The sequence below is a fragment of the Psychrobacter sp. Cmf 22.2 genome (assembly GCF_001921745.1).
Classification (GTDB): Bacteria; Pseudomonadota; Gammaproteobacteria; order Pseudomonadales; family Moraxellaceae; genus Psychrobacter.
Map to the genome: position 1 here is coordinate 57672 of NZ_MRYA01000002.1, position 57671 is coordinate 115342.

Annotated in this window: 49 protein-coding genes (2 of these 49 cut by a window edge); 25 read left to right on the forward strand and 24 right to left on the reverse strand. The window is 44.2% G+C overall.

Annotated features, from left to right (window positions below; all coding sequences use genetic code 11):
• Both BTV98_RS04460 and BTV98_RS04465 read left to right on the forward strand, forming a co-directional pair.
• A protein-coding gene (locus BTV98_RS04460; protein ID WP_058368999.1) for an FAD-binding oxidoreductase crosses the window boundary here: on the forward strand, positions 1-1241 show its 3' portion. It extends 7 nt beyond the left edge of the window; only the last 1241 of its 1248 coding nucleotides appear in the window; its start codon lies off the left edge, out of view; its stop codon occupies positions 1239-1241.
• Positions 1242-1305: 64 nt separating this feature from the next.
• A complete protein-coding gene (locus BTV98_RS04465; RefSeq protein ID WP_058368998.1) occupies positions 1306-1644 on the forward strand; it encodes a RidA family protein in 339 nt (112 codons plus the stop codon).
• A gap of 106 nt (positions 1645-1750) precedes the next feature.
• Here BTV98_RS04465 and BTV98_RS04470 read toward each other — a convergent pair whose 3' ends face one another.
• Positions 1751-2665, reverse strand: a complete 915-nt coding sequence (locus tag BTV98_RS04470; protein WP_058368997.1) for a LysR family transcriptional regulator — start codon at positions 2663-2665, stop codon at positions 1751-1753.
• Between the two features lie 217 nt (positions 2666-2882).
• Between BTV98_RS04470 and speB the strand changes: the two genes are divergently transcribed.
• The 3 genes from speB (at position 2883) to BTV98_RS04485 (ending at position 7317) form a co-directional block, all read left to right on the forward strand.
• Entirely contained in the window at positions 2883-3854 is a 972-nt protein-coding gene (gene speB, locus BTV98_RS04475) for an agmatinase (RefSeq protein ID WP_178379355.1), read from the forward strand.
• A 168-nt stretch (positions 3855-4022) separates the two neighbouring features.
• The gene (locus tag BTV98_RS04480) at positions 4023-5726 is read left to right on the forward strand and encodes a 5-guanidino-2-oxopentanoate decarboxylase (RefSeq protein ID WP_058368995.1); all 1704 of its coding nucleotides are present in this window, start codon (positions 4023-4025) and stop codon (positions 5724-5726) included.
• A gap of 184 nt (positions 5727-5910) precedes the next feature.
• Positions 5911-7317 (forward strand): YjiH family protein, encoded by a 1407-nt coding sequence (locus tag BTV98_RS04485; RefSeq protein ID WP_075103030.1) that lies wholly within the window; start codon positions 5911-5913, stop codon positions 7315-7317.
• A 120-nt stretch (positions 7318-7437) separates the two neighbouring features.
• Here BTV98_RS04485 and BTV98_RS04490 read toward each other — a convergent pair whose 3' ends face one another.
• Positions 7438-8460, reverse strand: coding sequence for a GlxA family transcriptional regulator (locus BTV98_RS04490; protein ID WP_058368994.1), 1023 nt, complete (start codon positions 8458-8460; stop codon positions 7438-7440).
• Positions 8461-8750: 290 nt separating this feature from the next.
• Between BTV98_RS04490 and BTV98_RS04495 the strand changes: the two genes are divergently transcribed.
• From BTV98_RS04495 to BTV98_RS04530, 8 genes are all read left to right on the forward strand, one after another.
• Positions 8751-10556, forward strand: coding sequence for an acyl-CoA dehydrogenase (locus BTV98_RS04495; RefSeq protein ID WP_058368993.1), 1806 nt, complete (start codon positions 8751-8753; stop codon positions 10554-10556).
• Positions 10557-10631: 75 nt separating this feature from the next.
• Positions 10632-11414, forward strand: coding sequence for an SDR family NAD(P)-dependent oxidoreductase (locus BTV98_RS04500; RefSeq protein ID WP_075103031.1), 783 nt, complete (start codon positions 10632-10634; stop codon positions 11412-11414).
• A 162-nt stretch (positions 11415-11576) separates the two neighbouring features.
• Positions 11577-12341 carry an SDR family oxidoreductase gene (locus BTV98_RS04505; protein ID WP_256713837.1) on the forward strand — a complete coding sequence of 255 codons (765 nt, stop codon included), beginning with the start codon at positions 11577-11579 and terminating at the stop codon, positions 12339-12341.
• A 520-nt stretch (positions 12342-12861) separates the two neighbouring features.
• Complete coding sequence (tynA, locus tag BTV98_RS04510; protein ID WP_083606105.1) at positions 12862-15207, forward strand: primary-amine oxidase; 2346 nt, start codon at positions 12862-12864, stop codon at positions 15205-15207.
• A gap of 79 nt (positions 15208-15286) precedes the next feature.
• Positions 15287-16711, forward strand: coding sequence for an aldehyde dehydrogenase family protein (locus BTV98_RS04515; protein WP_075103032.1), 1425 nt, complete (start codon positions 15287-15289; stop codon positions 16709-16711).
• 263 nt (positions 16712-16974) lie between these two features.
• On the forward strand, positions 16975-18021 hold the full coding sequence (locus tag BTV98_RS04520; RefSeq protein ID WP_075103033.1) for a histone deacetylase family protein: 1047 nt from the start codon (positions 16975-16977) through the stop codon (positions 18019-18021).
• 245 nt (positions 18022-18266) lie between these two features.
• On the forward strand, positions 18267-18689 hold the full coding sequence (locus BTV98_RS04525; RefSeq protein ID WP_058369677.1) for a hypothetical protein: 423 nt from the start codon (positions 18267-18269) through the stop codon (positions 18687-18689).
• 211 nt (positions 18690-18900) lie between these two features.
• Complete coding sequence (locus BTV98_RS04530) at positions 18901-20445, forward strand: acetyl-CoA hydrolase/transferase family protein (RefSeq protein WP_058369676.1); 1545 nt, start codon at positions 18901-18903, stop codon at positions 20443-20445.
• Between the two features lie 275 nt (positions 20446-20720).
• On the opposite strand, the gene BTV98_RS04535 is transcribed toward BTV98_RS04530, so the two are convergent.
• Positions 20721-21662, reverse strand: a complete 942-nt coding sequence (locus BTV98_RS04535) for an acyltransferase (protein ID WP_058368799.1) — start codon at positions 21660-21662, stop codon at positions 20721-20723.
• 243 nt (positions 21663-21905) lie between these two features.
• Here BTV98_RS04535 and BTV98_RS04540 point away from each other — a divergent pair, with 243 nt between their 5' ends.
• From BTV98_RS04540 to BTV98_RS04575, 7 genes are all read left to right on the forward strand, one after another.
• Positions 21906-23495: a class I SAM-dependent DNA methyltransferase gene (locus tag BTV98_RS04540; RefSeq protein WP_058368800.1), complete on the forward strand. Its 1590-nt coding sequence runs from the start codon at positions 21906-21908 to the stop codon at positions 23493-23495.
• Positions 23485-24837 (forward strand): restriction endonuclease subunit S, encoded by a 1353-nt coding sequence (locus BTV98_RS04545; protein WP_058368801.1) that lies wholly within the window; start codon positions 23485-23487, stop codon positions 24835-24837. Before BTV98_RS04540 ends, BTV98_RS04545 begins: the two co-directional genes overlap by 11 nt.
• 67 nt (positions 24838-24904) lie before the next feature.
• On the forward strand, positions 24905-25366 hold the full coding sequence (locus BTV98_RS04550) for a hypothetical protein (protein ID WP_058368802.1): 462 nt from the start codon (positions 24905-24907) through the stop codon (positions 25364-25366).
• Positions 25367-25411: 45 nt separating this feature from the next.
• Positions 25412-28618 carry a type I restriction endonuclease subunit R gene (locus BTV98_RS04555; RefSeq protein WP_075103034.1) on the forward strand — a complete coding sequence of 1069 codons (3207 nt, stop codon included), beginning with the start codon at positions 25412-25414 and terminating at the stop codon, positions 28616-28618.
• Between the two features lie 6 nt (positions 28619-28624).
• Complete coding sequence (locus BTV98_RS04560; RefSeq protein ID WP_075103035.1) at positions 28625-28885, forward strand: hypothetical protein; 261 nt, start codon at positions 28625-28627, stop codon at positions 28883-28885.
• A 439-nt stretch (positions 28886-29324) separates the two neighbouring features.
• Entirely contained in the window at positions 29325-29738 is a 414-nt protein-coding gene (gene arfB, locus BTV98_RS04570; protein WP_058368806.1) for an alternative ribosome rescue aminoacyl-tRNA hydrolase ArfB, read from the forward strand.
• Positions 29739-29774: 36 nt separating this feature from the next.
• Positions 29775-30491, forward strand: coding sequence for a cupin domain-containing protein (locus BTV98_RS04575; RefSeq protein ID WP_058368807.1), 717 nt, complete (start codon positions 29775-29777; stop codon positions 30489-30491).
• 28 nt (positions 30492-30519) lie between these two features.
• Here the strand turns inward: BTV98_RS04575 and BTV98_RS04580 are convergent, their stop codons facing one another.
• The gene (locus tag BTV98_RS04580) at positions 30520-31344 is read right to left on the reverse strand and encodes an enoyl-CoA hydratase (RefSeq protein ID WP_058368808.1); all 825 of its coding nucleotides are present in this window, start codon (positions 31342-31344) and stop codon (positions 30520-30522) included.
• Between the two features lie 384 nt (positions 31345-31728).
• Positions 31729-32229: a lactoylglutathione lyase family protein gene (locus BTV98_RS04585; protein ID WP_075103036.1), complete on the reverse strand. Its 501-nt coding sequence runs from the start codon at positions 32227-32229 to the stop codon at positions 31729-31731.
• Between the two features lie 93 nt (positions 32230-32322).
• On the opposite strand from BTV98_RS04585, the gene BTV98_RS04590 reads away from it, so the two are divergent.
• Positions 32323-33192 (forward strand): LysR family transcriptional regulator, encoded by an 870-nt coding sequence (locus tag BTV98_RS04590; protein ID WP_075103037.1) that lies wholly within the window; start codon positions 32323-32325, stop codon positions 33190-33192.
• Between the two features lie 313 nt (positions 33193-33505).
• Here BTV98_RS04590 and BTV98_RS04595 read toward each other — a convergent pair whose 3' ends face one another.
• The 14 genes from BTV98_RS04595 to BTV98_RS04660 all read right to left on the reverse strand — a co-directional run bounded on the left by BTV98_RS04595 (position 33506) and on the right by BTV98_RS04660 (position 48813).
• Complete coding sequence (locus BTV98_RS04595) at positions 33506-34870, reverse strand: aromatic acid/H+ symport family MFS transporter (protein WP_058368809.1); 1365 nt, start codon at positions 34868-34870, stop codon at positions 33506-33508.
• A 624-nt stretch (positions 34871-35494) separates the two neighbouring features.
• A complete protein-coding gene (locus BTV98_RS04600; RefSeq protein WP_075103038.1) occupies positions 35495-36790 on the reverse strand; it encodes a M20 family metallopeptidase in 1296 nt (431 codons plus the stop codon).
• A gap of 102 nt (positions 36791-36892) precedes the next feature.
• Entirely contained in the window at positions 36893-37675 is a 783-nt protein-coding gene (pcaD, locus tag BTV98_RS04605; RefSeq protein ID WP_075103039.1) for a 3-oxoadipate enol-lactonase, read from the reverse strand.
• A gap of 52 nt (positions 37676-37727) precedes the next feature.
• Positions 37728-38963 (reverse strand): 3-oxoadipyl-CoA thiolase, encoded by a 1236-nt coding sequence (pcaF, locus tag BTV98_RS04610; RefSeq protein ID WP_058368726.1) that lies wholly within the window; start codon positions 38961-38963, stop codon positions 37728-37730.
• Between the two features lie 114 nt (positions 38964-39077).
• The gene (locus BTV98_RS04615) at positions 39078-39737 is read right to left on the reverse strand and encodes a 3-oxoacid CoA-transferase subunit B (protein ID WP_075103040.1); all 660 of its coding nucleotides are present in this window, start codon (positions 39735-39737) and stop codon (positions 39078-39080) included.
• Between the two features lie 26 nt (positions 39738-39763).
• On the reverse strand, positions 39764-40486 hold the full coding sequence (locus tag BTV98_RS04620) for a 3-oxoacid CoA-transferase subunit A (RefSeq protein ID WP_075103041.1): 723 nt from the start codon (positions 40484-40486) through the stop codon (positions 39764-39766).
• Positions 40487-40635: 149 nt separating this feature from the next.
• Positions 40636-41829, reverse strand: coding sequence for a benzoate/H(+) symporter BenE (benE, locus tag BTV98_RS04625; protein WP_075103042.1), 1194 nt, complete (start codon positions 41827-41829; stop codon positions 40636-40638).
• Positions 41830-41925: 96 nt separating this feature from the next.
• Entirely contained in the window at positions 41926-42711 is a 786-nt protein-coding gene (locus BTV98_RS04630) for a 1,6-dihydroxycyclohexa-2,4-diene-1-carboxylate dehydrogenase (RefSeq protein ID WP_143505646.1), read from the reverse strand.
• A 212-nt stretch (positions 42712-42923) separates the two neighbouring features.
• Positions 42924-43940, reverse strand: a complete 1017-nt coding sequence (gene benC / locus BTV98_RS04635; protein WP_058369947.1) for a benzoate 1,2-dioxygenase electron transfer component BenC — start codon at positions 43938-43940, stop codon at positions 42924-42926.
• Between the two features lie 161 nt (positions 43941-44101).
• Positions 44102-44599 (reverse strand): benzoate 1,2-dioxygenase small subunit, encoded by a 498-nt coding sequence (benB, locus tag BTV98_RS04640; RefSeq protein ID WP_058369948.1) that lies wholly within the window; start codon positions 44597-44599, stop codon positions 44102-44104.
• Between the two features lie 120 nt (positions 44600-44719).
• Complete coding sequence (gene benA / locus BTV98_RS04645; RefSeq protein ID WP_058369949.1) at positions 44720-46099, reverse strand: benzoate 1,2-dioxygenase large subunit; 1380 nt, start codon at positions 46097-46099, stop codon at positions 44720-44722.
• A 135-nt stretch (positions 46100-46234) separates the two neighbouring features.
• On the reverse strand, positions 46235-47158 hold the full coding sequence (gene catA / locus BTV98_RS04650) for a catechol 1,2-dioxygenase (RefSeq protein WP_058368787.1): 924 nt from the start codon (positions 47156-47158) through the stop codon (positions 46235-46237).
• A 125-nt stretch (positions 47159-47283) separates the two neighbouring features.
• The gene (gene catC, locus BTV98_RS04655) at positions 47284-47574 is read right to left on the reverse strand and encodes a muconolactone Delta-isomerase (protein WP_058368788.1); all 291 of its coding nucleotides are present in this window, start codon (positions 47572-47574) and stop codon (positions 47284-47286) included.
• A 78-nt stretch (positions 47575-47652) separates the two neighbouring features.
• Positions 47653-48813 carry a muconate/chloromuconate family cycloisomerase gene (locus tag BTV98_RS04660; RefSeq protein ID WP_058368789.1) on the reverse strand — a complete coding sequence of 387 codons (1161 nt, stop codon included), beginning with the start codon at positions 48811-48813 and terminating at the stop codon, positions 47653-47655.
• 245 nt (positions 48814-49058) lie between these two features.
• On the opposite strand from BTV98_RS04660, the gene BTV98_RS04665 reads away from it, so the two are divergent.
• A complete protein-coding gene (locus tag BTV98_RS04665) occupies positions 49059-49976 on the forward strand; it encodes a LysR family transcriptional regulator (protein ID WP_075103044.1) in 918 nt (305 codons plus the stop codon).
• A gap of 42 nt (positions 49977-50018) precedes the next feature.
• Here BTV98_RS04665 and BTV98_RS04670 read toward each other — a convergent pair whose 3' ends face one another.
• Positions 50019-51155: a glycerate kinase gene (locus BTV98_RS04670; protein ID WP_058368791.1), complete on the reverse strand. Its 1137-nt coding sequence runs from the start codon at positions 51153-51155 to the stop codon at positions 50019-50021.
• A gap of 93 nt (positions 51156-51248) precedes the next feature.
• On the reverse strand, positions 51249-52607 hold the full coding sequence (locus BTV98_RS04675; protein ID WP_143505648.1) for a GntP family permease: 1359 nt from the start codon (positions 52605-52607) through the stop codon (positions 51249-51251).
• A 233-nt stretch (positions 52608-52840) separates the two neighbouring features.
• Here BTV98_RS04675 and cobT point away from each other — a divergent pair, with 233 nt between their 5' ends.
• The 3 genes from cobT (at position 52841) to BTV98_RS04690 (ending at position 55541) form a co-directional block, all read left to right on the forward strand.
• Positions 52841-53899 (forward strand): nicotinate-nucleotide--dimethylbenzimidazole phosphoribosyltransferase, encoded by a 1059-nt coding sequence (gene cobT, locus BTV98_RS04680; protein ID WP_256713838.1) that lies wholly within the window; start codon positions 52841-52843, stop codon positions 53897-53899.
• A complete protein-coding gene (gene cobS, locus BTV98_RS04685; RefSeq protein ID WP_082638014.1) occupies positions 53899-54795 on the forward strand; it encodes an adenosylcobinamide-GDP ribazoletransferase in 897 nt (298 codons plus the stop codon). The genes cobT and cobS overlap by 1 nt, the downstream gene beginning before the upstream one ends.
• A gap of 185 nt (positions 54796-54980) precedes the next feature.
• Positions 54981-55541 (forward strand): histidine phosphatase family protein, encoded by a 561-nt coding sequence (locus tag BTV98_RS04690; RefSeq protein ID WP_058368794.1) that lies wholly within the window; start codon positions 54981-54983, stop codon positions 55539-55541.
• Between the two features lie 7 nt (positions 55542-55548).
• On the opposite strand, the gene BTV98_RS04695 is transcribed toward BTV98_RS04690, so the two are convergent.
• The 3 genes in view from BTV98_RS04695 to BTV98_RS04705 are tightly spaced (at most 58 nt apart) and all read right to left on the reverse strand, a layout consistent with a single transcriptional unit that may run on beyond the window.
• Complete coding sequence (locus BTV98_RS04695) at positions 55549-56340, reverse strand: sterol desaturase family protein (protein WP_058368795.1); 792 nt, start codon at positions 56338-56340, stop codon at positions 55549-55551.
• 33 nt (positions 56341-56373) lie between these two features.
• Positions 56374-57003: a CDP-alcohol phosphatidyltransferase family protein gene (locus BTV98_RS04700; RefSeq protein WP_058368796.1), complete on the reverse strand. Its 630-nt coding sequence runs from the start codon at positions 57001-57003 to the stop codon at positions 56374-56376.
• Between the two features lie 58 nt (positions 57004-57061).
• On the reverse strand, positions 57062-57671 hold the 3' portion of the coding sequence (locus BTV98_RS04705; RefSeq protein WP_058368797.1) for an ATP-binding cassette domain-containing protein. It continues 41 nt past the right edge of the window; 610 of the gene's 651 nt are visible here — the last part of the coding sequence; its start codon lies off the right edge, out of view; it ends in the stop codon at positions 57062-57064.

Below are 57671 nucleotides of genomic sequence, written 5' to 3' on the forward strand. Positions count from 1 at the left end.
ATGAGGTTATTGTTATTGGTGCTGGTATGGTTGGCACATCGATTGCGTGGCACCTGCAAAATAATGGTTCGCAGGTATTATTGTTAGACAAAAAATTGCCAGGGTCAGAGACCTCATATGGCAATGCTGGTTTGATCCAGCGCGAAGCGATTCATACACATCCTTTCCCGCGTCAGATCACTGAGATGATTAGAGTATTGCCTAACCAAGGTACTGACATTCGTTATCGCATACCAGCCATTCTGCGTTATCATCAAGCGCTATTGCAGTATTGGAAATACTCTTCGCCTGCATCAGTCAAAAAAATCGAGGCTGAATGGCAGACATTGATTGAACATTGTACAAGTGAGCATCAGACCATGATTACAGCGTCCGGCGCTGATGAGCTGATTACTCGTGATGGTTGGTTACAGCTGCATCGTTCTGAAGACACCTTTAAAGAAGCGATTGCCTCAGCTATTGATGCTCGCGCGCAAGGTGTTGAGCATAACGTATTAAACCTTGAAGAATTAAAAGCGATGGAGCCAAGTGCTAATTTTGATGGTTTTGTCGGGGCAATTCATTGGAAAAACTCTTGGCAAGTATCTAACCCAAGCGCCTTAGTAAAAGCGTATGCAAAAAATTTCCAAGAGATGCAAGGTACGATCAAAGAGAGCGATGTAAAAGAGATCGTACAAGAGGGGGAAGGCTGGAAAATTGTTACTGATAACGACACTTATTATAGTGATAAATTGGTCATCGCGGCTGGCCCTTGGTCAAATGATCTGATCAGACCGCTTGGCTACAACCTGCCGTTGTTCCCGATGCGTGGTTATCATCAGCACTTTAAAGTAACGGATAAAAACACCATCCATCACAGTATGTTTGATATGGATAAAGGCTTTGTTATGGGGCCAATGCAGCAAGGCATTCGTATCACGACTGGTGCTGAGATGACCACTATGAACGCGCCAAAAAACTTTGGTCAATTGCAGACCGTCCTAAAATTCGCGCGCAAAATTCTACCGCTAGATGATGCTGTCGAGAGCGAAGCGTGGGCAGGCTCGCGTCCTTGTATGCCGGATATGAAGCCGGTCATTGGCCCTGCGCCCAAGCATGACAAGCTATGGTTTGCCTTTGGTCACAGTCATCAAGGCTTTACGTTAGGGCCGATGACAGGACGCGTCGTAGAAGAGATGATTCATGAAAAGCCGGTACTGGTCGATTTGGCACCATTTAGCGCTCAGCGTTTTTCTAATTAAGCGATTATTTTTTAACTGAGTCATCACCGATTCAAGCACTTTAATAAATTAAGGATTTAATACGATGAAAAAGCTACATAGTAATCAACGTATGAGTAAAATCGTTGTACATAACCAAACGGTATATTTATGTGGTCAAGTGGGCAATAGCGATGACGACATCAAAGCGCAGACATTGACTTGTTTGGAGAAGATACAAACATTGTTAGAAGAAGTAGGTAGTGATAAATCAAAACTACTATCAGTGACGGTCTGGGTAAAAGATATGGCAGACTTTGCTGCGATGAATGAAGTATGGGATGAATGGTTTGAAGGTATTCAGCCACCAGCTCGTGCTTGTGGTGAGTCAGCGCTGGCACGTCCTGAGCTCTTGGTTGAGATGATCGCCATCGCTGCCGAGTAATTGATTGGTTATAAAGTTTATATAAAAAAGGAGATGATATTAATATTGTCTCCTTTTTTTGGCTTTTATGCTTCAATAGCATTTTAATAAATGTAAGCTGATAAAACTAATGTGTTTGCTGTGTTAATAGCCTAAGCATTTGTTGCAAAAAAGCACCAACTTGCTTATGCAGGTTTTGTCGATAAGCCCAATGATGACTCACCTCATAGCTTGCCTCATCAGGTAATAAAATTTTCATCAGTCCCATTCCCTCATAACGCTTTGCCAAATCATTTGGTAGGTAACCGACGTGATGACCTGCAAGAATTAACTGTGCTGTTGCCTCCATATGATAAGTGGTGGCGCTCAGTGTCTTAGGGCGAATATGGTTAATGCTATGCTCAGTAATGTAACCTCGTTTGATCCATGAGTAGTTTTGTTCTAAGTCCTCAAAAGTCAAGCCTTCTGCTTCATTAAACAAGACGTGCTTGCGGCCACAGCAGACCACTTGCTTTTCAACAAAGGCATGTTTAAAAGTTAATAGAGGAGGAAAGCTGCCAAAGTACCCGACACCAATATCACTCTCGTTGCTCAAAAGCTTATCTAGCATACTCTCTGGGCTTTGCACATCGATAGAGAAGTGAATCAATGGATTCTTACTATAACTTGTAGATAAGCACTGTTGTAACGCGTCATAAAAAAACGCTGGCATCTGATCGATGAGACACAGCCGAATATGTCCGCCATGAACAGAGTCTAATTGCCGAATATAATGCAATTGATGTTGAAAGCTGGCAACTGCTTCGGTAAAGCTCAAACAGGCCTCATAGACTGCCGCGCCATCCTCGGTCAGTTTAAACCCCGCGCGTCCGCGATGACAGAGCGTCATACCCAAGCGATCTTCTAAATGCGTTAAATGACCGCTGATGACAGAAGGGGTCACATTTAAGCGCGTCTGCGCCGCTGTCACACCCTGACACTCTACAATAGCCATGAAGCTGCGTAAGGTTTTGATGTCTATTTTTATTAGTTCATCTAGCATTAAGAGTTATACTCCAGTACTTATTCCATCAATTCTTTAAGCTACAATACCTTTCTAAAACTTTGGTAAACTTCTAATTATGACGAATAAATCAAAGTTACTACGAAAAACCAGAAGTTTACTTCTAAATTTTACCATGGTCTATACTCCGGTATTTAGGTATTGTCAAAGCATATAACAAATTGCCTACCGTAAATCAGATAAAACAAGGATGTGAATGATGAAATTCAATCAACCATTAAGCGGCAACGATATGCCAAGATTTGGCGGCTTTGCCTCTATGATGCGTCTGCCTACGCAGGCTGATGCTAAAGGGTTAGACGCTGCATTCGTTGGCGTACCTTTAGATATCGGGGCGTCGAACCGTAGCGGTGCCAGACTGGGTCCAAGACAGATTCGCGATGAGTCACGTATGATTCGCCCTTATAATGTCGCCACGCGTGCAGCGCCCTTTGAGTCTTTACAAGTCGCTGACATTGGCGATGTGCCAATCAATACCTTTAACCTGCAAAAAAGCGTCGATATCATCGAAAAATTCTACACGGATAATATCGTCAGTCATGGCGCGATTCCGTTAACCTTGGGCGGTGATCATACCATTGCATTGCCTATTCTACGTGCGCTTGCCAAAAAACACGGCCCTGTCGGGATGGTGCATATCGATGCTCATGCTGATATTAATGACGATATGTTTGGCGAAAAAATCGCTCACGGCACCCCGTTCCGCCGCGCTGTCGAAGAAAACTTAATCGATGGCAATCGCGTAGTACAGATTGGCTTGCGTGGTACGGGCTATAGTGCTGAAGAGTTCGATTGGTCGACCCAGCAAGGCTTTCGCGTGGTGCCAGCGGAGGAGTGCTGGTACAAGTCGCTTACGCCGCTCATGGCAGAAGTGCGTGAAAAGCTTGGCGATGGACCTGTTTATTTAAGTTTTGATATCGACGGCATTGATCCAGCGTTTGCACCTGGCACGGGCACGGCTGAAATTGGCGGTTTAACCTCCACACAAGGTGTCGAGATTATTCGCGGTATGCGCGGCCTTGACGTGGTCGGTGGCGATTTGGTCGAAGTGTCACCGCCATACGATCCGTTTGGTAACACCTCAGTGCTAGCAGCAAACTTGCTGTTTGAGATGCTATGTATCTTGCCAGGTGTGCGCTATGACGACAAAGTCAAAGCAGTCTACTAATCACAGGTTTAAATTACCACTCTTATCGAAAGGGGCTGTTCTAAAAAGACAGTTTTGAAAAAATATCTCTCTAACAAGCAACCTTTATAAATAATATAAGGGTTGTTTTGAGATACCGTTTTGATAATTGCTCGAATATTCAGTGAACTTTTTTAGGATGACCGATTCATGACGCAATCAACGCAAACGCCTTCTTTATCGCCAGCAACCTCGTCCCTGACCTGCGGTGAGCTACTCGTGCAGTGGCTAGAGTATTATGGGGTCGAGACCGTATTTGGTATCCCTGGTGTGCACACGGTCGAGCTGTATCGTGGTTTGCCTAATACCGATATTCGCCATGTGACCCCGCGTCATGAGCAAGGCGCTGGGTTTATGGCCGATGGCTATTATCGTGCTTCTGGTAAAGTTGGGGTATGCTTTATTATCACCGGCCCCGGCATGACTAATATCATGACTGCGATGGCACAAGCGTTAGCAGATTCTATCCCGATGCTGGTGATATCTAGTGTCAATAAAGTTGAGGACACAGGAAGTGGTGAAGGGCATTTGCATGAGTTGCACGATCAGCAGGGCATGGTCAGCAAGGTTGCGCTTGCAAGCAAAACCATCTGGCAACCTGAATCTTTGCCCAAAGTTATCGCCGAAGCCTTTGCCATGTTTGATGGCGCGCGTCCGGGACCGGTGCATATTCAGTTGCCTATCGATGTGATCACCACCGATGCCAGTCATGTCGCCAAGCCGCCTAAAATTGATAAGAGTGTAGCAAGTTTGGCGCGACCACAGGTCACAAGACCGCTGCCCAATCCTGCACAGCTTGATTTAATCGTTGAGCAGTTAAAAAGCGCAAAAAACCCAGTGTTGCTTTACGGTGGTGGCTGCGTCGATGTCGATCACGATGCACAAAGGCTGGCTGAGCTTATCGATGCCCCGACATTTTTGACCATCAATGCCAAAGGTTTGCTGCCACCTGGTCACGCACTCAGTCTGGGTAGCAATCAGTCGTTAGAAGCTGGGCGCGCCGTCATTAGCGAGGCCGATATGGTACTGGCGATTGGTACTGAGCTTGGTGAGACCGATTACGACGTATTCTTTAATGGTGAGTTCCAAATCAACGGCACACTCATTCGTATTGACTGCGATGCTCAGCAGTTGCAGCGTCCTTTTAGAGCGGATATCGCCGTATTGTCTGATGCACAGATGGCGATTAGTGGGCTATGTACACGTTTAGAAAATCACAATCTCGGTCATAAGGCAGCAGCGCGAGTAGCCAAGGTAAAGCAGACGTTAATAGAAGCGATAACCCCGGACTTTGCTGGTCAAAATGCACTGCTTCAATTGATTAGAGATGAAGTAAAAGATGTCATCTTCGTTGGTGATTCGACGCAGCCTGTCTATAGTGGCAACCTTGGCTTTGAGGCGTTGGCGACTCGTAAGTGGTTTAACTCATCAACCGGATTTGGCACCTTAGGTTATGGCTTGCCTGCTGCGATTGGCGCAATGATTGGCTCGAAAGCTCCTGTTGTTAGTCTTATTGGTGACGGTGGTATTCAGTTTACCATTGCAGAACTTATCTGCGCGGCCGAGCTTGAGCTACCATTGATTGTCCTACTTTGGAATAACCAAGGTTATGGTGAGATTCGTCGTTATATGGAGGAGGGCGGCTTGCCACTGATTGGCGTCAATATCAAGACACCTAATTTTGAGCCATTGGCCGCAGGGTTTGGCGCAGGCTATCGTAGAATCACCGATAAGCAGCAGCTAGTAGAAGCCTTGCAACAGGATATCAATGGTAAGCAGCCAATCATTTATGAAGTAGACGAAGCCGATGAGTTTCTAACAAAAATGGCTAAGACCTATAAAAGTTTCAGCTAGCTTACTTTATTTAAAAGACAAGCACTTATCTACTATTAAATAGATAAGACTTATCAGCTATCTCTTAGTGTAGAGAGTTTGTGTTTTTGGGATATGGAACTCAGCTAACTCAGCAATTTTAAGAGTCAGTCAAACAGCCAAAATGGAAAATATTGGCGATAGCCGCCCATCATGGAGGAATTAAATGACGGTTAATATCAATAAGTCGCAACAGCCTGTTTTAGGCAATGATGCTGTCGACTCAAAAACGCCGCAAGGAGAGCAATGGCGCGCGTCATTGTGGAAGTTTTTATTGTTTTCAGCGCTTGGTATTGCGCTATTTATTATTCCGTTTCAATGGGATGGTAAAGTTACTATTTTACTTGGTGTATTAACCGATGCTTTGCAAGCCGCTTTGGGTGGTTATGTCGCTTATATTGCCCTTGCGATAGTCACGACTTCTTTTATTGGCGCGCTCGCAGTCAAAGTATTGCGTCCTAACTTACACCCAGACTCTTTACTAAAAAAACTCTTCGATGTCGATTGGTTGTGGCTTGTTGCACGTTTTTTAGGCACGTTGTTTATTTGGATGATTTTTCTTCAAGTAGGTCCAGAATTTATTATCAATCGTAATACTGGCGGCGTCATATTCGAAGATCTTATTCCTATTTTAATCCCTCTATTTTTCTTTGCCATCCTATCTTTGCCGTTTTTGACTGATTTTGGTTTGATGGAATTTTTGGGAACTTTAGCTAGTAAGGTGTTTATTAAACTGTTCAAACTGCCAGGACGCTCAGCGGTCGATGCCATGTCCTCTTGGTTTGGTGCAGCTTCTATTGGTCTGCTGGTTACTATGCAGGAGTATGATAAAAGCTACTATAGCCAGCGTGAAGCGGCCATTATTGCCACGACTTTTTCGGTAACCTCTATCGCTTTTACTTATGTCGTTGCCAAGACTATTGGGGTAGATAATAATTTTGTTTTCTTTTACTTGACCATCGCGTTGACGGGCTTTATCGCTGCTACTATTATGCCGCGTATCCCGCCACTGTCATTAAAACCTGATACTTATCATTCTGGTAAATGTATGTTGGATGAAGACATTCCTGCACAATACAGTATGCCGCAGTGGGCACTGAACCGGGCAGTGACTCGAGCATACTCTATGCCAGACTTGGGTAGCGTATTCAAACATAGCGTAAAAAACCTGTTTGATATTTATTTTGGGCTTATTCCGATTATTTTTGCAATCGGTACTATTGGTCTGGGTTTGGCTGAATACACCCCTGTATTTGATTGGATTGCCGCGCCATTAGTTCCCGTACTCGATTTATTACAAATTCCAGAAGCGACCAAAGCAGCCCCTGCCATGATTATGGGTTTTGCTGATATGTACTTACCAGCGTTGGTCGGTAAGAGTATCGAGAGTGAGATGACACGCTTTATCGTTGGCGCTGCCTCTATCACGCAGATTATTTACATGTCTGAAGTTGGCGCGCTAATTTTGAAATCGAACATCAAACTTAATGTTTTAGAGTTGTTTGCAATCTTTATTATCCGTACGCTTATTAGCTTAGTGGTTATTACATCAGTGGCACATCTACTGTACTAATAGAGACTTACAATAGTGACAAAGCCGGTTTGGTTTAAACTCAGACCGGATTTTTGCTATTTATATATTTTCAAAAAACTCTCAAAGCGCCGCGTTAAAAGCTATGTTTAACAAATACTATTAAATCGCTAAGCGTGAAAACTTCTCTTGATACTCCTTCGGGGTCAGCTCGGTGGCGCGTTTAAACAGGCGGGTAAATGATGAGATGTCATCGTAGCCAACTTGTTCGGCGAGCGATTTTATCGTCACATCGCCTGTTTCTAATAAGCGTTTGGCCTGCTCGACTCTGACCGCTTGAATATACTCAATCGGGCGCATCGCGACGCAAGATTGAAAACGCCTGTTTAGAGTACGCGGAGTGACATTGACCATGGCGGCCAAATGGCTCACCTGTAGAGGTTGCTTAAAGTTCTCTTCGATAAACTCTTGTACTTGCTTAATCAGTTGGTCAGCATGTGGCTTATGTAGCGTCACGTTGATATAGCTGTTTTGATTGCCACGTTTGCTATCGATGATCTGGGTTTTAGCCACTTGGGTCGAAATCTCGCGCCCACAATAGCGCTCGATTAATAATAATCCCAAATCATAAAAGGCGCTACCGCCCGCCGCACAAAATATATCGCCAAATTGGGTTTTAGATGCGCCTTTTGCTTGCGTGACAAACTGGTTTTCTTGCAAATCAACCAATGGAAAATCTGCCTTAAACTTGCTGGCATAGCCCCAATGGGTTGTCGCGACTTTGCCATCGAGCAAGCTTGCTTTTGCCAAAAAAAACGCACCGCTACAGTTACTGGCGATATCGGCTTTGGTACTCGCCAGCCGCTTGATATGTTCAATCAACTCAGCGTTCTGACTCAGCACTTTATCGATGGAATCGCCAATCGTTGGGATTAACAATAAATCGCATTCCGTCACCTGCCGAATATCGCAATGCGCTTGCATGATTAAGCGATTGCTACATCTGATATCCGCACCGCCTAAGCTTGCAATCTGCACATTAAACCTTGGCTCTACGCGCTCATCCAAAAAGCGCTGCCAGCTGACGCCAGTAAATGAAAACAAATCTAACGCCCCTGTCAGAGCGCTACCAAGCACACCATCGAAACCAAGGATAATGACTTTAAAGGGTTTGGAGTAGGGCAAAATTTAGTTTCCTTTTAGGTGTATGCAAATCTATAGCTGATAATAAATAAAAGCATTCGCTAATATTTGCGTGCAGCTGGTAAAGATTTTCTTGCGTGCTGTGCGCTTCGCCAGACAGGGGCTGCAAAAATCTCCCCCAGCTGCGCTAAGCGTAATTTGAAGTTCACTCACCATACATTAGAAAGAATGTCTTATTTAACCTTAATTATGTCATAAATGACAATACGGCAAGGCATTAAATTAGATTACTATCAAGTTATCACCAAATTTAATAAGTTAACGAGAATACTATGGCAGCAGATACGCTTATCAACGACTTTGAATTACCGTTCCAATTATATGATGTACTGGGCGCAGAAAATTTAACCGAGCATCCAAAATTTGCAGAGCATAGCCGCGAAACCTTCGACGCCGTACTCGACACCGCTAATAAAGTTGCCACTGATTTGTTTTTACCGCATAACCATTTAGCAGATAAAAACGAGCCACAGTTTGACGGCAAAAAAGTCAGCATGATAGACGATGTAAAAGTTGCCTTTGATGCCTTTCGTGAGTCAGGCTTTATAGCGGGTCGTTATAGCTTTGACGATGGCGGGATGCAACTACCGGAAACTGTCATGACGGCGGTGGCAGGCTATTTTATGGCAGCCAATCCATCGACCACTGCTTATCCATTTTTGACCACGGCCGCAATCAATGTCATCTCACATTTCGCTAGTGATGAGATTAAAAATGCCTTTATGCCGCGTATGCTAACGGGCGAGTTCACAGGAACGATGGCACTGACCGAGCCGCATGCTGGCTCGTCACTGGCTGATATTAAAACCACCGCTGTCAAGCAAGGCGACGGTAGCTACCGTATCAAAGGTAGCAAGATTTATATCTCAGCAGGCGATCACGAACTGTCTGATAATATCGTGCATCTAGTATTAGCCAAAGTACCGGGCGGTCCTGGTGGCGTTAAAGGTATCTCGCTATTTGCTGTACCTAAGTATCGACTAAATGATGATTTATCGGTCGGCGAGCGCAATGATGTCCATCTAACCGGACTCATTCATAAACTTGGCTATCGAGGAGCGACTTCTACGGCGTTGAGCTTTGGCGATGCAGGCGAGTGCTATGGCTACCTTATTGGTGAAGAGCATTTTGGTCTGCGTTATATGTTTAAAATGATGAACGAGGCACGTATCGCGGTTGGCTTTGGCGCGGCGATGATTGGCTATCGTGGTTATCAGTACTCGCTTGATTATGCCAAAGACAGAACGCAGGGCAGAATCGCACCGAACAATAAACCTGAAGATGCAGCAACGGCGATTATCAATCATGGTGATGTTAAACGCATGCTACTTGCGCAAAAAGCTTATAGCGAGGGCGGCATTTCACTGTGCTTATACGGCTCAAACCTGATTGATCGTATCAATACCTGTGAAGACGCCACACTCAAAAACGAGCTATCAGAATTATTGGATTTATTAACGCCAGTACTCAAAGCATGGCCGTCAGAATATGGGCCGAAAGCCAATGATTTGGGTATTCAAGTATTGGGCGGTGCAGGTTATACGCGTGAATATCAGGCCGAGCAGTTTTGGCGTGACAACCGTCTCAACCCCATTCATGAAGGCACAAATGGTGTGCAGGCGTTAGATTTGTCATTCCGTAAGTTGTGGCAAAACAAGGGTCTTGGTATTCAAGTTCTAAAACGTGAAATCACCCAAGATCTAGAAAGCATTAGTACACCAGAGACTGCCAAACTTGCCGGTAAATTGACGCCTTATATGGGTCATTTGCATGAAGTGCTCGTGCATTTAAGCAAAATCCTGCAAACGGAAAAGGCAGTAACGTTGACCGGTAACGCACAAGCATTGATGAATATCTTTGCAACCATCGTGGTCAGTTGGATTTGGATTCGCCAAGCGAGCAAAGCGGAGCAACTACTAAGTACGACGCAAGATGTTGAGCAGCAGAATTTTTACAAAGGCAAACTACAAGCAGCAAAATACTTTATCGATTGGGAATTACCCTTAATCAATCGCGATATCGAGCTGTTAAATAATGACAATTCGGTTTGTACTGATATGCAAGCCGCGTGGTTTTAAGAATTTAGACAGTAGTCACATCGCTTTTTAGACAGTTATCACAGATAAAATAATACTCTTTTAAAGGAATAAAATATGACGCTAAATACAAATGGAATTGCTTCAGACGTAACTGGTAAACGCATTTTAATCACTGGCGGGGCATCTGGTATCGGTGCGGCAAGTGCGCTACTGCTCGCCAGTCGCGGGGCCAAAGTAGTGATTGGTGATTTAGCAGAAGAGATGGGGGCAGCTGTTGCCAAGCAAGCACAAGACGCTGGTAATAGTATCGTGTTTAAAAAAGTCGATGTCACCAGCGGCGATGAAGTACGGGCGCTATTTGCCTTTGCCATGGAGACGCTCGGTGGCCTCGATGTGGTGATAAACAATGCTGGCATCGATCACAAGCCAGCACCCATGCATGAGCTGAGCGATGAAGATTTCGATCGTAATATCGCCGTCAACCTAAAAGGCGTCTGGCATTGTATGCGTGCCGCTGTCGCTTGTATGGCACCTAATGGCGGTGGACATGTGATCAATGTCGCGTCTATCGCAGGACTACGTTCTGCACCGCTACTCTCTGCTTATAGCGCTGCCAAACATGGTGTCATGGGGCTAACCAAGTCTGCGGCTCATGAATATGCGCGTGTCAATATCCGCTTTAATGCCATCTGTCCAAGCTTTATCGATACGCCGATGGTACGTAATACCATGGCAAATATGGACGAGCGCGCCCAGCAAGCGACCATTAAAGCCAGCCCAATGCGCCGTTTAGGTGACGTTGATGAGGTGTCAGGTGCGATTGCGTGGCTGGCGAGTGATGAGAGTAGCTTTATGAATGGTCATGCGTTTACCCTTGATGGTGGTATGTTGGCTTAATATTCAAATAACTGCTAAACCATTACGGCGTTAGCCTCGCTCGATGTACTATGCGTACTATCTACGCTTGGCTGCCTTGTAATGAGTTTGCAGTTTTTTGACTATAATTTATTAAGTATTTACGATAAAAGATTGAATAGCTAATTTAAAACATAAGGAATAATGATGAAAGATTTATTTGATTTAACGGGTAAGATTGCGTTGGTCACAGGTGCGAGCCGCGGTATTGGTGAGTCTATCGCCCGCCTATTGGCATCTAGAGGCGCGCATGTGATTGTCTCTAGCCGTAAGATAGACGCGTGCCAAGCGGTCGCCGATAGCATCAAAGCTGATGGTCATAAAGCCAGCGCCTTTGCTTGTCACGTCGGTGAGATGGACCAGATTGAGGCAGTTTTTGAGCATATAAAAAGCGAATTTGGTCAACTTGATATCTTAGTCAATAACGCTGCCGCCAATCCTTATTATGGTCATATCCTAGATACGGATCTGGGCGCGTTTGATAAAACAGTAGAAGTTAATATTCGCGGTTATTTCTTTATGTCGACGGCGGCGGGTAAAATGATGCGCGAGCAGGGCGGTGGAGTAATTTTAAATACGGCATCAGTCAATGGCTTGGTCGCAGGTGATAAGCAAGGCATCTATTCAATTACTAAAGCCGCTGTGATTAGCATGACCAAAGCCTTTGCCAAAGAGTGCGGTCCATTAAATATTCGCGTCAATGCGTTATTGCCGGGTCTGACTGATACCAAGTTTGCTTCTGCCTTAACCACTAATGATAAAGTCTTAAAAATGGCGCTACATGCCATTCCACTAGGGCGCGTAGCCGATCCGGACGAGATGGCAGGTACGGTATTATACCTAGTGTCTGATGCGTCGAGCTATACCACGGGCGCTACGGTCGTAGTCGATGGTGGTATGCTTGCTTAATAGTAAATGAGTAGTTTGAAATAATAGAGCCAGCTCTTAAGGTAACAAAACCGCATGATGCTAATATCATGCGGTTTTTTTATATTTATACTCTATATTCAGCTTATGCGATCTAAACTTATAAATAAATTAACTGTGAAGCTGCGTTAGGGCGTGTCCTCAATTCAATCGATAATAATCTAAATGGGTTAAAAATGGCTAAATCTTGACAAACAGCGTCAAATAGCTGACTAATATCTCGATATTATCTGCGCTATTTTCCTTGTTTGACTGCAATTTATCTCATTTTTATCACCATTTTTAAAATGAGGACACGCCCTAATAAAAAATAGAGATGAGTTGTTGTCCTGCAATATAACTATTGTTATAGTAAATAATGGTTTGATCTTAAAATGAGCCGCCTATAGCGTATTCACCAAGCTCTTTTATTGTCTACCGGTCACAACCAAGCACGAAATGGAATTCGTCTCAGAGTTAGCAGATGCTATCTCTACACCTCAATACGATAAGGAAGTCGTCAATGATACATGCTCATACCCCTATTCATAATAAGCAAAAACTCAATAATAAAACCAATAAGAATCTCACTACTACTAGGGCATTGAAGTCAACTTTTACTGCATTGGTGGCCAGTCTGGCGCTTGCTTATAGCGCGCAAACATTTGCTCATGGTGGCAAAGTTAATATGGTTCCGATCGAGGAGGCAATGAGTACAGCGGGTGCAGACGTTGAATATGATAGTTATGCTGAGATGTATACCATTACTAAGAACTCAACCCGCGTACAAATCAAACCCAACAGCAAGACTGCTATGGTGAATGGCCAGTCTCTAGCCATTACTAATCCGCTCATCATAAAAGATGGGCAAGCTTTAGTGCCTGATTCGTTGGCAAATGAGATTTTACAATCAGGTTTGGATCAAACCTTTAAAATAGAGCAAAGTCCGCATCCACTCAATGTGTTAAGTGCTGAGGAGATCGAGCAAACACTGGCTATTATCAAAAAAGCCAAGCCTACCGAGACCAATCTACGGTTTTCTGATATCCGCTTAAAACAACCTGATAAAGATGCAGTATGGCGTAATGTCACTGAAAACAAGCCTTATAAAGGTGATCGCGTGGCAACGTTTAGCATTTTGAAAGGCAATACGGTCATTGAAGGCGAGGCAAACTTAAACAAAAACGCTTTAACCAGTTGGAATGCAATAGAAAATACCTTTGGTATGGTGCTGGTGGATGATTTTTATGCCATACAAGACATCATCCAAAACAGCCCTGAATATAAAGTGGCGCTAAAAAAACATGGTATCGATGATGTGACCAAGGTTGTCGGAACGCCGCTGACAGTTGGATATTTCGGTGATCAGGACAATTTGGATCAGCAGCTGCGCGTCCTCAAAATCGTCTCTTATTTAGATGTGGGCGATGGCAACTACTGGGCGCATCCTATCGAAAACTTGGTGGCAGTGGTCGATTTGGATGAGAAAAAAATCATCAAAATAGAGGAAGGTAGTGTCATTCCAGTACCGATGACTCCGCGTCCAATCGATGGTCGTGACCAAGATATTGTCACTAGTAAGCCGTTAAACATCATCGAACCAGAGGGCAAAAACTATACCATCACCGGCCGAGACGTCGAATGGCACAATTGGAAGTTTCATATTGGTTTAGACAGTCGAACAGGTCTACAGCTTAGTACGGTCACTTTTAATGATAAAGGCGTTGATCGCAAAATCATGTATCAAGGTAACTTGGGCGGTATGGTCGTGCCTTATGGCGATCCGGACATGGGCTGGTACTTTAAGTCTTATCTCGATGCTGGTGAATACGGAATGGGAACTCTGACCTCACCGCTAGAAAAGAACGTCGATGCACCAGAAAACGCGGTACTCCTTGACGCTGTGCTGCCAGATTATCAAGGCAATCCTTATACTATTCCTAATGCAATCGCAGTGTTTGAGCGCTATGCAGGTCCTGAATTTAAGCATCAGGAAATGGGTCAAAAAAACGTCAGTACTGAGCGCCGTGAGCTGGTCGTACGCTGGATAAGTACGATAGGTAACTATGATTATATCTTTGACTGGGTGTTTGAGCCAAATGGTACGATAGGTATCGACGCTGGAGCAACTGGTATCGAGGCTGCTAAAGGCGTACTGGCAAAAACCATGCATGATCCAACGGCCAAAGAAGACACTCGCTATGGTACGTTGATTGATCACAATATCGTCGGTCCAACGCACCAGCATATCTATAACTTCCGCTTGGATATGGATGTCGATGGCGAGACCAATCATATTAAACGTATAGATCCCATCGTCGCTGACAATACACGTGGAGGGCCGCGTACTAGTGCGATGGAGACTCGCGAAACCACAGTGGTGACCGAGACGGCCGCCAAAGAAAACTTTGATCCTGCTTCTGTGCGTCTAATCAGTAATGCAAGCAAAGAGAACCGTATGGGAAATCCGGTATCGTATCAGATGATTCCGTTTGCAGGCGGGACTCATCCTATCGCAAAAGGCGCCAACTTCGCTGACGATGAGTGGATATACAATCGTCTTAATTTTATGGATAAACAGATTTGGGTGACCAACTATGATGCAGGTGAGCAATATCCAGAAGGCAAATACCCCAATCGCTCTGACAAAGATACCGGCTTGGGGGCGTTTACGAAAGACAATGAAAACATCCACAATAAAGACTTGGTGGTATGGCTAACGACAGGCACTACTCATATTGCCCGTGCTGAAGAATGGCCTATCATGCCGACAGAATGGGTAAACGTACTACTCAAACCGTGGAATTTCTTTGATGAAACGCCATCGCTGCATTTAAATCAAGATAAAGGTGAAAACGCGAGCAAATAAGTACCTAAGCAAATAAGCAAATAAGCAAATAATCACCTTTAGAATATTAGGCCATAACCTTAACCATAAGAGTAAAAAAATGAAAGAATTTAATTTAATTATCAACGGTGAAAGTGTTGGCACCACTGACTATTTTGACGTTGTCAATCCAGCGGACAAATCTGTCATTGCTCGCTGCCCAAAGGCCACCACTGCGCAGTTAAATGATGCGGTAGCAGCGGCCAGATCAGCGTTCCCCACTTGGTCGGCACTGACTTATGAGGAGCGCAGAGATCTTTTGATGCAGCTTGCTGATGCTATCGAAGATAACGGTGAGGAGCTGATGACGCTACTGACCAAAGAGCAGGGTAAGCCGACAAAAGGCTTTGCAGATCTGGGTGCAGGCTTTGAGTTTGGTGGTACACTCGCTTGGATACGCGCGACCGCTAGTATGACATTGGAGCCGCAGGTCATTCAAGATAACGACACCGCGCGTATAGAGCTGCATCGCAAGCCACTTGGGGTAGTAGGTTCGATTACGCCGTGGAACTACCCATTGCTGATAGGTATTTGGCACATTATCCCTGCACTATTGACAGGTAATACAGTTGTCATGAAGCCCTCTGAGATGACCCCATTGACCGTATTACGATTCGGCGAAATCGCTAAAGACATTTTGCCCGCTGGAGTGTTAAATATAGTGACTGGAGAAGGGGATATTGGGGCCGCGATGACGTCACATCAAGATATACAAAAAATCGTATTTACAGGCTCGACGCCCACGGGCAAAGCCATCATGAAAAGCGCAGCTGACAATCTTACCCGCTTAACACTAGAGCTTGGTGGCAACGATGCGGGCATTGTCTTAGCAGATGCTGATATCGCCGCTTGTGCGCCAAAGATATTTGCGACCTCTTTTATTAATAATGGCCAAACTTGTGCTGCCCTAAAGCGCCTTTATGTCCATGAATCTGTGCATGATGAGCTATGTGAAGCATTAACGAACATGGCTAATAGTATGAAGACGGGTAATGGTTTTGATGAAGATACTGACTTTGGACCGCTACAGAATCAAGAACAGCTCAATATCGTAAAAGCGCTTGCCAAAGACGCCAAAGAGCGTGGTGCCAACTTTTTATGCGGCGGTGACGTCACGGACGAGAGCGGCTATTTCTATCCGATCACACTCGTTAGTGACATCAATGACGGGGCAAGATTGGTCGATGAAGAACAATTTGGGCCTATTTTACCTATCATTAAATTTAGCGATGTAGAGGAGGCAATAGATAGCGCCAATCGCTTGCAAGTTGGGCTGGGCGGATCAGTGTGGTCACAAGATATTGAAAAGGCACAGAAAATTGCTTCTCGCTTAGAGTGCGGCACAGTCTGGATCAATAACCATGCCATGATTCAGCCCGATGCACCATTTGGCGGCGTAAAAGACTCAGGGTTTGGGGTGGAGTTTGGAGAAGCGGGTCTAAAAGAATTTACCTTTATCCAAACTGTGCAGACTTTTAAATCTTAAATCCGCTTTACTAACACCAAAGTTTATTAAAGATTCTATGATGCAAAGATGACGGCAGCATAGAATCTTTATTTATATCTGACAGTTTATTTATATTTAATCACTGTTCACATCTGATAACTGTTCATATCATTTGACTCACACCACTTCTTGGCATATATTCAATGGTTGCTGATAATAATATGATGACTTTTGGTCGCACATAAAAGGCCCTGATGGCATCATAAAAAATGGACTGCGTCATAAACAATGGAGTGTACAGAGTGAAAATATACAGTCATGAAAACCTAAGCCTGCATAGACCACTGCCTTATTTTTCTTATGGAAAAATGCATGAGCCGCTAGAAATACCGGAGCGTATGGTCGAGATGTTAAAAGCACCAGCGGCATTGGGGCTGGAGGTTACAAATGCTAAAGAGATCGGGATGGGACCAATCTTAGCGGTGCATGACTTTGGTTATGTTGAGTTTTTAAAACACGGCTTTGATGAATGGATGGCCGTAGAAGAGGACTTAGGCGCCCAAGTACAGACAGGGATTTTTGTGCCGTATGACAATCCTGGACTGGGTATCATGGCAAAAGCGGCCAAATATCAGGCCGATGATAGCGCGCCAATCAGTGAGCATTCGTGGATATCTATCTATTGGTCAGCGCAGACGGCGCTTAATGCGGCCGAAGCCCTGCTCAATGATGACAGCGACTCAAGCAATGAAACCGATATACAACTTTGCTTTTCACGGCCGCCCGGTCACCATGCACGTAGAAGCGCTGCAGGTGGATTTTGTTACCTAAACAACGCTGCCATCATCGCAGAACATTTACGGCAAAAATATGCCAAAATAGCCATTATCGATACGGATATGCATCACGGTCAGGGTATTCAAGAGATATTCTACGAGCGTAAAGATGTCCTATATACCTCGGTACACGGTGATACTGTCAATTTTTATCCGGGCGTCACCGGTCATGAATTTGAGAGAGGGACGGGTGAGGGAGAGGGTTATAACGTTAACTTTCCGATGCCACATGGGACTGATGAGGAAGGCTTTTTTGAGTATGTCGATAAATCCATCGATACCATGAAGACCTTTGATCCTGATGTCATCGTCCACGTCTTAGGGTTTGATGTCTACAAAGATGATCCAGAAGCGAGATGTAAAGTCAGTACAGAAGGCTTTAAGATATTGGCGCAAAAAATGAGAGCGTTAAACAAACCTTTGATTGTGCTGGTAGAGGGTGGCTATTATATCCAAAAGCTCAATGAGAATTTGCAGGCGTTTTTATCAGGGCTAGTAGGAGAAGATAGCTAATCATTTGTCCGATTATTCGATAAATATGGCTCCAATAAAAGCTGACTTAACATGCAAAGGACACGGTATCGATTATCGTGTCTTACTTTGTATTGTCTTATATTTATCCATTGGTAGCCTAAGTTTTGATAGATCTTTTGGCATATAAATGCCAAGTAAGCTTTATAACGCTTATCCAACCTGTCAATTTACGCTATAATCATCAGCAATTTATCCAATCTAGTCGCATAAAGGGGCTGTAAGTCATGATTAATACCAAAATATATAAGTCCATTTATGTGCTAGCTGAAAAGCTACTAGAAGCCGATAGCAAAAATGATCAAGAGAGTTTTGACGCACTGTATGGACAGCTAAAAAATCTTTGCATTGAAAATGAGAAGAGTGATAAAGATCACCCAGAGCAATGGGAGACGCTCGCTGACTTCACCGAAGACTTAGAGGCTGCGCTCATTATTTATGAAAAAGCACTCAAAAAAGCCATCGCCATTAATTCAAAAGATCATATGGCATCGATTGCGTTTTCTATGGCGGAGTTACAGATTGAGTTGGGTCAAACAGACGCGGCTCTCACCAGTCTAAAAAACGCCAAAACCAGTGCCAACAAGATAGAAGACAAAGAATTTAAAGCTGAGATAAACAAGCTGCTCGCCACGCTATCGGCGAAGTAAAGTCATACAGATTGGCGTTTGAGCAGCTTTGGCTCAAAGTCAAACGCCTATACTTAAGCGCGTCTGCTTGCCTTTTGTAGAAAAATTGTCCAAAATGCTGCAACGAAATCGTATTAGCGGGTTCGTTGCAAATTTACCTCATTGTCATGTTTGTTTTAGTATTCATTGTATTGAGGTTTTTTTTAATAAGGAAGTTAATAGGAATATTGCTATGGGTTCAATCAACCACGAAGAACGCGTCCGTCATGAAGGTTTGCGTGAAAAAATCATGTCTGCTGAACAGGCAGCTTCATTTGTACAAAATGGCATGACGCTTGGTGTCGCAGGATTTACAGGTGCAGGCTACCCAAAATTTGTCCCAACTGCTATCGCTAATCGTGCCAAAGACGCTCATGCTCGTGGCGAAGCGTTTGGCATTGGCATGCTAACGGGTGCGTCCACCGCTCATGACTGTGACGGTGTATTGGCAGAAGCCAACTGTATTAATTTTCGTGCGCCATTCCAATCTGATCCTGCCATGCGTAACCACATCAACGCTGGTAACACTCACTACGTTGATATGCACTTATCACACTTTGAGCAGCAGGTTCGTTTTGGCTTCTATGGCGATATGGACATTGCCTTGATTGAAGCGACAGGTATCACGCCCGAAGGAAAAATCATTCCTTCAATGGGCATTGGTACCAACAACCAGTGGCTCAAAACTGCCAAAAAAGTCATCATCGAAGTCAACTCGCGTCAAAGCATGATGTTAGATGGTATGCATGATATCCCAGCAGACCTTGATGAGCCGCCGTTCCGTCAGCCAATTCCTATTGTCAAGCCAGATGATCGCATCGGTACGCCGTACCTAGAGTGTGATCTCGATAAGATCATCGGTATCGTCATGACCGATGCGCCAGATCGTAATAGCAAGTTTGCAGATCCAGATGAAAACTCTAAAACGATTGCGTCACAAATCATCGAATTCTTAGATCATGAAGTCAAAAAAGGCCGCTTGCCAAAAAACCTATTGCCGCTACAGTCTGGTGTGGGTAATGTGGCAAACGCTGTATTGATGGGTCTACAAGACAGCCCGTTTGATGATTTGATGGGGTATACCGAAGTACTGCAAGACGGTATGCTTGATCTGGTACTTAGTGGCAAAATGAAGTCAGCGTCGGCCACGGCATTGTCGTTTAGCCCAGATGCTTTGCAGCGCTTCAATGACAATATCGAGTTTTTGAGTGACAAGCTCGTACTGCGCCCGCAAGAATTCACCAACCATCCAGAGGTTATCCGTCGTCTTGGTATTATCGCTATGAATGCGATGATCGAAGCGGATATTTATGGTAACGTCAACTCAACCCATATCATGGGTACCAAGATGATGAATGGTATCGGTGGTTCGGGTGACTTTACTCGTAACTCGCATTTCTCGTTCTTTGTGAGTCCATCTACGGCTAAAGGCGGCGCTATCTCTACTATCGTGCCGATGGTATCGCATCATGATCACTCTGAGCACGATGTGATGTTTTTGGTGACGGAGCAAGGGTTTGCTGATTTGCGTGGTAAATCACCGCGTCAACGGGCGCAGGCGATCATCGATAACTGTGCGCACCCAGACTATCGCCCAATGCTGCAAGACTACTATGACCGTGCCGCCAAGGCCAGTGGGCTACAGACGCCGCATCTTCTAAATGAAGCATTGTCATGGCATCAGCGTTTTGTTGAGACGGGCGATATGCGTCTTAATAAAATGCGCATCGCTGTATAAGTGATTTATCGTTCTAAATTTGTAGCAGTAAAATAGTATTAACGTCTCTTATCTATCATTAGGTAAGAGGCGTTTTTTTATATCTAAAAATAGCTTCTAAATCGCTGTAGTCAGTTCACAATAAAAGAGATACGCTTAAAATAGCGTTCTGCTGGTATAAATTTTCCTCGCTTGCTGTGCGCTTTGCACTCCAGAGGCTTCAAAAAATTTATCCCAGCAGCACTATGCTGTTTTTGAGAGGCGTTTTTTATTTATCAAAAATAGCTTTCAGGCTCCTATGTTTCAAAATCAGCCAGCATCTTGGTGATGCGCTCATCTTTTTGGCGCCATATATGCTCAACCCATTCAAACATTCTGGCTTTGACGGCATCATCATTTTGATAACCACCATTTTGAACAGCCACGGACAAACCATCCGGTATGTCGATATAGCGGACATCGACGCCCAAGCGCTTGATATTACCTTTCCACAAGTCACTATAAGTCGGTACGCCATCAGGATAGACAATCGTCATATCCAATATACCGTCTACCTCTGCACCCAAGGCATTGATAGCTAGCGCCAAACCGCCTGCTCGTGGCTTGAGCAGATGCGTGTAGGGCGACTGCTGCTTTTCATGCTTAACAGGCGTAAAGCGCGTTCCTTCTAGATAATTGAGTAAAGTGAAAGGCTTGTCTTTAAGCAGCGCGCAGGCACGTTGTGCTTCTTTGAGATCTTGACCTTTTAAGGCGGGGTTCTTGGCGATATCCGCTCTAGAATGCCGACGCATCATAGGGAAGTCTAAAAAGTAAAAGGTTTGACCGACGATAGGAATGTATATCAATTCAAACTTGGTAAAAAACCGCGTCAAAGGCAGGCGATCTTGGCTAATATACTGGACAATACTGGTATCAACCCATGATTGATGATTGCTAATGAGTAGGTATTTGCCGTCTGTATATACGTCATCAGGTAGGCTGATGCGCCAGTCTTTTTGTGGTAACACCATGTCGATCACAGCGTTATTACTATTAATCCAATGATTGGCGATTTTGATCACCGCCTTGTCCGCGATAGCTGCGCCAGTAATCATTTTGGTCGCACCCATAAGCCACACAGGAATACTGCCAGCGAAGCTATTTCCTACAATGACGCCCGTCGCCGTTGCCAGCGATACTGCTTTGGCAAGTTTGGGCGTACGGTCGTGCATTTTTTGAAAAACGGATGCCAAGCGCATATCAAATCCTTTCTATTTGTCTGTTATTAGTTGTTATCAGTGTAATGGCATAATTTTAGCAGATATTCATATTCGTGCATCAATAGTGGTGTGACTGGTCATTACATATAACGGGTAATAATAAAAAACCAAAACCGCCAGCAGGCTTTATAGCGCTTATCCAATCGTCCAATGTGCGTTATACTTGCCGGCAATGAAATTATCAGTCAATACCATTTAGTTAAAACAAGAGAATCAAGAAACATGGCAAAAACACCTGCAAACAAAAAAGATAAAACAGACAATGGCAACTTTGAAGAAGCCCTTTGGGATGCTGCCAACAAGCTACGAGGTAGCGTCGAATCCTCAGAATATAAGCATATCGTCCTTAGCTTGATTTTCTTAAAGTTCATCAGTGATACTTTTGAGCAGCAGCGCCAAAAGCTGATCGATACAGGCTATGAAAAACATATCGACATGGTGCAAGCCTATACCAAAGATAACGTGTTCTACTTGCCAGAGGAGAGCCGTTGGAGTTTTATCCAGCAGAATGCCAAGCAAGAAGACATCGCGCTCAAAATCGACACTGCGCTTAGCACGATTGAGAAAACCAACCAATCATTAAAAGGGGCATTGCCGGATAACTACTTCTCGCGTCTTGGCTTAACGGCCAGTAAGCTTGCCGCTTTGATTGATGTCGTCAATAACATCGACACTATTGGCAATCCTTCCGAGGACACGGTAGGGCGCGTGTACGAGTATTTCTTAGGTAAGTTTGCCGCGACTGAAGGCAAGGGCGGTGGTGAGTTCTATACACCTAAGTCTGTGGTGAATCTAATAGCTGAGATGCTTGAGCCGTATCAAGGTAAAATCTATGATCCCTGTTGTGGCTCGGGCGGTATGTTCGTCCAGTCGATTAAGTTTATCGAGAGTCACCACGGTAATACCAAAGACGTGTCTATCTATGGGCAAGAGTACACCAGCACGACCTACAAACTCGCTAAGATGAACCTTGCCATTCGTGGTATCTCTAGCAACTTGGGTGATGTGGCTGCCGATACGTTCTTTAAAGATCAGCACGAAGACCTAAAAGCGGACTTCATCATGGCAAACCCACCTTTTAACCAAAAGGATTGGCGCGCCCCTGATGAGCTGGTCGATGATCCACGCTGGGCAGGGTATCCGACACCGCCGACGGGCAATGCCAACTATGCATGGATATTGCACATGATATCTAAGCTCTCTGAGCATGGAACTGCTGGTTTCGTATTGGCAAACGGCTCGATGTCCACCACAACCAGTGGTGAAGGCGAGATACGCGAGCAAATCATCAAAAACGATCTGGTCGATTGTATGATTGCGCTACCGGGTCAGCTGTTTTATACCACGCAGATTCCGGTGTGCTTATGGTTTATTAGTAAAGACAAGCAAGCCACCTCCGCTGATAGCAAAGCACGTGGATTGCGTAATCGTAGTGGTGAAACGCTATTCATTGATGCACGTGCTATCGGCAGTATGGTCGATCGTACACATAAAGAACTCACCACTGATGATATTGAGGCGATTGCTAAGACTTATCATGCATGGCGCGGTGAGAAGGAAGTAGGTGGTTATGAAGCCTATAGCGATGAGGCAGGCTACTGTAAATCGGCAAGCCTAGATGATATCAAAGCCAATGACTATGTGCTGACTCCTGGGCGTTATGTAGGTGCAGCAGCGATTGAAGATGACGGTATTCCGTTTGAGACTAAAATGCTAGAGCTAAGCCAAACGCTATATGCACAAATGCAAGAGTCTGAAAAGCTAGACGCTACCATTCGTCAGAACTTGGAGGTATTGGGTTATGGCGAGTGATTGGGAAGTAGTTTCATTAGTAGATCATTGTAAAAAAATTGGTAGTGGTGCAACGCCTAGGGGTGGGAGTAGCGTTTATCTCGAAGAAGGTGAAATCACATTAATAAGAAGTCAAAATATTTATAACGACGGTTTTAAAAAAGATGGTTTGGTCTTTATAACGGCAGAAGCTGCTGGAAAACTAAAAAACGTTATCGTGGAAGAAAATGATATTTTGCTGAATATCACTGGCGACTCGGTTGCTAGGGTTTGCATGGTCGACAATCAGGTCTTACCTGCCAGAGTTAATCAGCATGTTTCAATAATTAGACCTAAAGAAAGCTCGTTTAATCCTTTATATCTAAGGTATCAACTAGTATCACCGCAAGTACAACAATTATTATTAAATTATGCAAGTGCAGGTGCAACTCGACATGCTTTAACTAAAAGCATGATAGAAAACTTAGGTATTCCTAAACCAGATTTAGATACTCAAAACAATATTGCCCATATTCTTGGTTCTTTAGATGACAAAATCGAGCTAAACCGCCAAATGAACGAGACGCTAGAAGCGATGGCGCAGGCATTGTTTAAAAGCTGGTTTGTAGATTTTGATCCTGTCATTGATAATGCGCTAGCGGCTGGCAATGCTATTCCTGATGTGTTCGCTAAGCGTGCTGAGCAGCGTCAAGCCATTGAGAAAAAAGAGAACTCAAATATTCAGAATTTATTCCCTGATGAATTTGAGTTTACGGAGGAGATGGGGTGGATTCCGAAGGGTTGGGAATCTGGAACGCTTGCTGATATTTGCTTCTTCGGAAAAGGTAAAATAAATACCTCAGAACTCAGTTTGGAAAATTATGTTTCTACTGAGAATATGAATAAAGAAAAAGCGGGTATTTCTTACGCAGCAAGTATCGCGAGTACTAGTCAAGTTCCAAAGTTCTCTGTGGGACAAACCCTGATTTCTAATATACGTCCATACTTCAAAAAGATATGGCTTGCTAGTTTCAGTGGTGGTCGGTCAAATGATGTTTTAGGCTTTCAAGCTAATGATGCTGTAGCTAATGAATATCTATTTAGCCTTCTTTATCAGGACTCTTTCTTTGATTATATGACTGCAACGTCAAAAGGAACCAAAATGCCACGTGGCGATAAAGCAGCAATAATGAGCTGGTCAGTAGCAATACCTCCACTAATATTGATGGAAGAGTTTTCAAATAAAGTAAAACCTATGTATTTAGCAAATAATATTCGTTCAAAGCAGGCTATTTCTTTATCTGAACTCCGCGATACTCTTTTACCTAAGTTAATGTCAGGTGAGTTGCGTGTTTCTGCTGCTGCGATGTTAGAGGATGCATAGGTGAGCACTGCTGAGAGTTTTAGTAGGTTGAGTTTCAATAATCATTTGAAATATAGCGATAGAAAGTATGCAGAATAAAGTTCCATTACCTACAGATAATGTTTATAAATTCTTTGCTCTTTTCGGATTAATACTTTTAATATTTAGCTTAGGTGCGACCATATATATTACGAAAGAAGCTAATGTTCAGCTTATCGATATTGCTATTCAATTAGATAATGCAAATAGTAATAATTTTTCAGACGAGACTAAGAATATTATAGAAGGGTATAGAGAAGTCATAATTTCAGATAGGGATGGCTTTAATAATTTATTAGTCGGGCTAGCTATATTTGGCACTCTTCTTGGTTTGTTTGGTTTTTCGATATGGATGTTTAGAATACAGCCTCAACAAGATAAATTAGTTACTTTTCAACTAGAAAAATATAAGTACGAAGTAGATATTGAGTCCATTAAGAAAAGTGCAATTTTAGAACTTCAAATTGAGAAAGAAAAACTTGAAATTGAATTGCTTAAAAAGAAGCAATAATAAAATATTATTGCTCTTATCAAAAATATAAAAAAGGACGCACCATTGAAATTCACCGAAGACAGGCTTGAACAAGCCATTATTGAATTGCTAGCAGCTGAGGGCTATCCACATACACTTGGCGAAACACTCGACCGCAATCCTGATGATGTGCTGATTAAGTCTGATCTTCGACAGTTTCTGGCGAGCCGTTATCAAGCAGACTTAATCACAGAGTATGAGATTGAGTCCATCATTCATAAGCTCGAATACCTCCCTGCCTCCGATCTGTACGACACAAACAAAGCCATTATGAAATGGGTCGCAGATGGCTTTTTACTCAAGCGTGAAGACCATACCCAAAAAGACTTATACATCCAGCTCATCGATTATGAAGCACTCGATAACAATCGCTATCGCATCGTCAATCAGATGGAGATACAAGGCTTTGAGACGCGTATACCTGATGGCATTCTCTATATCAATGGCTTACCACTGGTAGTGTTTGAGTTTAAAAGCAGCATCCGTGAAGATGCCACCATGTATGATGCCTACACCCAGCTGACCACTCGCTATAAGCGCGACATTCCAGAGCTGTTTAAATATAACGCCCTATGCGTCATCAGTGATGGCGTCAATTCAAAAATGGGTTCGTTCTTTGCCCCTTATGAGTTCTATTACTCTTGGCGCAAGATCACGGGCGATGAAAAGTTAGAGAAAGACGGTATTCATTCACTGCTAACGATGATGAGCGGCTTATTTGATAAAGCTCGTTTGCTCGATGTCATCCGAAACTTCATCTATGTGCCTGACAAATCAAGCAGGGAAGAGAAAATCGTTTGTCGTTATCCCCAGTATTATGCGGCCGCCAAGCTCTACGCTAACATCAAACAGCACATGAAGCTGACGGACAACCAGGGCAATCTGATTGACGATAATAGCTCATGTGATGGCGTTCGAGATGGCGCTCGTGATGGAAAGGGCGGTACGTACTTTGGCGCGACGGGCTGCGGTAAAAGCTTTACCATGCTGTTTCTAGCACGTCTGCTGATGAAAGACGTTAAGCTTGGTAGTCCAACCATTATCTTAATCACTGACCGCACTGACTTAGACGGTCAGCTGTCTGAGACCTTTACCAATGCTAAGACCTATATCGGCGATGACAATATCATCAGTGTCGAGAGCCGAGCGCACTTGCGCGAACAGCTAAAAGGGCGCAAAAGTGGCGGCGTGTTCCTGACGACCATTCATAAGTTCACCGAAGACTTAGCACTTTTGACCGAGCGCAGTAACGTCATCTGTATCTCTGATGAAGCGCATCGTAGCCAAATCAATCTCCAGCAAAAAATTACCGTCACCGAAGATGGGGTAAAGAAGTCTTACGGCTTTGCTAAATACTTACATGACTCATTACCCAATGCCACCTACGTTGGCTTCACGGGCACACCGATTGATGCCACCCTTGATGTCTTCGGCCCTGTAGTCGACAGCTATACCATGGTCGAGTCGGTATTTGATGAAATCACCGTACGTATCGTTTATGAAGGCCGCGCAGCAAAAGTGCTGCTCGATGGTCGTCAACTCGACGAAGTAGAGAAATACTACAAGCACAGCGTAGAGTCGGGCGCCAGTGTTTATCAGGTCGATAAAAGCAAGCAGACCATGGCGAGTATGTCTACCATACTTGGTGACCCTGACCGTATACGGGCCATCGCCGAGGACTTTGTTCAGCATTATGAAGCACGCGTGAGCGAGGGCACCACCCAAAAAGGCAAGGCTATGTTTGTCTGTAGCAGCCGTGAAGCTGCCTATCAATTATTCCAAGACATCATAGCGCTGCGCCCCGAATGGGATGAGATCAGAGCCTGCGAAGAAAGCTCAAGCTTGACTGAGCAAGAGCAAAAAGAAATCACACCTATTGAGCGGGTCAAAATGATCATGACTCGCAACCCAGACGATCCAAAAGCACTGTGGGATAGGCTCGGTAATAAAGACTATCGCAAAGCGCTCGATCGACAGTTCAAAAACGGCAAATCCAACTTCAAGATCGCCATCGTCGTCGATATGTGGCTCACAGGCTTTGACGTACCGTTTCTCGATACCATCTATATCGATAAACCACTGCAAAAGCACAGCTTGATTCAAACCATCTCACGAGTGAATCGTAAGTTTGAAGGTAAAGAAAGCGGCTTAGTGGTCGATTATATCGGGATTAAAAAGCAGATGAATCTAGCGCTCTCGCATTACACAGGCGGTCAAGTGCAAGACTTCGAAGATATCCAAAAATCAGTGGTAGTCGTAAAAGATCATTTAAGCCTGCTTGATACTTTTTATTATAAGTTTGATGCCAGCCTTTACTTTAATGGTACCCCGATTCAACAGCTGAATTGTTTAAACGCTGCTGCTGACTTTGCGCTGCGCACGCAAAAGCTTGAAAAGACCTTTATGGATCTCACCCGCCGCATGAAATCCGCCTACGATATCTGTGTCGGTAGTGCAGAGCTGACCCCAGCGCACAAAAACAAAATCCATTATTACCTCGCGATACGTAGCATCATTTTTAAGATTACTACGGGCGGAGCGCCTGACACCGAACAAATGAACCAAAAGGTGCGAGACCTTGTCAAAGATGCCCTAATCAGTGACGGAGTAGAAGAGATATTTAAGCTCGGGGATGACAGTGATGGTGAGATAGACATCTTTGATGATGACTATCTGGCCAAACTTGAAATGGTCAAACAACCCAATACCAAGCTGCAACTGCTGCAACAGCTACTGGCAAAAGCCATCGGTGAGCTAAAAAAGACCAACAAAGTGAAGGGCGTTGATTTTAGTAAAAAAATGAATGCGCTGGTCGAAAAATATAACGAGCGTGATGAGCAAGATGTGCTACAACCGAAGGTGATTAGCGACTTCTCCGATGAGATTATAAAAATGTATAACGAGCTGCGCACAGAGATGGCGTCATTCGGTGAGATGGGTATCAACTTTGAAGAAAAAGCTTTTTATGACATTTTAATCATGCTTGCGCATAAATACGACTTTAGCTATCCAGAAGATAAGCTGCTCGAGCTGTCAAAAGAGGTAAAAAAACTGATAGATGACAAGGCTAAATACACCGATTGGAACAAGCGTGAGGACATCAAAGCTGAGCTACAATTTGATCTGATGATTTTATTAGATGAATGGGGCTATCCACCTGTAGACCCAAAAGAGGTCTATAAAGAGATATTTGAGCAGGCAGAAAACTTTAAGCGTCACCGAGCGGTGTAGACTGGTATGTCAATATTAGCTGGTGAAATTGATACATGGCTTGCGTTCATCATACTGGTAGGACTGATGTCCTTAGGTGGTTATTTTTGGCCTCACAAACTATTGCGCTATACGCTACCTATGATTTCCACCGCTTTTGTCATGGTGGTTGCCGCGATAAATTCTTCAACAGTAAGTGCTGCTGATGTGGTGCTAGGCAGCGCGTTTTTTTATGCATTTTTCTTATATTTTGGACGAGCATTTTATAAAGGTGAGAGAAGGTTGTGACAGTCAAAATAGTTTGGTATTTGCTATGACTGGAGCAGAATAATATTGATGTACAAAATCTTGATTTCAAATCAAACTTATTTTAGGAGCGCAACTATGGAGATCATAGGAATTGTTTTATTTATTATTGGTGTCATCATCTCTTTTATCTATGGGATTAAACTGATTATTATTGCCTTTCAAGAATCCATACTTTGGGGTCTGTTATATCTATTTCTTCCATTTGCCAACTTATATTTCATTATTACGCGCTGGGAAAAATGCAGAGATTCCGTTTTTAAGATACTGATGTCAATTCCGTTTTTATTAGTAGGCGCTATGCTTGGTTCAATGCAATAAAGTGTTAGAAGGAACGCCCTATTTATAAATGCTTAACCACACCCCATATAGGAGAAAACCATCTAAAAAACCAATTATTTAAAAGAAATAAAAGACAACTATGATTTTTATCAGTAATACCATTAGCCTAAGCGATAGTGAAGTCGAGATTAGCGCCATCCGCGCGCAAGGAGCAGGCGGGCAAAACGTCAATAAAGTCTCCTCCGCTATTCATCTACGCTTCGATATCAATGCCTCAAGTCTGAGTGACGTGCAAAAGCAGCGTTTATTAGACAGTAAAGACAGCCGTATCACTAAAGAGGGTATATTCGTCCTAAAAGCTCAGCAATTCCGTACCCAAGAGCGCAACAAGATTGACGCGTTTGAACGTCTCAAAGCTTTTATATTGCAATCTACCCAAGTCGTCAAAGCTCGCAAACCTACCAAGCCGAGCAAAAGTGCTAAGCGCAAACGTGTCGATCAAAAGACGCAGCGCGGCAAAACCAAAGCCTTACGCGGTAAGGTTGATTATTAAGCTCGATACTCTCACACCGAATTTGGACAATATCCTATGCTAATTAATGCAGATTTTTCACGTCGTGCTGAGCTGATGGCTGAAGAGCATCAATGGATTAAATCACCACAAAATGGCGTCGAGCGCGTCATGCTTGATCGAGTGGGCGCAGAGAAGGCGCGGGCGACTAGCCTTGTGCGTTATGCGCCAAGATCGCATTTTCCGCATCATCAGCATCCGGGTGGTGAGGAGATTTTGGTATTGTCAGGTACTTTTTCTGCTGATGATAAGCACTATCCCGCTGGCTGGTATCTACGCAATCCGCCAACATCAGGCCATACGCCTTATAGCGATGAAGGTGCGGTTATCTTTGTTAAGCTGCGACAGATGTCACCGTCCGAAGAGCGTCATGTCGCTATCGATACGCACGATAGCGTAAACTGGCAACGAGTCGGCAACCATGAGGTTTGTGCTTTATTCTCGGACGATAGCGAACAGGTGAGTTTACAGCGTTTGAGCGCAGGTGATGCATTATTCACAGAAGATCTTATGACTCAAGCGATTGAGGGTGGTGCAGAACTGCTGGTGGTCAAAGGCACTCTGCTAGAAGGCGATAAAACGCATAAACAAGGTAGCTGGCTACGCTTGCCCGTAGGTGTGCAGCCACAGATGAAAGCAGGTACAGATGGCACTACCGTCTACCTTAAGACGGGACATCTTGCTAAAATTATTGGCGCAGATGTCCAAGAGCTCATAGAAGAAAAGGATAGATAGTAAGGACATCTAGACGCTAATAAAGCGATTAACGTCCCGTCCATACCGCATGGCGCTTTTCGATAAAGGCGTCAATGCCTTCGCTTACATCGTCTGCCATCATATTACCCGTCATCACTTTACCAGCATATTCATAGGCATCCGCTAAATCCATGTCCAATTGTTTATAGAACATATCTTTGCCCGTTTTGACCGCGACAGAGGATTTGGCAGTAATGGCATCGATTAAAGATTGCAGCGTTGCATCTAACTGATCCGCTGAAGCTATACGATTAATCAGTCCTTGCTGCATGGCTGTATGAGCATCGATAAACTCACCCGTGATAAGCATTTCAAAAGCTTGCTTGCGAGATAGGTTGCGGCTGACGGCAACGGCAGGGGTTGAACAAAACAGTCCGACATTGATGCCAGAAGTCGCAAAATTAGCCTCATCAGAAGCTACCGCTAAGTCGCAGGCCGCGACCAGTTGACAGCCTGCGGCGGTAGCGATGCCTTGCACCTTGGCAATCACGACTTGCGGCATCTGATTGATGGTCAGCATCATTTGACTACATTGCTTAAATAACGCACTGTGGAATGCCTCATCTGAGTTTGCACGCATCTCTTTTAGGTTGTGACCTGCACAAAATGCCTTGCCATTCGCCGCAATGACGACCACACGTATATTACTATCTTGGGCGATGCTGTCCAGCTCTGCCTGCATAGCGGATAACATATCGACCGATAGCGCGTTGAATTGCTTGGGGCGGTTTAACGTGAGGGTGACGACGCCGCTTGCATCTTTACTGTCTTCTCTGATAATTAACGGTTCGTTGATGCCAGTAGTAGGGGCTTCTTTGTTTGTAGTATTCATTCATCATCCTTGATATAGTTGATTCACTCTAAAAAAGATACCGTGCTGCTGGGGTAAATTTTGTGCAGCATCTGTCGGCGTAGGCACAGCAAGCAAGCAAAATTTATACCAGTAGCACGTGACTATTAATAATGTATCGTAATCATGTATCGATTTTATTTAGTATTGACTATAGTTGGTGTTCTGTTCATTCACTTGAATGATAGCATGGTAGGCGAGTTATACAATAGAGTGCTGATATTGAAATTGCACATATAAAAATAGCGCATTCATAATATGAGTGCGCTATTCGTATCTTTATTAAGAATAAATCGACATGTAGAGATAAATTCGTTTTTTCTTAACTTTTAACATAAACCGTTACTTTACTCTTAATCGCTATACCTAATACGCGCCTTCGCTATAAATAAGCTCATAGCTGTGGCTGTATATTTCAACGATATTGCCAAACGGGTCTTCCATATAAATCATACGGTAAGGTTTTTCGCCGGGGTAGTAATAACGTGGTTTTTCCATACGCTTTTTGCCGCCTGCTGCGACGATGCGCTCAGCGAGCTCTTCCACATTTGGATCTTGAACACAGAAGTGAAAAATACCTGTTTTCCAGTATTCAAAGTTGTTTTCAGGATTTTCTTGATTTTTGAACTGAAAGATTTCAACGCCGATACGGTCACCAGTTGAGAGATGAGCGATACGGAAACTGCCCCAGCCTGAGCCAAAGACTTCCGTACACATCTCACCAATCGGGCTATCATCTTCAACGATTTCGGTTGGCTCCATGATGGTGTACCAACCCATTACCTCGGTATAGAATTTTACTGCCGTCTCTAGATCAGGGACGGAAAGACCAATGTGTGAAAAGCTTCTCGGATAAACGTTATTCATGGTTTGTACTCCTGTTTTGATACGGGAGTAGTGTACAAAGCTATATACATTACGTAAAATTATCATTTATTATAAAGATAAGTATGTATCGTAATGATGAATATCACGTGGCTACGTACGTTCTGTACCCTTGTTGAAGTGGGTCATTTTACCCGCACTGCTGAGCGCCTACATATGACCCAGTCAGGTGTCAGCCAGCACATACGTAAGCTTGAGAGTCAGTTAGACGTCGACTTGCTCATTCGTCAAGGTAAGCAGCTTTCATTGACGGATGCAGGCGAGGAGCTATATAGGGAAGCGGATGATATCTTGCAGCGTCTAGCAAATCTAGAACAGCGTATCGGTGACGACCCCGCCTATTCAGGGCTAGTGAGACTCATGTCTCCTGGTAGCGTGGGCTTAAAATTGTATCCGCAGCTTTTAACCTTACAACAACAGTATCCACAGTTGGTGATTGATTATCGCTTTGCGCCAAATAGCGATATAGAGCGAGCGCTTACGAAACACGACATTGATATTGGATTTATGACGGATATCTCAAATGATGAGGGGATAAGTTGCCAGTCAATAGCTCAGGAAGCGTTAATACTAGTGACGCCTGCGATGACTGATGAGCCAAGCTGGGAAACACTCATAGCGCTTGGTTTCATCGATCATCCTGATGGTGCCCATCATGCCAGTATGCTGCTGAGCACCAATTACGCTGAGTTCCAGCATATTAATGACTTTAAGAAAAAAGGGTTTTCTAATCAAATTGGTTTGATTTTAGAGCCTGTCAGTAGGGGGCTTGGCTTTACTGTATTACCAGCACACGCGGTTGCAGCGTACGCAAACCCTGAGCTTATTAACAGTCATCGCTTGCCAACGCCAGTGAGTGAAACACTATATCTTGCCGTAAGGTGCCAGCAAGCCCTACCCAATAGAATGCAAACCGTTATTAACGAGGTAAAAAAGTGGTTATAAGAACTTAGTAAGACTTTATAAATTAACTATTTTCGAAAAAGATTTGAAGTTGCACGCTTAAAAATTGCCCATATAAAAATAGCGCATTCATAATATGAGTGCGCTATTTTTATTTACCAACCTGTTAATCAATACCAGCCAAAACATTCTTTAACCGTTATAACTGCTATAGTTGATACTAAATTAAATGTATACATTAGATTATGACGCGAGACTGGGAAAAATTTTTCTTGCGTGCTGTGTCTACGCTGACAGAGGCTTCGCAAAATTTGTCCCAGTCTCACTGTATCTCTTTTATATTGACCTGACTATATTAAGTGGATACTGGCGTATCTAATGCCACTGCTGGTACATTGCTTTTTTTACCATCAACTGCGGCGCTTAGATTCACTAAGAAGATAGCGACGGCAGCGATCATGCCTGGTATGGCAATAAACAAGAAGTTCATCTGGTGGCTAAGCTCAAGCGTGAGTAACGCTCCAGTCAAGATAGGACCTACGATAGCGCCAATGCGACCGATACCCGATGCCCAGCCCATAGCAGTGGTACGTACAGCGGTCGGATAATACTGAGCGACAAAGGTGTAGAGCAGTATCTGTGAGCCAATAGTAGTCGCACCTGCAATCGCGATAAGGGTATAGAGCACCACTTGTGGGCTGTTGTAGCCAAGTAATATCAATGCAGCAGCACCAGCGACAAACATAATCGTTAATACTGGTTTTAAATGGAATCTATCAGCCAGCACACCGCCACCAATAGCACCGATCATCCCGCCAATATTAAGCGCAAATAAGAACAGCATACTAGCGCCTAGCGAGTAACCTGCTTGAATCATCAGCTTCGGCAACCAGCTGGCAAGAGCGTAGACCATCAACAAGCACATAAAGAAGGCGATCCAAAACATAATGGTAGTAAAGCCACGGTTTTTTAGGAATAACGCTTTGATAGGAGCGTCATCGCCTTTGGTTGGTTCATCTAATATTAAGGTAGTGGAGGTCGTGATAGTTTCTTGTGGTGCAAGTCTGCGGACGATTTTTTTGGCGTCGTCATGTCTTTTTTCTTTGACCAAATACATCAAAGATTCAGGCAGCATTTTCCAAATGATTGGTAATAGCAAGGTAGGAATACCTGCGATATAAAACATAATCTCCCAGCCATAATCTACCACCAAAAATGATCCTAGCAATGCGGATGCCATACCACCTATCGCGTAACCACTAAACATAATGGCGACTAGCGTACTACGCATACGCTTTGGAGCGTATTCAGAGGTCAGCGCCACACAGATGGGCATCACGCCGCCGATACCAAGACCGGCAATGAAGCGTAAAGCCGCAAACTGCATTGGACCATTAGCAAAGGCCCCAAAAAAGGTAAAGCTGCTGAATAGGGCGACGCAGATCATGATGGTCTTTTTGCGGCCGATTTTGTCAGACAAAGTACCAAAAATCATGGCACCAAACATCATGCCAAATAGGGCAGCACTGGCAAGAAAGCCTGCCTGTACTGAAGTCAATGACCACTCTTCCATAAGTAGCGGTAGGGCGACGCCATAAATGATGAGATCATAACCATCAAAGATGATAATCAGTAGACACCAAAACAGCACCTTCCAATGAAAGGGCGCAAATTTGGCTTCATCAATAACTTTATTGATATTTAAGGTGGGTGATTCCATTCGTGTTTCTCCATGGGTAATATCCTTATAACTATCTAACAAGTTATGGTTTTCTGATGAGCAAGTCAAAAACTATCTAAGTATAAAAATATACCTATAAAGTATGGGTTTTGATTTTTTAGGGTGTGAGAAAGTATAAGGACGTATAATTTCTTTAATTAAAATCAGTGAGGTTTTTATAAAAAATATCTAAAAAACTTGTAAGGCTATGAATATTCATAGGATTTATTCTTTTGGAGAAAGTTATGTTTTTATTGGCAATAGATGGTTTTTCTTAAAAGATAGACAAAAAAAACAGCTCATATATCTTTTAAATATATGAGCTGTTTTGGTTTTTATTAAAGTATAGTCAATTAAAAATAAAACTGTCGTAAGTTCAAAAGCGCTACTGGTATAATTTTTCCTTGCTTGCTGCGTTCCCAGAGGCTGCGCAAAAATCATCCCAGTAGCGCTGTAACACTTTTAAATTGAATATACTATATGTCGGCTATAAAGTATAAATTAACGGTAAAAAAGATAAGAATTTATTTTTAAACCCATATCTTTACGAATTTAAGTGTTGATTCAAAAAATCCATTTATACTAGTCTCGCTGTATCGTTTTTATAGCGAATTGACTATAGAGTTATTTTTTCATCGCTAAATAATCGATTGCTAACTGACTAAGCGCTTTTGTACCCACTTTAAATGACGATTCATCTACGTAGAAGTAGGGAGAATGGTTATAGGGGGCTTTAGCTGGGTCTTGGCCTGCTGGTGTCCCACCTAAAAAGAAAAATAAACCAGGTACTTCTTGGGCATAAAAGGAGAAATCCTCGGATGCTGTTATTTTAGGTATCTCAGATACATTATCTTTACCTGCTACGTTTTTGAGCGTCGGTAACATTTGCGTGGTAAGGTCTGGGTTGTTAATCGTGACCGGATAACCTTTGTTGATTTTGACGTCAGCTTTGGCGCCCGATGCCATGGCTATATGTGTTGCTGTCGTTTCTATATTACTAAAAATCTGCTCGCGATTATCCATATCAAAGTTGCGAATAGTGCCAATCATATTGACATTATCTGGAATAATATTGTTGCGTACACCGCCGTCTATTTTGCCGAAGGAGACAATGGCAGGCTCTTTGGTAATATCAATTTGACGGCTGACTATATGATTCACGCCGGTTACGATTTGCGCTGCAGTTGAAATAGGATCGACCCCATTCCAAGGTGCTGAACCATGTGTTTGCTTACCATTTACTGTTATGTCGAAGCTATCAGCACTCGCCATAACAGGGCCACTCCGGTAACCAATTTTTCCACTATTTAAACTCGACGTAATGTGTAACCCAAACGCTACCTCAGGCTTATACTTTTTAAATATACCCTCTTTTAACATAAGCTCAGCACCGCCTTCTTCACCTTCAGGAGCACCTTCTTCAGCAGGCTGAAACACAAACATAATATTGCCGTGCAATTCATTTTTAACTGCCGCTAGTACTTCAGCCGTACCCATGAGCATAGCAACGTGAGTATCGTGCCCGCAGGCATGCATGACGCCTACTTCTTCGCCCATGTACTTGGTCACAATGGTTGATTTAAATGGTACGTCCACTTTTTCGGTAACGGGTAGGGCATCCATGTCTGCGCGTAGCATCACTGTAGGGCCAGGTTTCGCACCCTTCAAAAATCCAACAACGCCTGTATGTGCGATATCAGTTTCGACCTGCATACCTAGTGATTTTAGGTGCTTGGCAACAATAGCGGCAGTGCGGGTTTCTCTATTGCCCAGCTCAGGATGCTTATGAATATCTCGACGCCATTCAATCACTTTGTTTTCAACACTTTTAACTTCTTTATCGATGTTGATGTTGGCATGAGCGCTAAAGGTGCTACAGGCCATAATACCGACAGCCAATGATAATAATGATCGTTTCATACTTTCTTCCTTGAATGATGGTTTGTTGGTTGATTGATGTGTCTTCCTTGTAATTACTTTTCTATTCTCACGTTTTATAAAAATTTTTAATCCGCAATAGAGTTATTGATCATGCAAATACTGCCTTACTAGTTGATTGAAGGCTTCAGGCTGTTCAATATTGGAGATATGCGAGGCATCGATAGTCGCAAGCGTAGAGTGGGGGATATGATCGACCATATATTGACCATCGGCAACCGTCGTTACTGGATCCTCGGTACCTGCCACCACGGTGATAGGTACGCGAATATCTTTTAGTTGCTCGCGAGTATCCGCGACAGATAACGCCTCGCAGCAGCTGGCATAACCCTCGCTACTGCCAGCCGCGAGAGCGCTGGACAATGCTGCGACTACATCAGGATAACTATCGATAAAATCCGCTGTGAACCAACGCGGAGCAGCGGTAGCCGCGATAGGATCTAGACCTTGCGCGCGAACCAATTGCGCGCGATCTCTCCATGCCGCCTCATTACCAATCTTTGCCGCGGTATTGCATAGCATTAAGTGATGAAAGCGGTCAGGATGATGGATAGCCAGCCATTGACCAGTCATGCCGCCCATAGAGATGCCACAAAAAAACGCTTTATCGATACTTAGATGATCGAGCAAATCAATGACATCTTGCCCAAGCTGATCCAAACGATAAGGACCTGTTGGTGCGGAGGATTTACCATGACCACGGGTGTCGTAGCAGATAATAAAGTATTCAGTTTGCAACACATCGATTTGCGGCTGCCACATATGATAGCTGGTACCTAAAGAGTTGGAGAATAGTAGAGCAGGGTCACTGCTATCGCCAAAAGTGGCATAGTTGATATCGACGTCTTTATTTTTGAATACTGGCATAAATAGTTACCTCGCTTATTTATAATTATAAAGTTAAAAAACGCTGCAAGCGCTATTCACTATCCACACGTTCAATGATCATCGCGATACCTTGTCCAACGCCAATACACATCGAGCAGATAGCATAACGCTTGTCTGTTTTTTCCAGTTGATTAAGCGCTGTTAAAATCAATCGTGCACCTGAGGCGCCAAGTGGATGACCAAGGGCAATCGCACCACCGTTAGGGTTGACGCGCTCGCTATCATCAGCCAATCCTAAGTCACGCGTACAAGCTAGGGCTTGGGCGGCAAAGGCTTCGTTTAATTCAATGACATCCATCTCATCAAGTGACAGCCCAGTTTGCTTCAGCAGTTTTTTGATTGCGGGTGCTGGGGCAAAACCCATGATACGCGGCTCAACGCCTACCGTAGTTGAGGCCACAATACGCGCACGCGGCTTTAGATTAAACTCTTTCACCGCTTGCTCTGACGCCACTAGGAAGGCGGCTGCACCATCATTGATTCCAGAGGCGTTACCAGCCGTCACCGTACCATCTGCGGTGACGATAGGACGCAGTTTGGTCAACTTCTCAAGCGTGGTGTCAGCACGAGGATGCTCATCGGTATCGACGGTGACAGGCTCGCCTTTACGCTGCGGGATGACGACAGGGGTAATCTCATCTTTGAAGAATCCTGACGCTTGCGCCGCTGCGGTACGTTGTTGGCTACGTAGGGCGAATGCATCTTGATCAGCACGGTTGACATCGAATTGCTTTGCGACATTTTCAGCGGTTTGCGGCATGCTCTCTGTGCCATATAGCTCATCGAGCTTTGGATTGACAAAGCGCCAGCCCATAGTGGTATCTTCAAGCTTTTGACTACGACCGAACGTTTGATCTGATTTGCCCATGACAAATGGCGCACGGCTCATGCTCTCGACACCACCTGCGATAATGATATTGGCTTCACCTACTTTAATCGCGCGCGCCGCTATCGCTAACGCATCCATTGACGAGCCGCACAAGCGATTCACGGTGGTTGCCGGCACTTGATAAGGTAGACCCGCCAGCAATGACGACATACGTCCGACATTGCGATTGTCTTCGCCGCTTTGGTTGGCACAGCCGTAGATGACATCATCTACTTTTACCCAATTGACATTAGCATTACGTTCGATTAGCGCCTTGATAGGGATCGCACCTAAGTCGTCTGCACGTACGGGTGCTAGACTGCCGCCGTAGCGACCAAAAGGAGTGCGAATGGCATCAATAATATAAGCGTTATTTAAACGAGTGATTGAATCAGTCATAGTGATTATCCTGAATTTTGAGGGTTCTGGATTTTTATTAATTAAAGCTTTGATTGTTCTAAGCTTTGATTATCTTAAATTGTGATTATTTTAAGTTTTCATCAAGAAGGTTTTTTATTTAGTAGCGTCAATTAACGTCGCGCCAGTCAATGCTTGCAAGTCCGCAAAGCTCATGCCATCGACCATTTCGGTGACTGCTAAGCCTTTATCGGTGACATCAATGACACATAAATCAGTATAAATGCGATCAACGCAGTTTTTGCCAGTCACAGGGTAGGTAAGCTCGCTGACGATTTTAGGGTCGCCCGTCTTGGTCGTGTGATTGGTCATGACAAAGACTTTTTTGGCACCAACGGCTAAGTCCATAGCGCCGCCAACGGCAGGTATTGCATCTGTCGCACCGGTACTCCAGTTGGCTAAGTCGCCATTGGCTGCCACTTGAAACGCGCCCAATACGCAAATATCGATATGACCACCGCGCATCATCGCAAAAGAGTCGCCATGGTGGAAAAAGCTACCGCCATCGAGCATGGTGACGTACTCTTTTCCAGCATTGATCAGCTCGGGATCCTCTTCGCCTTTAGCAGGTGGTGGTCCAAAAGCTAGCAAGCCGTTTTCTGAATGCAAAAATACATCTTTATCATCCGGTAGGTATTGGGCAATTTTGGTCGGTAGTCCGATGCCTAAATTGACATAAGCACCATCTGGAATATCTTGTGCAGCGCGCTCGGCGATTTGATCGCGGGTCAAAACGGTGTAGGAAGTATGGCTCATGATGACGATCCTTATAATTGGCAGTATTAAGCGGTGGCTGTCGTTGCTGTGCTAGCAGATTCATCACTAGCAGGTTCAGTACTAGCAGGCTGGATTTGCACCACATGCTGCACAAAGATACCCGGTGTAATAACATGCTCAGGATCAAGCTCACCAAGATCTACCGTTTCAGAGACTTGAGCGATAGTTACATCAGCTGCCATTGCCATGATTGGACCGAAGTTACGTGCAGACTTGCGATAGACTAGGTTGCCCCAGCGATCGCCTTTAGATGCTTTGATTAAGGCAAAATCCGCCTTGAGCGGATATTCTAAAACATAGTCTTTACCATCGATATGACGAGTCTCTTTGCCTTCTGCGAGCAAAGTACCAAAGCCTGTTGGCGTATATACCGCGCCGAGTCCCATACCTGCAGCTTGAATACGACAAGCCAAATTGCCTTGTGGTACTAGCTCCAGCTCAATCTTGCCAGCATGATAAAGCTCATCAAATACCCAAGAGTCCGATTGACGCGGGAAAGAGCAAATGATTTTACGCACAGCGCCTGTTTTTAAGAGCTTGGCAAGGCCATGGTCGCCGTTACCAGCATTATTATTAATGATGACCAAATCCTTTACGCCCAGATTAATCAGCCCATCGATGAGCTCAGCTGGTTGCCCTGCAGTACCGAAGCCACCAATCATGATGGTAGCGCCGTCTTTAATTTGGCTAAGTACGTCAGTTATACTTTTATCCGCTTTATTAATCATATTCATATCCTATGAAAAGTAATATTAGAAATCGTTTCTGCTGTGATATTTATTAGTGCTTTAATAATTGAAATGCTTTAGAAATTTAAATAGTTCAGATTGTTTGTTGGTAATTGTTTTAAACCATAAAGATTTTACAGTCAGGCTTATTAAGCAAATGACAATAAACGTTTTTTGTTTAACACATAATAGGCAATCATGCCGATAAGAATACCCCAGAATACAGAACTAAGACCTAAAAAACTCATGCCGGATGCTGTCGCCAAAAAAGTAATCAAAGCGGCATCCCTTTGTTCGTCATCTTTCATGGCCATAGTAATGTTGGCAGAGATAGCGCCGATAAGTGCAAGACCGGCCAGTGCCGCGACCAATTCTTTTGGCAATAAGCTAAATACCATCACAATACTACCAGCAAATAGACCACCCAAGAGATAAAAAATACCATTGGCTACTCCAGCGATATAGCGTTTTTCCTTTAGCTCGTGCGCATCTTTGCCTGTACATAAGGCAGCGGTGATGGCTGCAAGTACGATTGTGATGCCGCCAACACAGGCAACCGCTAATGAGGCGAGGCTTGCGATACTGACAATAGGCTTGGCTGGCGTGTCGTAGCCGCTAAGATTTAAGATAGCCATACCGGGTAAAAATTGTCCAGTTAAGCTGACAAGGATAAGAGGGATAGCTAGGTTAAAGGTGGCATTCCATGACCATTCAGGCCAGATAAGCGTCGGTATGGTGATGGCTAAATTCATATCGACAGGATTCATCTTGCCGAATATGACACTCAGAATAACCCCACAAAACAATACCCAAATCATGGTGTAGCGCGGTGAAAAACGCTTGGCAAATAGATAGCAACCAAGCATGCTAAAGACGATAACTGGCATGGTATCAGTGGCGACAAATAACTCTAAGCCAAATTGAAACAAAATGCCAGCCATCATGCCAGCAGCAATGCCATTCGGAATCCATTGTAAAATCTTGTCAAATGAGCCGGTGGCACCGACCAAAAATATCACAATCGCTGAGATAATATAAGCGGATATCGCCTCATTAATACTCATCTCTGGAAATACGGTCACCAGTAGAGCCGTACCGGGTGCTGACCACGCGGTGATGATAGGCGTTTTGTATTTAATAGATAGGAAGATACCAGATACGGCGGCGCCAATTGAGACACCCCAAATCCAAGAGGCCATCATGGCTTCTGAGACTTGCGCCGCCTGCGCTGCCTGAAAAAAGATAATCAAAGGTCCAGCATAAGAGATAAGGACGGCCAGAAACCCTGCAACGGACGCGGAGAGCGACCAGTCTTCTTTCAAGGTTTGAATTACAGTTGCCATATTGCTTCCTTGCAAATCAGCACTAGTCATAACATAGTCTGTTCAAAAAAAAGATACGTTTAATACTGGTATAAATTTTCCTCGCTTGCTGTGCGCTTAGCCCTCGTCACCGCCACCCACAGGAATGGTGCTACCAGTGATATATGACGATTCATCTGACGCCAAAAATGCAATGGCATTGACTTGCTCATCTATCGTACCGTAGCGTTTCATAAAGGTGCGGTCAATGGTCTGGTCAACGACTGCATTCATCCATGATTTTTCATCATCAGTTAAAGGCTTTGCGTTACGTGGAATCTTTCGGGGTGGCGCTTTTGTGCCACCAGTCGCCACTGCATTCACTCGAATGCCATTATCTGCATACTCAAAAGCGAGCGATGCGGTCATGGCATTGACGCCGCCTTTTGATGCAGAATAGGGGATGCGATTGATACCGCGCGTCGCGATAGAAGACACATTGACGATAGTACCAGACTGCTGCTCAATCATCGTTGGTAATACAGCGCGGCAACACCACAATGTCGGAAATAAGGAGCGACTGACTTCTTTATTAATCTCTTCTTCTGAGAAATTGACGAAAGGCTTCATCCATATCGCACCGCCGACATTATTGACCAGCACATCAATACGCCCATAAGTATCAAGCGCTTTATTAATAGCTTCTTGTGCACCTTGATAGGTCTTAAGATCAGCTTGGATGGTCGTCGCGTGTCCACCATTTGCAATGATTTCTGCCAACACGTCTTCTACTAAAGGTGAGAAGTCTGCCATGACTATCTTGCCGCCCTCGCTTGCTAAGCGTAAAGCAACCCCGCGACCGATACCTTGCGCAGCCCCCGTTACGATACATACTTTATTATCAAAGCGCTTACTCATTGCTATTCCTTAAAAACGAAACTGTATTTCTAGAGCATATCTGTATGTATTTAATTCAAATTAAATATACTAATTAGCAGGTGTTACTGGTAAAAACTTTCTTGCTTGCTGTGCCTACGCAGACAGAGGCTGCAAAAATTTGTTGCCAGTAACACTTTGTCGGTTTCAATACGAATTGGCAGCACTATCAATTGCTATTAGTATTGGCTAATAATCTACTACTGCTCACTAGGGGTGAATTTTTCATAATAAAAATTGCTAGGCTTTAAGCTGCTCGTATCCAACCAGTTACTGACAGCATCGACCATCGCTAAAGGACCACACAGATAGACGTCGACATCACCATCATTTAACCAATCAGCTTCAACATGGCTTGTCACATAACCTTTGCGCTCATGGTTGCTGTCTTCGGTCGCCACGCACGTACGATAATCAAACCAAGCATGATTGCTTTTGACTTCTTCTAGTTTTTCAATCTCTATCAAATCAGCGTCATTGGTAACGCCATAAACCATCTTGACAGGGTGATGAGCGCCCGATACTTCTAAGCTCTTTAGCATCGATAAGAAAGGCGCGATACCGGTACCACCTGCCAAAAACAAGGTAGGGCGTACAAGGGGGCGCAAATAGAAACTACCAAACGGCCCTTCAAAATCAATATCTTGACCAATTTGTGCAATATCGGATAAAAAGGTGCTCATTTTGCCATTAGGAATATTACGGACGACGAATTCGGCCTGCTTAGCACTAGGTACAGAGCTAAACGAGTAGGAGCGTGTCTCGCCAGAATCAGGAATGCTGATATTGACATACTGTCCTGGCAAAAATACTAGCGCATCTGGATTATCGACTTCGACGCCAAAATGAATGGTAGACTCCGAAAGCACGTTTAGCTGTTGTAGCTTACCTTTAAACACTGACTTGCCAACTTTGCAGGCTTCAGAGGAGGTCGGTACTTTGATAACGCAGTCGCTTTCAGGAATCATCTGACAGGTCAAAACATAGCCTTCTTTGGCCTCAGCTTCAGTCAGCGCTTCTTCGATATACATGTCAGGGTGCATATCGTAGCTGCCTGACTCACAATGACAGCGGCAAGTACCGCAAGCACCATCGAGACAGTCAACAGGGATGTTATATTTTTGGCGGTAGGCCGCTTCGGCGACGGTTTCATCTGCTTCACATTTGATGAATCCTGTGACACCGTCTTCAAACTGTAGAGCAATATTATATTCCATGAGAAATATCCCTTTTCAACATATGGTTACTAACTAATCTAGCTGTACTTTAATCGGCTTATTGATAACGGCTGGTTGATAAAGGCTGGGCTATCAATGAGTCCGTTGTAGAAATTAACTGTGCATATTGGCTGGTAAGTATTACTAAGCACATGCAGAATTTAGACGTGATACACATCCATAATTTGATGCACATAATCATCTTTTAACACGACATATTTATCCAAAATCTTTGGGCTGTCTTGAGTCATGTCTATCTTGTACTTAGAAAACCCCCAATAAGTATTGGTCTCATGATAACGATAGGATTTATTAATCCAGTTAAAGCGGACACTAACGATGCCGTCGTTATCTTCAAGCAGCTCAATATTAGATAGGTTGTGCGTGGTACGGGTATCAGGAATGGTTGCAGAAGAGCGCTCAGTCTCGACACGGAAAATGCGGTCTTCAAGGCCACGGCGATCAGGATAATAAATAAGTGATATCTCGCGTAGTGGGTCGCTTATCAGCTCGCCATCATCATCCCAGCTTGGCATCCAAAATGGGCAGTCTTCATCATAACAAGCGAGCCACTCGTCCCAGTTTTTTTCATCAAGCAATCGTGCTTCACGGTACAAAAACTGACGCACATCTTCGATGCTAACCGTTGCGTTTTTCATTGTCGTAATCCTTTTATATTGGTGAGTCCTGACATGTTGCAGCAAATGACTGGCAGCATATTTAGCTTAAATACCTGCCTTTTGTTGCTTTAGATAAGTGTCTTATACATAGCGCTCATATTATCCTGCGCCATGTAACTGCTGCTCTTGCTCTAGGGCTTTTTTCATCTCTTCATGCCAGTAGCGATGCTGTACAGTATATAAGCCTTCGTCTTCGGTCTTTGCTCCGCTCAATAAAGGTTTAAGATCAATGGCTTTTGCGCCTTCGTCAGCGCCTTCTATCCAATGCTCAGAGCCTCGGCACATATCATTCCATTCAAGTTTGATGCCGTTATAGCCTTCTTGGCATGAGCGGAATTCTTCTAAGTCATCTGGCGTTGCCATGCCAGTCACGTTAAAGAAGTCTTCATACTGACGAATGCGGCGAGTACGTGCTTCATCGCTCTCACCTTTTGGTGCGATACACCAGATGGTGACTTCAGTCTTATCAACGGCTAAGGGACGTAGCATACGTATCTGTGAGCTGAACTGATCCATGATATAGACGTTTGGATATAGGCATAAGTTGCGCGAACGTCCAATCATCCAGTCAGCCATTGCTTCACCATATTGGGCAACATAATCATCGCGATAGGCAAAGTTGGGACGATCTTGCGGGTTTTCCCATTGGGTCCACAGCAGTAGATGACCATTTTCAAAGGAATAGAATCCGCCACCTTGACGACCCCATTTACCAGCGTTCATGGCTTTAATGTTGTCTTCTTTTACAGCTTCTTGCTCCTTACGGCGTGCCGTCGTAGCAGCATAGTTCCAATGTACGGCTGACACATGGTAGCCATCAGCGCCATTTTCAGCTTGTAGCTTCCAGTTACCATCAAAGGTATAGGTTGAGGTACCGCGCAATACTTCTAGGCCTTCTGGTGATTGGTTGACAATCATATCAAGGATTTTGGTTGAGCCACCAAGCCAGTCTTCAATCGGTTCGACGTCATCATTAAGGCTCGCAAATAAGAAGCCTTTATAATTGGCAAGTTTGACTTGCTTTAGGTCATGTGAGCCATCTTTATTAAAGGCGTCAGGATAACCAGCGCCGCGCGGATCCTTAACTTTAAGCAGCTTACCTGAGTTGTTATAAGTCCAACCGTGGAAGGGGCATGTATAAGTGGCTTTGTTGCCTTTTTTATGACGACATAATTGAGCGCCGCGGTGAGAGCAGGCATTAATCATACAATGCAGCTCACCTTCTTTATTACGGGCAACGATGACCGGCTGACGGCCGATGTATGTTGTATAGTAGTCGTTGTTATCAGGGATTTGAGTCTCATGAGCCAGATAAACCCAGTTGCTTTCAAAGATATGTTTCATCTCAAGCTCAAATAGCTCTTCGTTGGTAAAGGCGCTGCGATGTAGGCGATAAATCCCTTTTTCTGCATTCTCTTCTAAAAAATCGTCGATAGCAATATCTGATCCTTCAGGTATTAGATTAATACGCTCGCTCATGGCTGTCTTCCTTGTAAATAACGGTGTTAAACGATGTTAGGGTATGACGCTTGATACGACAACTGTGTGTATATCAAGCGAAAATCTAAAAAATTTAAGAGCTAATAGGGTTTAATAGCTGGTATTTAATAACAACTAAGCTTGCGCGCGGCGGCGTTCAACTTCACTGCCTTGTACCGGCTCATCAATCTCTTTGACTAAATGAAAGTCAAAATCGATACTGGCATACGGCGCGTCCAATCCTTTTTCTTCTAGCTTGTCCGCGTCTTCAACCATCGTCACTTCTGGTACCAAACCTTCACGGCTAGCAAAGGCAAAGTCATCCCACAGATATTCATCACCATCGATGTTAATCTGCGTGGTTACTTTACGATGACCATCAGCACTGGCAAAGAAGTGAATGTGGGCTGGGCGATGACCATGACGTCCGAGCGCGCTCAAGACTTTTTGGGTCATCCCTTCTGGCGGTACTGAGTACCCTAATGGGACGATACTGCGAAAAGCATAACGGCCGTTTTCATCGGTGATAATGCTACGACGTAGGTTAAAGTGCGACTGCGACTCATCAAAGAAAGAGTAATTGCCTAAGCTATTGGCATGCCATACTTCAACCTTGGCATTTGGGATAGGGTTACCATCCTCGCCATAAACGTATCCTTGCATAAACAGCACCGTGCCATTGTCAAGATCAGTGCCATCATCTAAACGCGCAAAGCCTTTTTCTTCTGGCGCCCCAGCGACATAGAGTGGACCTTCGATGGTACGGACAGTACCACCGTCAAGACCCGCGGCTTTTAAGTCTTCTTCAATCATCAAATCCATAAAGTGATCAAAACCCAGACCCGGTGAGAGTAGACCGGCTTCTTTGCCTAGATCGCCGATATATTCAACCCCCGCCCAATATTCATCTGCGGTGATGTTGAGATCATTAATGGTTTGCATGAGATCGGTTACGATGCGTAGGACGATTTCTTGTACGCGTGGATTGACTTGATCAGGAAAATCAATCTTGCCTTTGATGAACTGGTTGGCTAGCGCTTCAATTTGAGTACGTTCCATGTCTCTCTCCTAGTTGGGGAATTATTTAAATAACTATGTAACTCATGAAAATGGTATCAAGTGATTTTACTCAATATGTTGGTACATCTAACAAGTAGTTTTACGGGTTTAGCTGTTATCAATTCTTAACTGTCATCACTGCGCACAGAAGAGGGATGACGCAACAAGGGCGTGACCTCAACTTTCATATACGGATAAAGGGGTAGCGACATCATGATGTCGTGTAGCTCTTCGTTGCTATCGACATCGAAGATACTAAAGTTAGAATACTCGCCTGCCAAACGCCAGATATGACGCCATTTGCCTTGCTCTTGTAGCTGTTGCGAGAGTGCCTTTTCGGTGGCTTTTAGCTCGTTAACCTTATCAGCATCCATATCTGTCGGTATCAAGACATCCATTCTCACGTGATATAACATTGCTATTTCCTTATTAATTATTAATGAATAAATAAATTTAACTATATCGCTATCATCTAATATTTATAGCTGCTGTGTTTAAGTTTCAGCAGGATATTTCTTTGACTCCGAAAGCTTGGGTAAGATGACGCCGCCTTGTTCGGCATAGTGATAGACCTTGTCTTTATCGACTTCGATACCAAGTCCAGCGCCTGTCGGAACAGTTAAGCCAAAGGTTTGATAATCCAGTGGCTGTGCTAGCACATCATCCGTCAGTAAGAGTGGGCCAAAAAGCTCTGTATCGAAGTTTAAGCTAGGATAAGTCGAAAACACATGCGCCGATGCAGCGGTGCCGATAGGACCTTCTAGCATCGTGCCACCATACAGCTCAATACCAGCCAGATGTGCCATTTGGCCGATCAGACAAGCTGCTTTGAGTCCGCCTGCTTGATTGATCTTTACGGCAAAGACATCAGCACAGTGATTGGCAGCTAATTGAAAAGCGTTCTGTGGATCATGGACAATTTCATCTGCCATGATGGCTACATCAAAGCGCTCTTTTAAGCGTTTTAGACCCGCTTGATTGCGCATAGAGATAGGTTGCTCTATCAAATCAACGCCGCCCGCTTGCAGTAGGCCAATACCTTGCATCGCGTCAAGCTCCGTCCATGCTTGATTGACATCGACCGTAATACGACAGTCAGGTAAGGCTTTTTTAATTGCCAATACGTGCGCCACATCATCAAGGATAGGGTTGCTGCCGATTTTTAATTTAAAGATGCGGTGTTTTTTTTGCTCGACCATTTGCTTGGCTTCGCTGATATCAGTTGCGGTATCACCGCTGGCAAGCGTCCAAGCGACTTCAATGCGATCACGTACGCGTCCACCGATGAGCTCGCTAACGGGTAGGTTTAGGCGTTTGCCTTCAATGTCGAGTAGGGCGGTTTCAATGGCGCATTTGGCAAAGCGGTTGCCATTGATGTGTAGACTGAGCAGCTGCATGGCTTTTGCCGTGCTCGCTGGCTGCTCTTTTAGTAGCAGGGGGGTAAAGTAGGTATCAATATTAGTCTTGATACTGTGAGGGCTTTCTTCAGCATAGCTTAGACCACCGATAGTGGTCGCTTCGCCCCAGCCTTCATAGCCATCTTCTGTTTGAATATGTACTAAGACTAATACTTGCTCTCTCATGACCGTACAAGCAAGCTTATGCTCTCGAATCGTCGGTATCGGTACTAGCAAGGTGTTAATTGAGCGAATCATAGTTGTCCTTAACATAAGCGTTATCTTTAATTTATCAGTCGTACATCCTTATGCTTAATAAGAACTATAGATGCTAAATAAAGACATGTCTAAGACCTATTAAGTTCGTTTTTAATACCTTTTAGGTATTTTATTGTTTAACCTTCATCATGTTATGTTCCCATAGGTATAAAGCTCACCCCCTATCATCAACTTTTAAAATGTTTATTTAAAACGCATTTATAGCCCAATCAAGGAAGAGAAAAATGGAACTTAGGCATTTACGCTACTTTGTGGCAGTAGCAGAAGAAAAAAGTTTCAATAAGGCCGCCGAACGTCTATTTATCTCACAACCTCCGCTTAGTCGGCAGATAAAACAATTGGAAGAAGAGATAGGAGTGACGCTCATTGATAGAGAAAATCGCCCTTTAAAACTTACTGAAGCGGGGGAGTTTTTTTATGATCATGCCATTCAGATATTGACAAAATCAGACAATCTGCGTGCTATGACAATGCGTAAAGGCAACTTTGATAGCTCGTTATCTATAGGTTTTGTATCGTCAATACTGTATGGCATATTGCCAAGAGTGATTGCACGCTTTCGTGAGATTTATCCCAATATAAATATTAAGTTATATGAGCTGAACTCTTGGCAGCAAACACAAGCGCTGACAGAAGGTAAAATAGATGTGGGTTTTGGCAGGCTTTTATTTGAAGATGCCTCTATTAGACGGTTGTTATTAAGAGAAGAAAGCTTAGTCGTCGCCGTCCCTTCTGGGCATCGTTTGGCACAAGAACAACAAACTGGCGTTCGCCTAATGGATTTAACAAACGAAAATTTATTACTCTATCCAACCGCGCCGCGTCCTAGCTTTATTGATTATGTATTAGAGTTATTTGAAGCACGTAACCTAAAGGCGAATTATTTTACAGAAGTCCGTGAGTTACATATCGCTTTAGGTCTCGTAGCGGCAGGAGAAGGGCTGACCATCGTACCAAAGACGCTTGAGCATATGCGTAGTCAGGAGGTGGCTTATATCCCGTTTGAAGATGGGCTATTAACCTCTCCTATTGTCATGAGTGTGAAGCATTTTGATAAGTCGAAGTTATTAAAAACTTTATTAGCAGTCACTTACCAAATATACGATGAAGAAGGTTTTGACTACAAGCGTGAAGAAATATAAGAAACGTGAAGAGATATAAGCATTAACCATTAGGAATAGTGCTTATCTTATGCTTTGCCCCAGTTTAATAGCCGCGGCAATATTGGCCGCAGTGGTCTCGATATTTTGATAAGCGCTGCCTAACACCTTATCAAGAGTGTCCAGCTTTTGGATACTCGGAATGACGACGTCAAACCCAGTGGTCTGAGCTGGCGCAAGGCCGTCAACGCTACCGCAAATAGCGATCACGGGCTTGTGATTGGCTTTGGCAAGTTGACTGATACCGCCAGCGACTTTACCCATTAAAGTTTGTGCATCAAGTTTACCTTCGCCAGTGATGACCAGATCTGCATTAGCAATATGCTCTTCTAGACTGACAGCCTCAGCGACGGTATCAAAGCCTGATTTAAGATTAGCGCCGCAAAAGGTCGTTAAGGCATAGCCAAGACCGCCTGCTGCCCCTGCGCCTGCGATATTTTGGTAATCCTGATAGCCGTGCTGTCCAGATACCATTGCAAAGTGACTCAAGGCTTTATCTAATAGCGCCACTTGCTCTGGATTGGCGCCTTTTTGTGGTCCAAAGATAGCACTGGCTCCTGAGGATCCGCATAACGGGTTGGTTACATCGCAGGCGACCTCAAAGACGGTATCTTGCAGCTTTGGATGAAGCTCTGCACCGTCTATCTGTTGCAAGTTGATAAACTCACTACCACCTTGTGCCAAAGGCTTGCCATCATGGTTATAGAAATTCATTCCTAAGGCCGTTGACATTCCCAAACCAGCATCGTTGGTGGCACTACCGCCCAGACCGATAATGATGCGTTTGACGCCCTCACTCAAAGCATCCGCAATAAGTTCGCCAACTCCGTAGCTGCTGGTAATGAGCGGATTGCGCTCATCCGTCTTCAATAGATGTAGACCGCAGGCGTGAGCGATTTCAATCACAGCTGTCTTGTTTTCTAATAACAGATACTTGGCAGTAATTGGTCGCATTAATGGATCGTTCACAACCACGTTTTTCCAGCGCCCGCCCAACACATACGAGAGCACCGCAGAGGTGCCTTCGCCGCCATCTGCCATGGGCAATAATGTATAGTCTGCATCAGGAAAAACCTGACTAAACCCAGATTGGATGGCGCGACAAACTTCTAGCGCTTCTAAGCTTTCTTTAAACGAGTCAGGGGCGATTAAAATTTTCATGAAGCTCTCTTGGAATATCTAAGTAAAAATAAAGTGGCTAAGCAAGATTCTTTTATAAACGCTATTCTCTAGCAATTTATTTAATAAAATTAGTTAAATAAATACCAAAGTTAATAACCAGATAAACAATATGCTGGTAATACCTTGAATACCGGTAGCCATTGAATGAGCTTTATAAGCTTGTGCCACACTCATACGACTAAACTGGCTGACAATCCAAAAGAAGCTGTCATTAGCGTGCGAGATGGTCATCGCGCCTGCGCCAATCGCCATCACACAAAACACCCGTCCAAGCTCACTGTCGAGACCAATTTGACCCAATAACGGTGCGACCATCGCTGAGGTGGTGACCAATGCAACTGTGGTTGAGCCTTGAGCAGTTTTTAGCGCAGCAGACACAATAAATGGCATAAAAATACCGAGCCCTAATGCGGACAAAGTAGTACCTAAATAGTCGCCTATTGGCGTGACTTTTAGCATCGCACCAAATGCACCGCCAGCCCCAGTAATCAAAAGGATTGGTGCTGCTACGACTAGACCTTGAGAGATCGCATCACTAACTTGTTGCGTCTTCTCTTTACCATTTATTAATAAAAATGATAAAAACAGACCGATAAGTAGGGCGGTAAGTGGATTACCAATAAATATGAGTATGTCAGCCAATAAGCCCTCTCCTAAAGGGGCGGTAGGGAAGTTGGCAATAGAAGACAAACAAATCAATACGATAGGAACAATAATAGGCAAAAAAGCCTTGGTCGCAGAAGGCATACTATTATAGTCTTCACGAGACTTCATGTTGGCTGGCACAGTTGCTGCAGGGGCGTTTTCGGCATCTATATTGTCTGGTTCGACATTAAGGAAACGGTTTGACCACAACCAGCCCGCCAATACAGCGACGGCCGTGACGACAACACCAACCATAATGACCAAACCTAAATTTGACTCTAATCCTAAGTTCCCAGCTGCAGCAATGGGTCCTGGAGTAGGTGGTACAAATGTATGGGTGGCATATAGGCCAGTTGCTAAAGCAATACTCATGGCCACGCTTGATACTTTTAAGCGCTCGGCTAAAGATTCTTTTAACGAGTTTAGAATGATAAATCCTGAATCACAGAATACAGGAATTGAGACGACGGCGCCGACAATAGACATGGTCAGCGTAGGAAAGCGTGGCCCTAAAAAGTTAATAACCGTTTCGGCCATTACAATTGCTGCGCCCGTCTTTTCAAGAATTAACCCGATAATAGTACCAAATACAATCACTAGACCAATGTAACCTAAGATGCCACCAAATCCATCAGAGATAGTCTTAGCAACGGTATCAAGGGGCACTTGATAAAATAGCGCTACCAAAAATGCCGATAGTATCAATACTAAAAAAGGATGCCATTTTAATTTTGCGGTGGCAAAAATAATAAAAAGAATGGTTAATACAAGCCAAAATACTATCATGACTATCTCTATTTGGTTGATATCTTAGTTAACTATCAATGCAGCTATAATTTAATCAGGCATCAATAGCGATATAGATTTTTAAAAGGGCATATTCTATAGTAAATACATGCTGCTAGGAAATCTATTCGACAAGGTATTCAACGCAGATATGCCTTTGTTAATGGTAAAAATCCTATACTCTGCTAGTATGTGGTTTTTGTTTTATATGCATTAACTTCAGGATGACTGCTTTGACCACATTTACACTACCAACCATTGCCAATATAGAAAATAATGACCTACGTCAGCAGCTACAACAAATTATAGACCTTAAAACCAAACCACTTGGCGCGCTGGGTCGTTTAGAGTCGCTGGCGCTGCAAATCGGTATGATTCAAGGGACGACGAGGCCGCAGATTTATCAGCCGCAAATTCGAGTATTTGCCGCCGATCATGGTTTAACTAAGCATGGCACCTCAGCCTATCCAAGTGCCGTCACCGCGCAGATGGTTTATAACTTTTTGCAGGGTGGTGCTGCTATCAATGTCTTGGCGCGTCAGCATGATATCGAGCTAAAGGTCGTCGATGCTGGGGTAGATGCAGACTTTGCCAATTCTTCTTTTAAAGACCATCCACAATTGCTCGATTATAAAGTTCGTCATGGTAGCCGAGACGCGCTCACAGAGCCCGCCATGACAGCAGAAGAGTGCTTAGCTGCACTAGAAAACGGTATGAAAGTGGTTAAAGGCTTGGCGGGTAATTTGCTCATCGTCGGTGAGATGGGCATCGGTAATACCTCAGCGGCGAGTCTTTTGCTGGCGAGATTAGGTGATGTACCGATTGCTGATTGTATTGGTCGTGGTACCGGTCTCGATGATGCAGGGCTACAGCATAAGACGAATGTTTTAACGCAAGTATTGGCGCGTCATAATGAGACACAGTCTCCATTGGACGCGCTCGCGGCATTAGGTGGGCTTGAGATCGCCATGATGGCAGGGGCGCTGATTCAGGCCGCTAGCGAACGCCGTATTTTATTAATCGATGGTTTTATTGCCAGCAGTGCGTTATTGGCTGCCGAGCATCTAGCGCCAGGTGTCGCTCAATATGCTATTTTCGCCCATCATTCAGTCGAGCCAGGGCATGCGCATTTATTAAAATTACTAAATGCTGAGCCATTACTTAATATGGGTATGCGTTTGGGCGAAGGTAGTGGCGCGGCGCTTGCTTATCCTCTATTGCAGTCCGCTTGTGCCATTATCAATGAGATGGCAAGTTTTAGTGATGCTGGCATTAGTGAGCAAAACAGCTAATGTCACAGTTATCAAAAAAGCCATCTAAACAATCATCAAAACAGCCATTCAATCGACCAAAGCCGTCACAGCAGTCTTCGCCTAAAAGCATTGGTCAATTCATAAAGCACGAATGGACACTGTTACTGGTTGCCATGCAGTTTTTAACGCGATTACCCGTACCGCCATTCAAAAATTATAATCCGCAGTGGTTACACCAAAGCAGCCGTCATTTCCCTGCAGTCGGTTTGCTGGTTGGGCTACTTTGCGCTGGCGTGTTTTGGCTTGCCAGTGTGCTATTTACGCCCTTAGTTGCTGCGGTGCTAAGTACGGTATTCGGGATTAAGCTCACGGGCGCTTTTCACGAAGACGGTCTTGCCGATAGCTGTGATGGTTTGGGCGGCGGTCTGACTCGTGAGCGTACTTTAACCATCATGAAAGACTCGCGTTTAGGGACATATGGCGTGTTAGGTCTGGTGTCAGCATTATTGCTAAAAATCTCCTTATTAGCCGCTATGCCGTTATCGGTGGCTATCGTTGCACTGATTATTGGTCATACCGCGTCGCGCTTATTATGCATTAGCTTGCTTGCGCTGCTGCCGTATGGCGGTGAGATAGAGCATGCTAAAGCCAAACCGATGGCGCAGCAGTTGACACCGCTACAAGGGTTTTTCAGTAGTGGTTGGTTGCTAATGGCAGGAGTTTTAGTAATGGTTACATTTCCTAATGCCATACAGCAGATTAGCATCGGTCAGTGGTTATTGGCTTTGGTGTTGGCTTTAGTTGCCACTGATTATATGCGGCGCTTATTACGTAGGCGTCTGGATGGCTATACGGGTGATGGACTAGGGGCGACACAACAGCTGAGTGAAGTTGCCATTTATGCAGGTTTGGCAGCGACTATACCTTTTTTATAATTCAAAAGAAATCTAAAGTATATAATCAGTCCTAAATGAAATGAGTACAAGTATCATAACGCGCTACTGGGTAAATTTTCCTTGCTTGCTGTGCCTGCGCAGACAGATGCTACGAAAAATTTATCCCAGTAGCACTGTGTGCGTTTTATAGCGGATTGGCTACAAAGAAGAAGGCTAATTGATCAATGACTCTTTATATCTGGCGTCATCCTAAACCCATTGCTGCTGAGGGTATCTGTATCGGTCAGACGGATATCAGAGTAGATAGGCGTAAATTAAAACGCCTTGCCAATCAAATCGAGCGCTTTACTCGTGTTCATCAATTGCCTAAAGTCATTTGGGTAAGCCCATTACAACGCTCACTAAAAGTCGGACAGATATTGTCGCAACGTGGCTTTCAATGTCGAATTGCGCCAGAGCTTGCAGAGATTGATTTTGGCGAATGGGATGGTCGCCCTTGGGAGCAAATCGCTAAGCAAGAGATTGATGATTGGTGTGATAACTTTGCGCACTTTGCGCCCGATAATGGCGAAAGTTTGCAGCAGCTATTTGACCGTGTTAAAGGGTGGTTGAATAAAGTCTCGACTGAATCCAATCACACCCCAATACTAGCGGTTGGTCATGCAGGCTGGATTAATGCTGCCAAGATGATTGATGCTGGCCAAGATATACCGCAGATAGCTGCTGATTGGCCATCTTCAGTTGCTTATAGGGAGTGTAGTTATTTGAGGTTTTCGGGCCTTTAGCTATGGTTTATTTTTTTCTAAACGGCATCACGAGCAACCCCCATAGTGAGGCGTTTTGTTTGGGTGATGGATATTCTTTTAGCCCAATGTCTAGCTCGTTATCAGACTTCTGCGCAGCGCCTTTATAACTACCAAAAATCCAATCCCACCAGATGACGCTAAAACCATAGTTTGAATTGGTCTCACTGCCGCGCTGACTGTGGTGAATACGGTGCAAAATCTGCGTCATCAATACGAGGCGCGCAGGTTTTTCAATGGCAGGTGGCAGACGAATATTGGCATGATTAAACATTGCCAAGCTATTTAGCGCAATCTCAAATATCAGCACTGCAATGGCAGGAACGCCCAATAAGCTGACGGCAACGAGCTTCACTAAAATGCTTAAGACAATCTCAATGGGATGAAACCTTAAGCCTGTGCTAGCGTCGATATGCGCATCAGCATGATGGACTTTATGCAAACGCCATAAAATAGGCACACGATGAAATAATCGGTGCTGCCAGTAAATAATAATGTCGAGCAATATTAAGCTTAATACGATGACTAGGAAGCTTGGCAAATCAATTATATTGAATAGACCAATTCCATGCTGCTGATTATAAAGTGCCACAGCCGTTAGACCCACAGGCACTGCTAGGCGAGCAATAACAGATGACGCAAACACCAAACCAAAGTTAGCAAACCAGCGTTTACGGTTTTTGATGGGCGCGGTGCGGGCAGGCATGCGCCATTCAATCAGCATCATAATCACTAAAATGCTCAAAAAGAATCCAAGCCGCCACCATACTTCGTTAGTCATTGCTTACCTCTTGATTTGTACAAACTGCATACTTTAATGAGCATCTGCTTCTAGTTGTTTAAGGGTATGATAACCGCCATGGATACGGGTAAAAATCGTAATCGCGCAGGCAGTTGCAAAGATGCTAGCGAGTAGCACAAAGTGCTGCGGCCAAATGCAAAAGGCAACAAACAGCGCAATAGTCTCAGTGCCTTCTGTCAAACCATTTAAATAGTAAAAGCTTTTATATTTAAACTGTGGTTTATCCAGTTTAAACTTTTCGGCAGCAATCGCAAATGCCAAAAAGCTGGAGCCTGTACCAATGAAAGCGGCGAGTAACAATGCACCTGCAATGGCGTTTTGTTCAGGGTTTGCCAAGATAAATCCCAGCGGCACTGCTGCATAAAAGAGAAAATCAAGCGTAATATCTAAGTAGCCGCCTGCGCTTGAGCTTTGCTTAGCATGGCGAGCGAGAGCGCCATCAAGACCATCAAAAATACGATTTAATACAATCGCCGCCAGTGCGCCATACCACAGCTCAAACGCTAGCAGTGGCAACGCTAACATGCCGATTAAGAAGCCCGCTACCGTGAGCTGATCAGCGGTGATGCCGCGCTTGTGCAAGACAACGACCACAGGGGCGAGCATTGGCTTAATCATGGGCGTAAGAAACTTGTCTAGCATGCGCTTGCCTTTTGTATTTCGCTTTGGTGTTTAAGGTTATAATTCTAAGACTATAGGTCTAAAACGACAGACCTAAATGAATCACTTTCCCCTTTGCGGCTTCAGCATCGCTATGGTCGTGCGTGACCATGATAGCGGGCAGTTTATGGGTGCGGATTTGCTCAAATACCAATTGGCGCGTATCTACTCGTAGCTGGGTATCGAGCTTGCTAAAAGGCTCGTCTAGCAGTATCGCTTTTGGCTCGCTCAATAGCGTTCTAAGTAGCGCCACTCGTGCTTGTTGCCCGCCCGATAAATTGTCAGGATGACGATTTTCCATGCCCGCTAGCCCCACTTGTGCCAGCGCCTGTTCTATTTTTTCACTACGCTGTTTTCTATCGCCCATTTTATTACTTTTAGGCATCGCAAAAGCAATATTACCCGCTACTGATAAATGCGAAAACAGTAGTGCATCTTGATACAGTACCCCAATATGACGCAGGTGCGTCGGCAGATGGCTTACATTTTTATCATTTAGCCAGACCTCACCAGTAGCGGTAAAACCGTTTGGTAAAGTACCTGTTAGCCAGTTCAATAAGCTCGATTTACCACTGCCAGATGGGCCCATGACGGTCAATATTTCACCACCAGCAATTTGCTCATCTAGGCTGAGTAATAGCGTGCCTTCT

Bases quoted from the DNA above. Each gene is read 5' to 3' on its own strand.
- BTV98_RS04485 (WP_075103030.1), top strand. From the start codon at position 5,911: ATGACGGTTAATATCAATAAGTCGCAACAGCCTGTTTTAGGCAATGAT.
- BTV98_RS04580 (WP_058368808.1), bottom strand. From the start codon at position 31,344: ATGAATACTACAAACAAAGAAGCCCCTACTACTGGCATCAACGAACCG.
- BTV98_RS04665 (WP_075103044.1), top strand. From the start codon at position 49,059: ATGGAACTTAGGCATTTACGCTACTTTGTGGCAGTAGCAGAAGAAAAA.
- arfB (WP_058368806.1), top strand. From the start codon at position 29,325: ATGATTTTTATCAGTAATACCATTAGCCTAAGCGATAGTGAAGTCGAG.
- catA (WP_058368787.1), bottom strand. From the start codon at position 47,158: ATGGAACGTACTCAAATTGAAGCGCTAGCCAACCAGTTCATCAAAGGC.
- BTV98_RS04615 (WP_075103040.1), bottom strand. From the start codon at position 39,737: ATGAGCCATACTTCCTACACCGTTTTGACCCGCGATCAAATCGCCGAG.
- BTV98_RS04505 (WP_256713837.1), top strand. From the start codon at position 11,577: ATGATGAAAGATTTATTTGATTTAACGGGTAAGATTGCGTTGGTCACA.
- BTV98_RS04525 (WP_058369677.1), top strand. From the start codon at position 18,267: ATGATTAATACCAAAATATATAAGTCCATTTATGTGCTAGCTGAAAAG.
- benA (WP_058369949.1), bottom strand. From the start codon at position 46,099: ATGAGCGAGCGTATTAATCTAATACCTGAAGGATCAGATATTGCTATC.
- BTV98_RS04470 (WP_058368997.1), bottom strand. From the start codon at position 2,665: ATGCTAGATGAACTAATAAAAATAGACATCAAAACCTTACGCAGCTTC.
- BTV98_RS04595 (WP_058368809.1), bottom strand. From the start codon at position 34,870: ATGGAATCACCCACCTTAAATATCAATAAAGTTATTGATGAAGCCAAA.
- pcaF (WP_058368726.1), bottom strand. From the start codon at position 38,963: ATGACTGATTCAATCACTCGTTTAAATAACGCTTATATTATTGATGCC.
- catC (WP_058368788.1), bottom strand. From the start codon at position 47,574: ATGTTATATCACGTGAGAATGGATGTCTTGATACCGACAGATATGGAT.
- BTV98_RS04670 (WP_058368791.1), bottom strand. From the start codon at position 51,155: ATGAAAATTTTAATCGCCCCTGACTCGTTTAAAGAAAGCTTAGAAGCG.
- BTV98_RS04620 (WP_075103041.1), bottom strand. From the start codon at position 40,486: ATGATTAATAAAGCGGATAAAAGTATAACTGACGTACTTAGCCAAATT.
- benC (WP_058369947.1), bottom strand. From the start codon at position 43,940: ATGGAATATAATATTGCTCTACAGTTTGAAGACGGTGTCACAGGATTC.
- benE (WP_075103042.1), bottom strand. From the start codon at position 41,829: ATGGCAACTGTAATTCAAACCTTGAAAGAAGACTGGTCGCTCTCCGCG.
- BTV98_RS04480 (WP_058368995.1), top strand. From the start codon at position 4,023: ATGACGCAATCAACGCAAACGCCTTCTTTATCGCCAGCAACCTCGTCC.
- cobS (WP_082638014.1), top strand. From the start codon at position 53,899: ATGTCACAGTTATCAAAAAAGCCATCTAAACAATCATCAAAACAGCCA.
- BTV98_RS04690 (WP_058368794.1), top strand. From the start codon at position 54,981: ATGACTCTTTATATCTGGCGTCATCCTAAACCCATTGCTGCTGAGGGT.
- BTV98_RS04695 (WP_058368795.1), bottom strand. From the start codon at position 56,340: ATGACTAACGAAGTATGGTGGCGGCTTGGATTCTTTTTGAGCATTTTA.
- benB (WP_058369948.1), bottom strand. From the start codon at position 44,599: ATGAAAAACGCAACGGTTAGCATCGAAGATGTGCGTCAGTTTTTGTAC.
- BTV98_RS04515 (WP_075103032.1), top strand. From the start codon at position 15,287: ATGAAAGAATTTAATTTAATTATCAACGGTGAAAGTGTTGGCACCACT.
- BTV98_RS04660 (WP_058368789.1), bottom strand. From the start codon at position 48,813: ATGATTCGCTCAATTAACACCTTGCTAGTACCGATACCGACGATTCGA.
- pcaD (WP_075103039.1), bottom strand. From the start codon at position 37,675: ATGCCAGTATTCAAAAATAAAGACGTCGATATCAACTATGCCACTTTT.
- BTV98_RS04560 (WP_075103035.1), top strand. From the start codon at position 28,625: ATGTCAATATTAGCTGGTGAAATTGATACATGGCTTGCGTTCATCATA.
- BTV98_RS04495 (WP_058368993.1), top strand. From the start codon at position 8,751: ATGGCAGCAGATACGCTTATCAACGACTTTGAATTACCGTTCCAATTA.
- BTV98_RS04540 (WP_058368800.1), top strand. From the start codon at position 21,906: ATGGCAAAAACACCTGCAAACAAAAAAGATAAAACAGACAATGGCAAC.
- BTV98_RS04675 (WP_143505648.1), bottom strand. From the start codon at position 52,607: ATGATAGTATTTTGGCTTGTATTAACCATTCTTTTTATTATTTTTGCC.
- BTV98_RS04535 (WP_058368799.1), bottom strand. From the start codon at position 21,662: ATGCGCTTGGCATCCGTTTTTCAAAAAATGCACGACCGTACGCCCAAA.
- BTV98_RS04700 (WP_058368796.1), bottom strand. From the start codon at position 57,003: ATGCTAGACAAGTTTCTTACGCCCATGATTAAGCCAATGCTCGCCCCT.
- BTV98_RS04465 (WP_058368998.1), top strand. From the start codon at position 1,306: ATGAAAAAGCTACATAGTAATCAACGTATGAGTAAAATCGTTGTACAT.
- BTV98_RS04575 (WP_058368807.1), top strand. From the start codon at position 29,775: ATGCTAATTAATGCAGATTTTTCACGTCGTGCTGAGCTGATGGCTGAA.
- BTV98_RS04500 (WP_075103031.1), top strand. From the start codon at position 10,632: ATGACGCTAAATACAAATGGAATTGCTTCAGACGTAACTGGTAAACGC.
- BTV98_RS04545 (WP_058368801.1), top strand. From the start codon at position 23,485: ATGGCGAGTGATTGGGAAGTAGTTTCATTAGTAGATCATTGTAAAAAA.
- BTV98_RS04585 (WP_075103036.1), bottom strand. From the start codon at position 32,229: ATGAATAACGTTTATCCGAGAAGCTTTTCACACATTGGTCTTTCCGTC.
- BTV98_RS04550 (WP_058368802.1), top strand. From the start codon at position 24,905: ATGCAGAATAAAGTTCCATTACCTACAGATAATGTTTATAAATTCTTT.
- BTV98_RS04600 (WP_075103038.1), bottom strand. From the start codon at position 36,790: ATGAAACGATCATTATTATCATTGGCTGTCGGTATTATGGCCTGTAGC.
- speB (WP_178379355.1), top strand. From the start codon at position 2,883: ATGATGAAATTCAATCAACCATTAAGCGGCAACGATATGCCAAGATTT.
- BTV98_RS04590 (WP_075103037.1), top strand. From the start codon at position 32,323: ATGATGAATATCACGTGGCTACGTACGTTCTGTACCCTTGTTGAAGTG.
- BTV98_RS04530 (WP_058369676.1), top strand. From the start codon at position 18,901: ATGGGTTCAATCAACCACGAAGAACGCGTCCGTCATGAAGGTTTGCGT.
- tynA (WP_083606105.1), top strand. From the start codon at position 12,862: ATGATACATGCTCATACCCCTATTCATAATAAGCAAAAACTCAATAAT.